Below are 57,671 nucleotides of genomic sequence, written 5' to 3'. Positions count from 1 at the left end.
AAATTAATTTTTTCTGCAACGCCAATGGGTTCATTTTCAGACATACCCATTTTTTGAACATCATCTAAATTACCTTTACATGAAATGAGCATTACTATAATAAGCCCAGCGAGAAGTATCTTGTCAAACGAATTGTATATATTTTTTTTAATAGAATAAATACTTTTAAATGAAAAAAACATAGTCACAGCAATTGCTGTGACTATGTTTAATATATAATATTTATTTATTGTTTGCATTACACTTTAGGCACTGTAACAGAAGACCCTATCCAACATCCAATTTTAATAACTTGCCCTGAATTAGCTGCACTAAAAATATCTGCTTTTGATGGTGCTTTAGCTAAGTAACTTGCAGCAGATTGTGCTGCGGACTTTTGTAAAGTTGGATCAACACGAGCTGCTTTTCTAGCTTCATCGGCTGCTAACCAATATACCGCTCTTTTATTAAAAGTGGTATCACCACAACTGTTTGCACTTGATGCATACATAGCTGCAATAGCTAAGTGAGGTCGACCATTTGACGGATTAAGCTTTAAAGCATTTCTAAAATAACCTCTAGCTTGCCCGTATCTCCCTTTCTTTTTAAGGATTGTTCCTATTCTGTAAGCTAATTTAGATTTTTTAAACGAATCTTCTTCTAAATCATAAGCTTCATTAAAGTAACCTTCTGCTTCTGATGTTTTTCCTTTTTTCATTAAAATACCAGCAACAAAAACTTTAGTATCTGCAGATGGAGATAATTCATCATAAGCCTTTACTAATCTTTCATATAAAGGATCATCAGTACATTCTTTGTAGAACATTCTACTTACTGCACGCTTTAACCAAATGGCATCATTTTTATATTCCTCGAAATCTTTTTGATATAACGGTATTAAGTTTTCACAGTTTGCTCTTTCTCCTAATTCAGAATCAATACTTCCTGATACTTTATCATAAGCTGTTAACACTTGAGAATAGTATTTCTTATACTTTTTTTCTTTAGATGTTAACGCGGTACCTGCATCTTCTTTTTCAATCAATTTGTTAAGCTTTTCAGAAGCTAATTTTACTTCATCTTCAATTTTTTCAGCAACATCATCATATTTATTAAATAAATCTTTAGCTGGTTTTTTTCCACCATCGTATAATGCTACCATTAATTTAAAATAAATATATAAGCTTTTAGGGTTTTTAAATGTTGCTTTATCTAAGTTATAAGCTGCATCAAAACATTCGTAAAGTTCTTGATCTGTCTTATTTAATATATCTTTATAGTCATGCATTAATTGGCAAGCTTTTGCAGCATATTCACCTTTTGGTGTTTTACTTGCAAAATGCGTTCCTCTTTCATCCCATAGTTTTATAAGATCTTTTATATAAGCTACTTTATTAGCATCTGTAGATTTTTCAATTTTATCATCTAAAATTTTTTCGCCATAAACATAAATAGCTCTATTAAATTTAGGGTTTCGCTGTCTTAATTCCATAAATGGTTTATAAGCTGCTTCGTAATTTTTTGCTTTAGCATACTCTGTCATAATCGACAATGTTGCCATGTCCTCTTCATTAGTCTGTCCACTTACAAGGTTTAACCCTATGAATAAAAAAGTAAATAATAATGTAATTTTCGCCTTCATGATAATAATTTTATGTTAGTCGTACTTTCTTTTGTTGAACCATCTATCGTTCAAAGATAAACTTAATTGGAAATTAACAAAATTCTCTTGAATTAAGTTACTGTTTTTAGTGCCTCTTTGTCCTATTTCGAAACCTATATTGGCATTAGAAAACGCTCTAATATCTCCAACTGGTAAACCTACTCCAAAAGATATGCCAAACTCGTTTATTGATTCATTATTTATATTTAATCCTGTTTTTTCTGACCGAATACCTGCTCTATACACAACACGTTTAAAATAACCATTAAGTGTATTATAATTAGGTATAAAAAATCCCCCAAGAGAAATGGTTGATGCATCTTCAAATTTAGTAGTGGCACTACTGTATAAAACATTTGAAAAATTACTTATTTTTTGCGATGTGTATTCGCCTCCAACAAACCATTTTCTTGGTTGGCCAATTCCGGCACCAAACGAAAACTTAGATGGTAAAACTAAATCTGTTTCCTTTAAACCACTTGCTTCCAAATCTAATTCAATAGTATTAAACGCAAATTCTTGTCCTGTACTAGAATTAATAGTAATTGTAGAAAATGAACGTTCGTTTTTTGATGTTAGACTGCTCTCTGGTGTAAATGTAATACCAGAAACAAGCTCTAATTTTTCGTTTAACATGTGTTTGTATGATAACCCTAAATTAAAATTTAATCCACTTAAATCTGATCTGTTGGCTTCTCGAGATTGATATTGCGCAGGCTCACCTTGGTTATCATAAAGATATTCAATAGTTGCGTTCTGAATATTACCAAAATTATAATGTGCGTCAATACCAACACTTAATCCTTTTGCAAGCATATAACCAAGCCCTAAAAAGGCTTTATTTAAACCACCTTCTCCTCTAAATCTGTTTATTGGGTTGTTAGATGCGTCAACAGACTCTAACTTATAGCCAACTGACGTATAAGGCATTAACCCGAAACCTAAACCAAATTTACCCAAAGGAACAGACAACGCTAGATAATCAAACGTTATTGCCGTAGCATTATCACTGCTTGTATTACTTTTTAAGCCTATACTAGAATAACTTCCTCCTACTGTAAATTTAACGGGCCTACTTTCGTTACCATAATATGCCAAATTTTCTCCAGTGTAAGCGGCAGGATTTCGTAAATTAACATGAATACTATCGGTATAGACACTTAATCCCCCCATACTTCTATTTTCAACAGTACCTTTAAATTTAAGGCTACCAATACCATAAAATGAATATGGAGAAGCAGTACCTTGCTGTGCGTAACTCTGAATTGCTAAAAACGCAATAAAAACTATTACAAGTTTTTTTATCATTAGTTTGAATTAAATTGTAAAATATAGTTTAGTCCCTCTAAAAGAAAATTAGAGTTGGCAAATATGCTACTTTTTAATTGTTTTGACAAGAAATTAGCATCGCCACCTGTTAAAATAACTGTTAAATCTGGATATTTTTGCTCATAAACCTCAATTACTCCTTCAATTTCCTTTAAAACACCATTTACTACGCCAGAATGTATTGAAGTATTTGTTGAATTTCCTATTATAGAATTAGGTGTTTCTGTTTCTAGTAACGGTAAATTAGCTGTTAAATTATTTAAAGATTTGTAACGCATTCTAATTCCTGGAGATATAGCCCCTCCTAAATACTCGTTCTTAGCTGTTATAAAATCATAAGTAATACAAGTACCTGCATCAATAATTAAGGCATTATTTTCAGGAAAATAATTAACAGAAGCACTAACTAGAGCAATTCTATCTATTCCTAAAGTTTCTGGTGTGTTATATAAGTTTTTAAATGGTATTTTAGTGTCAAAATTTAAGAGTATTAAATTATAGTTTTTATCAATGTATTTAACTTCTTTCTCTTTTAATTTTGCTACTGAAGATATAATGACTTTATTTATAGATTTATACTCCTTTTTTAAGAATTCTATATGATTTAAAAGATTTTCGAGCTTAATAACATATTTTACTTTAATCTTGTCTCCATTAAAAACAGCAAGTTTTACATAAGTATTACCAACATCAATAATTAAATTCATAGCCATACAAAAAGTCAAATTTACAAAACCAACAACAATAAAATTCTTAATTATTTTATAATGTTTAGGTTAAAATAAAAGCACACTAAATAAATACTATTTAATATATATTTTTGTATTTTATTTTGGCGAATAGCAAAAATGAATATATATTTGCAACCGCTTTGGCGAGGTACCTTAGCTCAGTTGGTAGAGCAAAGGACTGAAAATCCTTGTGTCCCTGGTTCGATTCCTGGAGGTACCACGAAAAAATCCCGAAACATTACTGTTTACGGGATTTTTTGTTTTACAGGGTGCTAATCCATCTTAGAACAATTCCTTTTTGATTTAAACTTCTTTTATTTACGAACTGCACTTTGTGTACATGGACAATTACTAATACCTTGAAGAAAGTTTATTCCTATTGTAACTACATGAGTTCCTGAATTATATGCCGACAAATCATTTGTAGTTATTTGATAAGCATACCCAAAATAGAATATTGACTTTTGAAAACCTACCATAGGCCCAACATTTAAAGGTTTAAGAAATTGGTCGTTAAGAAAACGGTAGGATACCCCTGCCCAAAAGTAATCATCATTCCTGTTATACTTTCTAAACTTAAAATTTACATCTGTCATAGAGCGCTTATCACTGGTAAACATTTGATAAAAAATTGAAGGCTCAAATTCTAATCCACTTTTTTTAGGTCCTCGGAATGTATAACCAGAATATATCTGGTAATTTAAAAGTAAATTAGGTTCTAAGTTTCTTATACTAGAATCAAAATCTTTATCTAAAACATTGTTAACATTCAAACTTAAAAAGTAGCCTTTAAGCCTGAATAATGCGCCAACATCAAAGTTGTGATTTGTAGTTCTTCTATCATCTGTTACAAATGGGTCTATTGTAGGGTTCTCATAAGTAGTATTAAAGTTGTTAATATCAATTCTGAAGTTATTGATATTGTATGATAATCCGAAGGACAAATACATTTTAGAATAATAATCTAACACAAGATGATGTGCAAAAGAGAACTTAGCTCCAGTTTGAATGGTATTACCATTTCTATCATTATAAAGCGATAACCCTACACCTGTTCTATCAGCTATTCTAACATCACCATAAAACGATTGATTATCAGGGGCTCCTTTTATACCTACCCATTGTGTAAGTCCATTTGCTCTTAACTTAACATTGTCTCCTATTCCTGCATACGTTGGTGAAACCACAAAATTATTATCAGCTAGATACTGCGTAAACACAGGTAGATTCAATTCTTGACTATAGCCATAAGCTATAGTTAATAAGAATACTATGTATGTAATTGTTTTTTTCATTTAGCTACCTATAAAGTGTAAAGTGTCCCACAAACTCACGGTTGTCTCTACTATCATTAAGTTTTACAACGTACCAGTAATCTCCTGTAGGAAGCTCTTTCCCTTGATATCTACCATCCCATTTCTGTCCTGCTTTTAAAGTAGCCACTCTACGACCGTATCTATCAAAAATATTAAACGTCAGATCGCGATACTGACTGGTACAACCTGGTCCCCATTCATCCATATTCCCATCTCCATTTGGTGTAAAATAATTTGTAATACACACATCAATAAATTCAAAATATCTTATTGCAGTGGTAACACAACCATTACTATCAGTTACCGTTACAGTATATTCTCCCGATTCATAAATAATAAACGTTCCTGTATTTTGATAAGGTTCAAAATCAACTGTATTCACACGTTGGATTGCATATTCGTACCCGCCGGAGCCACCACTTGCTTGGGATTCAATTTCATTTATTCCTCCATCACTTAAAGCAATTTCCAGTGGATCATATTGATTAACATCAAAAAACACCACTTGCTCACATCCATTTGTATGTCGCACTGTGATTGATTGATTTAATCCAGGCAGAACATCAACAAACGTGTTACTAGTTTGAAAATTCACGCCATCTAATGAGTAATCTACATCAACAGGATCAACACTATTGTCAATGGTTATTATTACTGCATTGCTTGAAGCATCAGCAATATCTGTACAATATTCTACATTTACTTGTGGGTCTAATAACACCGATTCTGGGAACGTAATATTCCATTCTGTTTCACAACCAAGTGCATCGCGTACATATACAATATGATCTCCTCCAGCTAATCCTGTAAAATCAAACTGAGTTTGTGTTAATATTCCTGTTGTATAGGTTCCATTAATATCATCTAAAGCTACGCTATATGGCATATTACCTCCTGAGATATCAATACTAAATTCTCCATCCAAATCACCATCGCAAACCTCAGGTAATATTGAATTAGGAACTATAGTTAGCATCACTGGAATAGGCTCAATAACATCAAAATCAAAAATAATGAAACAACCTAGTTCATCTTGTGCCATAGCTTGATAAGATCCTGACGCAAGGTTTTCAAATGTTGATTCTTCGAAAAATTGATTTAATTGTGGTGAGATGGCATATTTAATAATTCCCGTTCCTCCCGTAGCATTAATTTCTAACATACCATTATTTGTACCTGGGCAGGTTACATTGGTAACTGTAAAATTAACAGATAATGGTGCTGCTGGTTCAGTAATTGAAATTTGCGCACTTGTTGCTAAACAATCACCACTATCTACTCTTACCTGATAATTCCCTTCTGGCAAATCTGTAAAAACACCTGCGCTATTTTGAGTTGGCGCTGGCGTTATGTTTGTTCCAGAAGTATCTTGTAAAGTATATACATAACTTCCTAAACCGCCTACGGCTGTTGCCACAATAACTCCTGTACTATCACCGGCACAATTAATAGTTGCATTGGAAACATCTAAATTAACCAATAGTGTTGGTAAAGGGTCAATTGTTATTTCATTAGAAATATTTGCTATACAGCCATTAACATCTCTTACATAATATGAATATGTTCCATCTGCAACAGAAAAAGTTGTAGATGATACAAAAGTTCCTAAAATAGTTCCAAACGTTATAGAATCACTATACTCATATGTTCCAGTTCCTCCAGTAGCACTTAAAGTAAGTGTAGCATCAGTTGTACAAGTTGGGGTTGTTGTTGCAACTAAACTTGCTTGTATTTGAGTAGGTTCTGAAATTACAACATCTGTTGATGTAAAAACACAATTATAACCATCGCTAACTATCACATTATAGGTTCCTGCTCCTAAACCATTAAATACTGGAGAAGTTTGAGGCCCTGAAGAACTTACAGTTGGCGATGTCATATTAAGTGTGTACGTATAATTACTTCCTTGTCCTCCTGTTACTAAACTTGCTGATATAGTAGCATTAGAATCACCAAAGCATGATAATAATGGTGTGTTTGCTGTTACTGTTGCAGTGATGGCAGGCGGAACGATTAATGTTACGCTGTCTGAAGCAATACATCCGCCAACATCTCTAACATTTACTGTATACACACCAGCTGATAAATTTGTAAATGTTCCATTTGACGAATAGGCTACTGTTACTGTTCCTGTTAATTCATATTCATAAGTACCCCAACCTCCAGTTGCAATAGCAGTTATAGTTCCTAAATTGTTGTCGCAAGTTACATTTGAAGTTTCTGTGGCTACTACAGACAATGCATTTAAAGGTGAAGGAATTATTACACTTGAGGTTGCTGAACAAAATGGGCTTGCTGTTTCTGTAATAACAACTGTATAAGTTCCTGCTAAAACGCCTGTAACTAATTCTGGGTTTGTTGATGTATTAGCGTTAACTACACCAAAAACTGATGTACTAGAGCTATCAAATACTTCATAACTGTATGGACCTGAATAGCCATTTACATTTATTTCGAACGAACCATTATTATCTCCAAAACAAGTAATAGCGTTAGGCGTTGTGGTAAATGTTGGCGGTATTGCGACTGGTACTACTATACTAACATCTTCTGTACATAATGTTATAGTATCAGTTATCGTAACCGCGTATGTTCCTGATGGAACTCCTGAAAATATATTTCCTGCTAAACTTATTGAACCTGGACTAGGACTAATTGCATATGAGTATGTTCCTGTTCCTCCTAAACCTGTTATTGTAATCTCTCCATCATCATCATTACAAGTAGGAAAAGTGGTTATACTTGGTGTTAAATCTAACGGTGGAGCAATATCTACGGTTACTAAATTCCCACAACCGTTTATATCCCTTATTTCAACAGTATGACTCCCTGATGTTAAACTTGATATAGTGAATGGTGCTGTTCCTGTTTGAAACGCTCCACCATCAATACTAAAACTATAAGGAGGCATTCCTGCCATGGTTAAAGTTACATCTATCTCAAAATTGCCTTCAGTTACTGTACATTGATTATTTAAAGTAGCTGAAATGACTGGCTCAGGGTCAGCAACTATTGTTCTATTAATTCTATCTTCACACCCATTGCTATCTCGTACCACAATGTCCCAATTAGTTCTAATAGCATAATCCAGATTTAAAACATTATTAGATCCGAAATCTCCAGGCAAAGGAACAAACCCTAAAGCTCCCGCAGCATATTCATAAGGTCCCACACCTCCCGTGGCGGTAACTGTAACTTGAGCGTCAGCATTACAATTCGCATTAATTTCTGAAGCAAATGCCACAACTAATGGCTGAATAGGCTGTGTTATCTGGAATGATTGTGATGTTGTGCACAATGTACCATCAACCTCTCTCACAAATAACGTGTAATTCCCTGCCGGTAATCCTGAAATACTACCATTTGCTGGAGCACCTGTTAGCCCTGCGAATGTACCATTCTGTGCAGGAATAATAGCTGTATTAGTCAATTCATCTTGAACCTCATAATATATTGTGGTTACACTGGCATCATAATCTGAAACCGTAAAATTAATAGTTCCATTTCCAGATCCATTACAACTAACATTTGTTGTTGTAACTGTATTTATGTTTATAGGTGACAGAATTGGTGTTGTAACTTCTATAATTGAAAAACACCCTCCACCATCTATGACTTGAAACAAATATGTAACACCATGATTTAAATTTGAAAAAGTATGAGTCGTTGATCCTGTTGGACCAATTGAAGTGGCGGGTTGTCCATATATAGAATATGTAAATGGTCCTGCTCCAGCTACGACTTCAAGATCAACAGTGGCTCCAGTTGTGCAAGACCCTGTAGATGCCACCGCAGTAAGATTAAGATTGGGTGGCGTTTCAATTCTAAGCGCCGTACTTCTATACTCACAACCATTAGAATCTATTATAGTAACATAATAATCTCCAAACGACAAACCTGAAAAAGTATGCGTTGTTGAAGCCGTAGTAACATCTAGCCCAATTTGAGTATACGTATTATCGTATAAAGTATATGTAAATGGTGAAACACCTCCAGAATTTATAGTTACATCCAAGCTCCCTGGTATATTTGGACTACATTGAATCGCATTTCTTACTATAGAAACATCCAACGGTAATGGATTTGTAATATTAAGGGTCCCCGAAGTTTCGCAGTTCTTACTATCTCTCAGCACATAATTGTAGGTTCCGGCAACTAATCCTCCAAATACATTTGAAGAAACAAAACTCGCTCCACCATCTATACTATATATAAAAGGAGGAAGGCCCGTTAAGGCATTTAACTGAATTGATCCATCTGAAAAACCATTACAAGTAGGGTCGCTTACTAAAGTTGAAGCTGTTACAGGGTCTATTGCCGTAACAACCTCTAAACCTGACACAGCAATACATCCGTTGGCATCGGTTATTCTAAATTGATACGTTCCATCTGAAGCAGCTGAATGCACAAAAGGTGACCCCGTAGCTCCTATCAAGGTATAAGCACCACCATTAAAAGACACCTCATAATTAAAAGGTGCCACCCCTCCATTAATAGTACCAGTAATAATACCATCAGGTGAAATCGTACAATCTAAGTTTTTCGTTAATACTGTACTTACTGTTAAAAACGGTAACGGTGCAATGGTATAAGACTCACTATAAAGACAGTTATTAGCATCTCTTACCTGAAATGTATATGTATCTGGAGCTAATCCAGTAAAAATATTAGAAGATTGATATGGTGTAACCGATCCAGCTGGTGCTATTATTTGATACTCTAAAGGTAGAGCTCCTCCTGTTGTTCCTGTAATAGTCACATCTGACACCAATGTTGGACAACTTAATGGTGAATTAGCAAATATTAAATCCGTAGGAGGATTTAAAGGAGCAATAGTTATTGGTGCTGTTAAAAATGTACAATCATTGGCATCTCGTATCATAACGGTATATGTACCGCCCAAAAGCCCGTTAAATGTTAATCCCGATTGAAATGTAATTCCATCAAGACTATAGCTATAAGGTGCAGTCCCTCCAGAAACTCCCGAAACCGTAATTATTCCCTGAGAAGTACATGTATAATGTGTTGTTAAAGTTGCTACCCCAGTTACCGCGCCTAAAGCTGTTATAGTTATTTGTTGTGGTGCTGTAGAGCAAACATCCACCCCAAGTGTATATTCAACTACAACGTCATAATTCCCTGCGGTTAATCCCGTAAAAGTTGGAGAATTGGCAAAGCTTATTCCGTTATCAATACTATATCTTAAACTATTTCCGTTAGGGTTAGCTACACTAATAGTAATCGTTCCACTGTTAAGATCATTAGAACACAAAATATTGGTTTGCCCAACATTAAAATCCGGAGGCTGAATGGCTTCTACATCTAAAGAGACTTCCGTAGAACAATTGTTAAAATCTACAACGGTAACATTATAAACCCCAGCGGTTGGTACAGAAATAATCGGGCTATCTTGGGAAATAGTAGATCCATTAACAAAGTATGTAAATGGCGGTGTACCTCCAGATGGATATACTGTAATTTCTCCATCGGTACAGGTTAATGGATTAGTAAGTGCTAATGTTGCCGTGAGTAATGGTGGTTCAATAATATCAAAATCTTCAGAATATGTACATCCATCATCTGTTGTCACATTTATAGTGTAGGAACCTGGATTTAATGATGAGAATTCATAGTCGCTAGCCAAAATTGGACCAACACTATTTACCAGAGTTCCTCCCTCATAAATGCTATAATAATACTGAGGAAGTGCTTCGTTTACTGCAATATTTATTCCTCCAGTACCCCCATTACAAATTGGTTGCGTAATATTGGTTGTAACATTAAAATCTCGTTGCCTTACATGAACACTAGGGGTTTGAAAAATACAGGGGTTAGTAGGCACTCCAATTTGTCTAATATATATGACATAAAAACCAGGAGTATTAACTGTAAAAATGTTGCTTGGTTGATAATTTACACCATCAATACTATATTCATAGCCACTAGGCACTCCTCCCACGGTAATCTCTCCTGCTGTAGTACATAAAATATCTTCAGCAGTAACTGTGGGTGTTAATAAATTTTGATACACATTGAAATAAAAAATACTAAAGCATCCTCCTGGGTAGTTTATCACTATTCTGAATTCTCCAGAAGTATCAGCAATAAAATCTGGACCAGTTGCTACTTGATTCCATGTACAAGACTCATTTTCATTAGCACAATCATCAACGGTTATTGCTGGACAACTTGTTTCATCTAGTTGTTCCCAAATAATGGATACCGCATCACTAATTCCTGTATTGATGGTTCGCGAATCATTACCTCCACATAAGAATATATAGGGCAATACTTTTCCATCATTTGGGCAAACTGGCAATAAGTCAGCATAAGGAATAATTGGATTGGTTAATGAACTACCATATTGAGTAACTGTAATAGCTTCTTCAATTGAAATACAAGTTGCAGCAGTTGTATTAGTTACGTAATACGTTCCTGTTGTTGTCGCCATATATGTTTGATCAGTTCCTATAACAGGTGCCCCAGTTGAGCTTGTTGACCAAGAGTAACTGTCATAACCATCAGCCGCCGTTAACAGCACACTATTACCACATAATATTTCTTCTCTTGTAAAATCACAGTTTGATATATCCACTATAAAATTTGTAGATCCAGGTATTCCTAAACATTCTGTAGTTGCAAAACTTCCTTCTTCTTCAATAATTGTAGGATTAAGCACTCCCCTATAAGTAGCAAATGCCTGATTTTGAATTTCATTAGAGCACGCTTGACTTAAGTCGTAACAATTAGGAACAACCTGAATTGCAATACGAATAACAAATTGCGGATCGTCGACTTCAACCGATTCATCTGGAATATTAAAAATTAGCGTTCGCGTTACCGGGTCATAGGATTGTAAGGTCGCTCCTCCGGCATTACTTAGGTCAATATCTGTTGCGGGGTCAAAATTGATGTTATCCGGTAGTATATCTTTAATAGTAAATTCGGTGACATTATCATTACCAACACTTTGATACGTGATTTCATAAAACAAATTTTGTCCTAGAATAACATCATCACCATCAATATCATTTCCAAATTCATCTTCAACAGTTTTTATTAAATCTATATCGGGAGAAATGATATCAACTGCAAACGTACTAAAAAAAGCAAAAATTGGATCGGCTTGACCTCTTGCTACCTGCAATCTAAAATCGGCCGAAGTTTCATTATTTGTGATAAACTCTGGTTCCGCATTAAGAATCTCCAGAAAACCAGTGTCATACCCTAAAGTATTTGTACTGAATGGGTTTCTTGGATTTGAAATACCGTTACCATTTTCGATAACGGAACCGAAAAACTTATTGGCAGGTCTTAATGGTGTGGTTACCTCTTTTCCATTAATTTCAAGCTTAGTCGCTCTTTTTGTTCTATCTCCATCTAAAGTGGCATATCCAAATTGTAAATCTATATGCCCGCCAGGAGGTGTTGTAAAACCAGATACAGGTACTGTTTCTTGATGACCATCATAAATATGACTAAATCCATCAAACGACGTAAATGATTTGGTATGTAAATTTGGGTCTTCATAAATAACAAAGAGTGTCCAACCAGCAGCTAAACCTGTAGAATGATTAAATCCTAAACTAGCAGTTACATTACCAACGGTATAAGTGCCTTCTACATCTGTTAAACTGGATAATAAATCTGTTACTTCTGCATAACACGCATATGGTGTATTTCCTGGCTCACCTGTTTCTGCAATAATAGGGTTAACAATGGCATCATAAACAATTTCCCCTGTAAGATCATTATATGTGGTACTTCCTGGGAGTTGCAGTTTTACCTGATTTATATTTGATCGATCGCCATCCTGCATTATCGCTCCCCAGTATAAAGCTGCATAAACCACTCTATAACATGTTGTAGCACTTCCATCGCTTTGAAGTGGCAATGACAGCTCGGCACTACTGGAACTAAATGTTGAAACGTCGCTATCAATATCAATATATTGCATTGATATATCTTGATTATCTCGCGAATCATCATTAAACGAAAGGTTATCCTGACCAAGAATGCTATTTCCAACGACAAGCATACTTCCTCTTACTTCTACATTCTTTCTAACTGTAAACGGTTTATAAGTTTGAGCCGCTAGCTGTACACTTAAAAAAAGAAACACAACGACTAGTCCATTAATTACATAAGTAGATTTCTTCATATAGTACTTCTTTTATTTTTGGGCTTTTAAAAGATATATTTTCTAGTAACAAATATCAATATTCTTGTTGTAACTGCAAAAAAATCAATGCAAAAACATGTGTTTTGTCGAATAAAATTGTATTTTAAAGATTAAAATTCATTTAAAAGAAAGATTTTGACTACAATTTATAATTTTTGAACATAAAAAAACCCAATCTAAAAGAATGGGTTTGATTTTGATAATTAGTTTTATTGATTTATTCCAATTCTAAAACTATTGTTTCAACTGATGTTATGCTTCCAACTTCAACACTTACTTCTGATGATTCATAAGCTTTATATGCTTCCTTGGTAATCTTTAGTATATAGTTCCCTGCTTCAAGACCTTGGATTACAAAATCTCCATTTTCATCTGTCATTGTATCTTTAACAAATGTATCATCTGTAGTATAAACTTCTACAACTTGATTAGCAATTGGAGTTTCAACATCATCAACCATTTCAACCACCTTACTTTCTATGGAACCTGAACTAACTTCAGTATTCACTTTAATTACTGGCTTTAAATTGTATTTACCTGAATTTCCTGCTTTAACTATTGACTTTTCTACACTCCAATCTAAAACAAAAGTATAAATAAAACCCGCTTCTAATTCTTCATCTAAGTTCAGTTTTAAACCAGATTGTTGAGCACTAGGAGTATCTAAAGGAATTAAATCATCTTCACCTTCAATTTTTAAAGTGTTATTATCACTTAAAACCAACCTTACCTGTTTTAAAATTCCAACTGGCAGAACTTCATCTGTTAATAACAAACTATTTCCAGCTATAAGCTCGGTAATATCAACATTAATAGGATAACCACCTTCAGGAGCAAAACTTACCCAACTATCTTCATCATCTGAAGATTTGTATTGTATATCTATAATTTCAATATTAACTTCTAAATAATCCCCTGGCTCATCAACTAATTTTAATTGAACTCTAGCAGTTTCATTTTTACTATTGTTATCACTATCACAATTAACCATTAATAATAGCACCATAATAGTTACTACAGTTCCAAAAACAGATTTTAAATACTTCATATTCATAACTTCCTTCTTTATAGATATTTACAAATATAACACCTACTTTAAAATAAGTCTAATTCTTTATAATCTTTTCGTTGAAATGCACTGTACTTTTAAATATTAAAAAGAAAAAGTTAACCAATATTAGGTTAACCCATTATTAAATCTACTTATAGTGCTATTAACTAGCTTCAGATTTTCTTAACTTTTTACCTTTTTTAACTTTCTTTTCCAGAGTATCAGCTTCATTTTCAATAGCCTCTAGCTTTTCGATTTTTTCACCATACTCTTCCTTGGTTATCTTCCCTTTCTTTTTTTGTTTTTTAAGGTTTTCTTTAACTTCCTTTACACGCGCTCTAGCGTTATTAGCCTTAGATTCACCCCTTTCTACTATAGTCTCCAGTTCTTTAACTTTCTCTTCCTTTTTTAATTTAGCTCGTCTTGCACGCTCTTGCCCATAGGCTTTTCCTTCTAATCCATATTTATCTTTTCCATAAGCATTATCCTTTTCCTCAACCTCCTCAATCTTTTCTTTTTTCTCCTTTTTTACTTTTTTATCTTTCTTTTGCTTTGACTCCTCTACTGCTTCTTCTACCTTTTTTTTCTCTTTCTTAATTTTCTTTTCTGTTTTTTCCTTTTTACCAGCATGCTCAGGCTTTTGAGCAAATCCAATAGTTACAAATCCTACTAGTAATATAAGTGGAAATATAGTTTTAAGTGATTTTTTCATAATCTTAGTTTTCTATTTTGTTTAACATATCATCCAGTTTCTTAATGGATGCTTCTATACTTTCTTCTGCTTTTTTAAGCTCTTCAGTAACAGCTTCTATAGATTCTATTTCTTGTTTTAACTCTGTGCTTACTACTTCAATAGTAACCTCACTATCTGAGTTCTCCTTTTCTTTTTTATTGCCACAACTTAGAGCAAATAATGACAATAAAATGATAATGCTTTTTTTGAACATAATGGATGAAATTTTGGTTATCAATAATATTAAGACACCATATTTTAATTTTGGTCACTTATTTTGGCCATCAAGCGTATACTTTAAACAAAAAAGGAGGCAAGAGTGCCTCCTATATATTCTCTTTAAAGAATCTAACTTAAAGTTAGAAACAGCTATTAATCTTCTTTAAGAGAAATATTGTTAATGTTCATTTATATAAGATATAAATTATTTAGTATAATTTTCAAAACTTTGGATAACTTCCTTTTAAATCAGATAAAAGGTTTAAATAAAAAAGGCGAACATTAGTTCACCTTTTTTGCCCCAAATCTACCATGAACTTAACCTACTTATGTTATGGTACTACAAACATAAATAAGTAACTTGAATTAAAATAGAAACTTCTACAAACTTCCTATTTAATTGTTTAAAGGGTTTGCTTAATATTATTTTGATCCTAAATCCTATTTATATGACTTTTAATTAAAATTAGTCTTATATATGCTCTCGAATACTCACTAGTATACAGAAGTACACAATTACATTTACAAAATAAAAATGGGCACAAAACGTGCATACAGATGTACACAGTTACACAGAATTACAAAATAATAAGCTACTGGAGGTACCACAAAAAAATCCCGAAACATTACTGTTTACGGGGTTTTTTGTTTTATAGGGTGTTAATAATTTTTAAATTGGAAACAAGAATGTGCCAACTTTAATCAACATATTCCTATTATTACTTATTTGACAGAGAAAATCTCTTTCAATTGTTTTACCATGCCTCCATTGCCAACTAGAAAATTTGCAAAAAAAAGACTGCCTTTTCAGACAGCCTCGTTTTATATTAAAGAGAATATTTTACTTTCTACCTTCGTCTGTATGGTCGTCAACAACGTCTACATCTCTATATTTACAACACGGATGCACTTTAGCATAAGCCTCATCAGTTGCTTTTAATTCTTTAGTATCATGGCCAACACCAGTAATAGTTTTTTGTATGATTTTTAAATCGGTTTTACGGGCATCGTAAATTAGTTTTAACTCGTGGGTTTTTACATTCCAATCTGCAAACTTTACACCTTTTGATACTAAACACGCTTTTTCTATTCGGTTTTTACACATCATACAAACACCATTTACTTCAAGTGATGCTTTTTGGTTTTTGTTTTGTGCAAATGTTGTTGTTCCTATTAGCATTAAAGCTAAAATCATTATTTTTTTCATTGTTATTGTTTTTTGTCATTCCGAAACTTTGAAAAAGTTGTGGTAATCTGTTTAGCTTATATTCAAAAGATTACCACGTCGCTTCTCTCCTCGTAATAACGGGGTTATTTTATTTTAAATCGTAATCCTGCGTAATAACTAACTCCAAAAATTGGGCCATATACAAAGGTAGTATCAAAATTTGAACCAAAAGGATCGTTTGCTCCTAAAATAGGATTGTCTTGCCTTACATCTGTAAGGTTTTCGCTACCCAAATATACTTCAAATTTAGGAGAAAACACTTTGGTTATCTGCGCATTTAATGTTCCTAGCGTTGGTGTGTTTTCTGGTAATTGATATTGAACAGGGTTATTTCCTGTTGAAGAAAATCGTTGTTCACCTAACCAATTAAAGGTTGTATCAAATTTCCATTGCGCACCATTTTTTTGTATATCTGTTTCATAAGATGCGTTAGCAAATAAGCGATTTGTTGGAACTAAAGGCTTTGATAATTTACCTAAATTGTAATCCGTTTTTACATCATAATATTTGTAAGCCAATCGTAAATCGAAGTGCTCAAACATGTTATAATTCAATTCTACTTGAAAGCTATTGGCATAACTATCGCCTTTTAAATTATAAAAGTTGACTTCCTGTGGATTTTCAAAATCGACCACAACTTGATTTTGAAAATCGGTTCTATAATAATCTAAAGTTATATCTGCTTTTCTTTCAAATAGATTAAATCCTTGTAAAAAGGACACGCCATAATTCCATGCAATTTCTGGGTCTAATCCGTAAATAGCCCCATTAGTATTTAAAATATTAATAGCTCGAGATGTTGAGAATATATTTTGATTTTCAGCAAAAATATTGGCACTTCGTTTACCTCTTCCAAATGAAGCCCTTAAGGCAGACTTTTCCCAAGGTGTGTATCGAACATGAACACGAGGTGTTACAAAAGTGCCCATTAAATTATGGTTGTCTATTCTAACACCTGCAGTTAAATTTAATTTATCGAGATTATCAAAATTATACTCAAAAAAAGCTCCCACTGAACGCTCGGTTCTTTCATAATCTACTGTGTTTACAAATTCATCATAATGATCATAAGTATAGCTGATTCCAGTTTTAATTTTGTGTCTAGAATCGCTAATAATAGAATTGTAAATGGCGTTGGCGTATAAACTATTATGTTTAATATCATATTGATTTAAGCCAAAATACGATTCTTGTTTATGACTACTAAAAGCCGTTTGCACACCAATACTTTGCCAAGGAATTTCGGGGTTTACATAACCGAATTTTGAAGACACTTCGTAACGTCGCGTATCAATTTCGCTACCCCAAGCATTAGTAGTTCCTCTATCCGTTTTTGGATTGAAGTTTATTTGACCTGTTTGTTTTTCGTCATTTAAAACCTTCAAGTTTATAAAACTAACGAAGCCTTTTTCGTTATCAATGTATTGCCAACGGTTCATTATATTTATTTGGTCTTGCAAAGGCGTATCTAAAAACGAATCGTTATTTCTATCATTTTTTTGATCTCTTAAATTTCCATGTAAGTATAAGCCTGTACTCCACTTATCGCTTACAGGTGTGTTTAAATGCGTGTTTAATTCTAAACGCCCATTAGCATTTGCATAAGCATTTACAAATATTTTGTTATCAGTTGTTGGCTTAACCAATTCTGCATTTATTTGTCCTGCAATACTCTCAAAACCATTAACTACACTTCCTGCGCCTTTAGTAATTTGAATACTTTCTACCCAAGTTCCTGGTATAAAGCTCATTCCGAAAGCTTGTGATGCACCTCTAATAGACGGAATATTCTCGGTAGCTATCAAAATATAAGGACTCGTTAATCCCAGCATTTTTATTTGTCGTGTACCCGTCACAGCATCTGCAAAATTAACATCGATTGATGGGTTGGTTTCAAAACTTTCAGATAAATTACAACATGCCGCTTTAAGTAATTCGTCGCTACTAACAGTAAACGTATTAGTAGCTTGCAAATACGATTTTGCTGTGGCTTGCTTTCTAGAAGTTATGGTTACCGTATCTAAATTATCGGTTGGTTGCAACCAGTGATGAATCATCTTTGGTTCGCTTACAGTAATAGTATCGGTTTTAAACCCCACATAGCTAATCACCAGTTTTGTGTATTCTTTTTTATACGGAATGGTAAACTTTCCATCAATATCGGTTACTGTACCAACAGATGTGTCGAGCCAATATACGTTAGCTCCTGCTAACCCAATGTGCTCATTTTTCTCATTAGCTTCCATAATCATTCCTCTAATTTTATTTTGCGAAAAACTGAGTATTGGAAGTATAAATAGTATATATATTATTTGTTTCATTTTTTTATTTTGTGTCAGGTCGAGTAATTTTAATTTATTAAAATGGTATTGAGACCTGACATTATTAGTTTTTAATATTTAATAACATGATAGCAGCCATAATAATCATAATACTGTTTTCTATAAATGTGGCTTTGGTCATTGGTAATTTTAAAGCGGTTCCGAGGCAAGCACATTGAATCGTTTTTTTACTTAAAAGCGATTTGGTTACGCCAATAGTTGTAATACCTAAAATGATTAGAGTGATTATTAATGCTATTGGAATTTGAATCCGCATTAAAAAAAGTAATCCTAAAGCTAGCTCAATAAACGGGTATAACCAACCATAAATAGGTGCAACTTTAGCGACTGGATCGTACATTTTGAAAGATTCTGGGAACCCTTTTAAATCTAAAAACTTAAAGAAGCTAAAAACGATATAAAACAAGCCCATAAAATCGAGCATAAACCCATTGGTGTTCCACGGTTTATAATTTAATAAAACCGATGCGCCTATTATAAAAGTAAAGATTAAAAACAACGGGGAAAGTTGTTGTAAATCCGTTTTTTCTTCTTTTTGTATTGAAGAAGATTCAAAAACATTTCTTTCCTTTTTTTCTGAAATCGTGTATTTATCAGATAAAGCCTTTTGTAAAGTTTCAGTTGAAATGTGCTGAGACATTTCAATAGTTGCCTCACCTTTTTCGAGATTTACTGTGACTTTGGTAACATGTTCTAAAGCATTCAGTTTGTCTTCAACCGAAGTTTTACAGCCATTACAGGTCATTCCTGTAACTGAATATGTATGTATCATGATTTTGTGTTTGATATTATTTTAATTTGTACTGCACGAGTGGATTCCTGCCTTCACTTCGATAAACTCAGTGTGGCACGCAGGAATGACAAAAAAATAAATCAAATTAAGAAAGTCTCATTAAGTACTTGTATATCCGTGACCAGATTTGGTGGCGAATAATCTTTATGAGGGATAATCTCTTTTTCTAGTGTTTTAAAGAGATTGGTATAAGAATAAACAAATGATGCTAAAAATTGTTGTTGCTCAAATTCTAAATCGTCAAACGATGAGAATTTTAGTTCATCTTGACCTTGAACAACTTGCAACTCGTCTTTACAACAAGTCTTTTTTTGCTGGATTTCTAAAGCTTCCATTTCGCATTTTTCAGCTTCAGTAAACATAGAAACATCAACTAAAACATCGCCACAAAAGTGCTTTTCAATAGTAAAAGATACTGTTGAAAATAACACTAAAAGAGCTAGTAGTGTTGAAAATATTTTATGTAAAAATTGCTTTAGCATACTTAATTATTCCATGTAAAAGTACAAAAACTTAAAATCATTCTAACTATTTTATAATATGATTAACAGTTATTGTTTTAGTTTATGATAATAAAAAGCGGGTAATAACAAGATTAAAATGATGGGCTGAATTAAAAAACGACGCACATTAAAAAACATATAATAAGTGTCTTGTTTCGGGTTTAAAACAAAATATAAATAGGCAGCTATTAATAAAATAAAAGCAATTGCATAAATAAATCCAGAAAACTTGATAACACTTTTATCTTTAAAAATAACAAATAAGATGGTTAAGGAAATAAGCGTATTTAAAGCGTATCGTAAAATTGTAAATGCGGTAACTTTAAAAATTTCAACACTTGGGCTATCGGCATATAAATAATCGCTTTTAAAAAATCCCAAATATGGGTCGTAAAACAACTCGTTTTCAAACCATCTGATCACTATGAGTAATCCGAAAAGCACAAAAAGTAAAGCATATTTGGTAAACTTACTCATGCTTCTTTTTTTAAGTTAGCAAACCGATTTACCCAAAAAATCCATAACAAAAAAACAAAACCATAAATTGCTAACGGGAAAAGCACATCGTGTAAAAAAGATTGCTTTTCAGGATAGTGATATATGACTATAGTAAATAGAGTAATCCGTAATAAATTCGCAGCATAAATTAAAATGCTGCCAGAAATTATAAAAAACAAAGAGGTTTTTAATTTGCCCGAAAATGCAATAACAAAAGACAGAAACAAAATAATTACGCTTACTGCATTACAGCCTTCGATAACTCTTGCTATGTATTTGCCATTAACAACAACTTTCATCGAGGCTTCATCTGGATGTGGTAAAACTTGTGTGCTGTAACCAAAGGTGTTCAACAACGATTCGGTTTGTTTTGCGACCAAATGCGTTAAATAATCAGGGTAGTATTTTGAGCCTTCTGAAACCTCCAAATAAAAATGGTACAAGACTGAAAAAACCATATACACAATTAAAAACGTGAGTATAAATTTTACAACTGTTCTATATTTTATAAAAATTGCTTTCAAGTTAAAATTATGCTAAACCTACAATCGAATTTACACCTTTTTAAATACTTTTACTAAAATTTTTAAATTTATGCCTTTTAGATTGCTAAAACCACAAGTAGAAACTATTATTTCTGACACTACAAAATCGGTTGATGAGCGTTTATTATCGATTTGTCAATTATTAGAATCTCATTTAGAGTATTACAATTGGGTAGGTTTTTACTTTGCTAATAGTGATAAAAAAGAATTGTATTTAGGCCCTTATATTGGTGAACCAACAGATCATACAGTGATTCCGTTTGGAAAAGGTATTTGTGGACAAGTTGCCGTTAGTAACGAAAATTTTGTGGTGCCCGACGTTGCTGCTCAAGACAATTATATTGCTTGTAGTATTACTGTAAAAGCCGAAATTGTTGTACCCATTTTTAAAGATGGAAAAAATATTGGCCAGATTGATATTGATTCTAACACGCCAGATCCTTTTACCGACAAAGATGAACGCTTTTTGGAGTTTGTTTGTACTAAAGTATCAGAAATACTTTAGATTCAATATTGATGGTTCAATGTTTCTCCGTAAAGCGACTTTGAATTTCAAACTTTAAGCTTTGAGCTAATTATGTTAACAACTTCTCTGTTTAGTTGAAAAAAGCTGCTCTTTTTTAGTTTTATCTGCATCATTTTTTTGACTGAAATAGCTATTTTTGCGCTTTAACACACAACACACTAAAATGAGCAACGAAAAAACGATTAAATCTGCATTAATTTCTGTATTTAGTAAAGAGGGATTAGCTCCTATTGTAAAAAAATTAAATGAACAAGATGTTACCATTTACTCTACTGGAGGTACTGAAAAATTTATTAACGATTTAGGGATTGATGTGGTTCCTGTTGAGGATATTACATCGTATCCTTCTATTCTTGGAGGTCGAGTAAAAACCTTGCATCCAAAAGTTTTTGGAGGTATTTTAAATAGACAAAACCATGATGGAGATGTTGCTGAATTAGTAGAATACGACATTCCGCAAATTGATGTGGTTATTGTGGATTTATATCCGTTTGAAAAAACAGTGGCTTCTAGAGCTAGCCAGCAAGATATTATTGAAAAAATAGATATTGGAGGTATTTCGTTAATTCGTGCTGCAGCTAAAAATTTTGCTGATGTTATTTGTGTATCTTCTGTTGATGATTATGCTGAGTTTTTAGAAGTCATTTCTGAAAATAACGGAAGTATTTCAGAAGAAATAAGAAAGCGTTTTGCTGCCAAAGCTTTTAATGTGTCATCACATTATGATACCGCTATTTTTAACTATTTCAACAAAAACCATGATGAAGCGGTTTTAAAAATAAGTGAAACTAACGGAAAGGTTTTACGCTATGGCGAAAACCCACATCAAAGAGGATTTTTCTTTGGGGATTTTGATGCGTTATTTACAAAACTTCATGGAAAAGAATTAAGCTATAACAACTTATTGGATGTCGATGCAGCCGTAAATTTAATGAATGAATTTAAAAACGACGCGCCAACATTTGCCATTTTAAAACATAATAACGCTTGTGGTTTAGCACAGCGCGATACATTACACCAAGCTTATGTTGATGCTTTGGCTGGCGATCCTGTTTCGGCTTTTGGTGGTATTTTAATTAGTAATACAGAAATTGATTTAGCTACCGCTGAGGAAATACATAAACTATTCTGCGAAGTTGTTATTGCACCATCTTTTTCTGATGAAGCTTTAGATGTTTTGAAAGGCAAAAAGAACCGTATTCTTTTAATTTTAAATGATGTTGAGTTACCAGAAACTACGGTTAGAACTTGTTTAAATGGTGTTTTAGTACAAGATAAAGATAATGTTACTGATACTGTTGAAGATTTAACAAATGCTACAAATACAGCTCCTACAGATAGCGAGTTAAAGGATTTAATTTTTGCTTCCAAAATTTGTAAACACACCAAATCGAATACTATTGTTTTAGCAAAAAACAAGCAATTATGTGCTAGCGGAACAGGACAAACGAGTCGTGTTGATGCATTAAACCAAGCGATTCACAAAGCACAATCGTTTAATTTCGATTTGAATGGTGCAGCTATGGCGAGTGATGCATTTTTCCCGTTCCCTGATTGTGTTGAAATTGCTAAAAATGTGGGTATTACTGCGGTTATTCAACCAGGAGGCTCTATAAAAGACCAATTAAGTATTGATTATTGCAACGACAATAATGTTGCTATGGTTATGACGGGTACACGCCATTTTAAGCATTAATAATAAAAATTGACTCACAAAAAAGATAGGTAAGTTTATAATAGCGAATGAGTGATGGAATTATAAATTGGAATCTTGACCCTGTAATTTACTGGATAACTAATTCCTTTCCTTTAAAATATTACGGATTATTATTTGTAACAGGCCTTTTATTAGCTCATTATATTGAAAAACATATTTTCATTAAAGAAAATATTCCTCTTGAAAAGTTAGAAAAATTATTGGTTTATATAGTTGTTGGAATTGTTTTGGGAGCTAGACTTGGACATTGCTTTTTTTATGAACCGTTATATTATTTTCAAAATCCGATGGAAATTTTATTACCCATTAAAAAAATAGGAGGAACTTATAAATTTATTGGATTTCAAGGGTTGGCAAGTCACGGCGGAACTATTGGCGTTTTAATTGCAATTGGAATTTATTGTAAAAAATACAAAACAAACTTTTTAGAGGTTTTGGATAAAGTTGCTATTGTTGCACCAATTGTTGCTGCCTTTATTAGATTTGGAAATTTTATGAATTCTGAAATTTATGGAAGACCTACAAATGGGAATTGGGGAGTTGTTTTTCAAAGAGATGATTTAATACCAAGACATCCAACACAACTCTATGAAGCGTTTTCATATCTTTTGATATTTGGGATATTGTTTATAATTTATAACAAGAAAAAAGAAAAACCTAATGGATTGATTTTAGGAGTAGCTTTAGTTTTAATCTTTTTAGCAAGATTTATAATCGAGTTTTTTAAAGAAAATCAAGTTGGTTTTGAAGATGGAATGATAATTAATATGGGTCAGATTTTAAGTATTCCTTTTATAATTGTCGGACTAATTTTAATATTTATAAAGAAAACTTTAGTAAAAGTGTTGCGCTAGGGATTGAGGCATTTGTTGAAGCTCGCCGACGGAGGAGGAAGCGACTGCCGAAAGCCCGACCCGACCCAGAGAGGGGAGTGCCCAAATAATAAATTTGGTCTAATAACAGATAAACTGCGTATAAGTTTAAGCGCATATTGTTAAATTGAATTTTGAGTTACATAAAACATAAATATTTATTAACTTTTATTACATTTACAAGATTAGTTAACAACCCTTTAAAAACCACTAATAGCACATGGGCTTTTTTGACTTCTTAACCGAAGAAATTGCAATAGATTTAGGTACTGCAAATACACTTATTATACACAACGACAAAGTAGTTGTTGATTCGCCATCGATAGTTGCACGCGATAGAATTACAGGAAAAATAATTGCTGTTGGGCAACAAGCGAGTTTAATGCAAGGTAAAACGCATGAAAATATTAAAACAATTCGCCCTTTAAAAGATGGTGTAATTGCCGATTTTGATGCTTCTGAGCAAATGATAAGTATGTTTATTAAAAATATACCAGCTTTAAAAAAGAAGTTTTTTACACCTGCATTACGAATGGTTATTTGTATTCCGTCTGGAATTACCGAAGTGGAGATGCGTGCTGTAAAAGAAAGTGCAGAGCGTGTTAACGGGAAAGAAGTGTATTTAATACACGAACCTATGGCAGCTGCTATTGGTATTGGTGTTGATATTATGCAACCTAAAGGGAATATGGTGGTTGATATAGGTGGTGGTACTACCGAAATTGCAGTAATTGCTTTAGGTGGTATTGTTTGTGATAAATCAGTTAAAATTGCAGGTGATGTATTTACAAACGATATTGTGTATTACATGCGTACTCAACACAACCTTTATGTTGGTGAACGTACGGCTGAAAAAATAAAAATACAAATTGGTGCTGCTACCGAGGATTTAGAATTGCCACCAGAAGATATGAGTGTTCAAGGGCGTGATTTACTAACTGGAAAGCCGAAGCAAGTTTCTATTTCGTACCGAGAAATTGCTAAAGCTTTAGATAAATCTATTTTACGAATTGAAGATGCAGTTATGGAAACCCTATCGCAAACACCTCCAGAATTAGCTGCCGATATTTACAATACAGGTATTTATTTAGCTGGCGGTGGATCGATGCTACGCGGACTGGACAAACGTTTATCGCAAAAAACAGACCTTCCTGTTTATATTGCCGAAGACCCTTTGCGTGCTGTTGTTAGAGGTACAGGAATTACACTTAAAAATTTATCTAAATACAAAAGTGTTTTGATTAAGTAAAAGCATAATATAGTCTCAATAAAACATGCAACAGATTATAAATTTTATAATAAGAAACAAAACTTTTTTGTTATTCTTATTACTGTTTTCTGTATCTATTGTTTTTACTATCCAGTCGCATTCGTACCATAAAAGTAAGTTTATAAATTCGGCAAATTTTTTAACTGGCGGTATTTATAATACGTTTAATAATTTTAGCTCTTACTTAAATTTAAAATCTCAAAATCAGCTTTTAGCAGAAGAAAATAATCGTTTAAAATCGTTGTTATTTAATTCTGAAACAGCATTAGATTCAGTATTTATTGATAGTGTTTCTTTCGGAAAAATATACAAGTTTACTAGTGCCAATATTATAAAAAACAGTTACTCTTTAACTGATAATGTATTACTAATAAATAAAGGTGCTAACGATAGTATTAAAGAAGATTTTGGAGTAATTACTAGTAAAGGTATTTTGGGTATAACAGGTTCAACAAGTAAAAATTATGCTAATGTTATTTCTATATTAAATACAACAAGCCAAATAAGTGCTCAGTTAAAAAAAACAAACCATTATGGGTCTTTAACTTGGAATGGTGATTCTCCAAATATAGTACAGTTATTAGATGTTGAAAAAATAGCACCTGTTCTTGTAGGCGATACTATTGTTACATCGGGACGTTCATCGATATTTCCAAAAAACATAAATATTGGGATTGTACAGGATTTTGAATTGGATGCTGCCGAAAACTTTTATGAAATTAACGTGAGACTTTTTAACGACATGACTAACCTTGAGCACGTTTATGTGATTGAAAACAAAGATGTTAAAGAAATTATTAATTTGTTAAATTCAAACTAAATGAATAGTGTTTTATCTATAAATAGTATTCGTTTTTTAGTGCTTATTTTAACTCAGGTTTTAATATGCAGCCAGATTATTTTTTTTGGCTACATAAACCCCTATATTTATATACTTTTTATCATTTTATACCCCGTAAAAAACAACCGTTCGTTATTTATTTTTCTCAGTTTTTTATTAGGGCTAATTGTTGATTTATTTTTAGATTCTGGTGGTATTCATGCTGCGTCAAGTGTATTTATAGCCTACGCAAGACCTATAGTATTAAAGTTCTCTTTCGGTATGATTTATCAACATCAAAGCATTAAGTTTGATTCCGTAGATTTTGGTGCAAAACTAAGTTACATAACTATAATGGTTGCCGTGCATCACATTATTTTGTTTAGCTTAGAAATTTTTAGCATCTCCAAAATAATTTTAATACTTCAAAAATCGTTATTCTCAAGTATATTTACTATTATACTATGTGTTTTAATAACTATTATTTTTAGTCGAAAATCTAAATGAGACAACTTTTACTTTTTATATCGGTAATTCTTGTTGGTTTTATATTTATTGCAAGACTGTTTTACTTGCAGGTATATACCTCAAATCCGCATGACTTATTTTTAGACAATGCCATTAGAAAAGTTTACGATTACCCCAAACGTGGGTTTGTTTACGATAGAAACGGACAACTTTTAGTAGCCAACCAACCGTCTTACGATGTTATGGTTATTCCAAGAGAAGTTGAGCCTTTAGATACACTTGAGTTTTGCAACTTACTTAAAATTGATAAAGAACAATTTATAAAAACTTACAAAAAAGCGTATCGTTATTCACCAAGATTACCATCGGTTTTTGTGTCGCATTTATCAAAAGAAGATTATGCTGTTTTACAAGAAAAAATGCGAAAATTTGATGGGTTTTATATTCAAAAACGGTCGTTAAGAAAATACGAAACCTCTATTGGCGCTAATGTTTTAGGTGATATTGGTGAGGTAAATACCAGAGATATAAAAAAAGACCCCTATTACAGAATGGGTGATTTAATTGGTAGGCAAGGTGTAGAGGCTTCTTACGAAGATATATTACGAGGTGTAAAAGGTATAAAGTTTATTCAAAAAGATAGATTTAATAGAAATATTGGTCCGTATAAAGATGGTGAGTTTGATACCATACCCCAGCAAGGAAAAGACATTACCATTACCATTGATGCTAAGTTACAAGAATATGGTGAGTTGTTAATGCAAAACAAGCGTGGCGGTATTATAGCTATAGAACCATCAACAGGCGAAATACTAACTATGGTATCTGCGCCGACTTATAATCCAAATATTTTAGTAGGGAGAGCACGCTCCAAAAACTTCACAAAACTTTATAATGATACAATTGCAAAGCCATTATTCGATAGAAGTTTAAAAGCTCAATACCCTCCAGGGTCACCTTTTAAAGTACTTAATGCTTTAATTGGTTTACAGGAAAGTGTTGTAACCACTGAAGAGCGTTTTATCTGTAGAAGAGGTTATTATTATGGAAGAAAAAAACTAACTGGTTGCCATGTCCACCCACCTTCAGCAAATATGAATCTAGGTATTTACGAATCATGTAATGCTTATTTCGCTAATGTTTATAGACGTATTATAGATAAGCATGAAAACCCGTATGAAGGTATGATGACTTGGAGCAAGCATTTGAAAAGTTTTGGTTTAGGGGATTACTTAGGCTACGACTTAAAGGTTGGAAATAAAGGTAGAATTCCTGATGGTGATTTTTATAATAAATGGTATGGAAAAAATCGTTGGGCTTCAACTTTTAATATTTCTAATGCTATTGGTCAAGGAGAAGTAGAAACAACACCAATTCAATTAGCCAATATGGTTGCAGCTATTGCCAACAGGGGCCATTATTACACCCCACATATTATTAAATCAATTAAAGACGATACAATTCCTCAGAAATATACAAAACCAAAATACACAACCATAAATAAAGAACATTTTGAACCTGTTATACAAGGCATGTTTGATGTTTACAATAAAGGCACCGCTAAATATGTCAAGGTTTCTGGAATTGAAATTTGTGGAAAAACAGGAACCGCAGAAAATTATGCTAAAATAGATAGTGTAACAACACAATTAACAGACCACTCCATTTTTGTAGCATTTGCGCCTAAAGAAAACCCAAAAATAGCACTCGCAGTATTTGTTGAAAATGGCTATTGGGGAAGCCGTTTTGCAGGAAAGATTGCCAGCTTAATGATTGAAAAACATATTAGAGGAGAAATTACTAGAACCGATTTAGAAGATTGGATTTTAAGGCATAGCTTAGAGGATGAGTATGCTAAACGATATTCTGGTGAACCTTTTCAAATCAATGATAAAACAAAGTTACAAGTAGTTAAAGAAAAGGAATACTACCGTTTAAAAAGACAATTAAACAACATTAGTAAAGCCACAAATTAATGGTTAGAGAAACGAATAGGCACTTTAAATTCGATTGGGTTACCATTATCATTTTCCTGTTGCTTGTAGGTTTTGGGTATCTTAATATTTTGTCAGCATCACATTCGGGAAGTAGTGCCATAGACTATTTTGACTTTTCGCAACCCTATGGTAAACAACTCATTTTTATTTTTTTAACTTTTGGTTTAATTATAGTATTGCTTGCCATTGACGCTAAATTTTACGAACGTTTTTCAAGTATAATTTACATCGTTTCTATGCTATCTTTAGTAGGTCTTTTCCTTTTTGGAAAAAATGTAAATGGAGCTACATCGTGGTATGCCATTGGAGGCCTGACTATACAACCCAGCGAGTTTGCAAAAATGGCAACGGCTCTAGCGGTAGCTAAACATGTTAGTGATTTAAACACCAATATAAATACCCTAAAAGATCAGATAAAAGCCTTTGTAATTATTGCAATTCCAGCAATTTTAGTGTTATTACAAAACGACACGGGTAGTACCATTGTTTATGGTGCATTCTTTTTTGTATTGTATCGAGAAGGACTGCCAAAATATTATTTAACTATTGGCGTGTCAATTATTTTGGTCTCGATTTTATCTTTAAAGTTTGGATCAATAATCACATCTATAATTGCAGTAATATTACTTATTGGGTTTCATTTTATAAGCAAAAAGAAATTACATGCTTTACAATCCTTATTTATATTACTAGTAACGGTTGCTATATCTTTTGGAATAAGATTCTTTTATGAAAGCATTTTAAAACCCCACCAACAAGACCGTATTAGTCTTTGGCTCAGATTAGAAAAAGACCCAGAAAAGTTAGAGCAAATGAAAAAAACGTTTGCTTATAATTTGAATGAATCTGAAAAAGCAATAAGCTCAGGTGGTTTTTCAGGAAGAGGTTTTATGGAAGGTACTCGAACCACAGGAAAATTTGTGCCCGAACAGCACACCGATTATATTTTTAGTACCGTTGGCGAGGAATGGGGGTTTTTAGGAACCACTTTTGTTGTTGTGCTTTTTGTTCTTTTAATTATACGCATTTTGCATTTAGCAGAACGCCAAAAAACACAGTTCAGTAGAGTGTATGGTTATGGTGTGGCGTCAATTATTTTTATACATTTTCTAATTAATATAGGCATGGTTATGGGGTTAATCCCAACGATTGGTATACCGCTGCCTATGTTTAGTTATGGAGGCTCTGGATTATGGGCTTTTACTATTTTACTATTCATTTTTATTAAATTAGATTCTAATAAAATAAACGAATGGTAGTCGATAATCGATATTTTATTATTGAACTCATCTTAACTTTTTGTTTTTAACCGAAAATGAGTTGAAATTTGACCAGATGAGGCACTACGGGTAAGAAAAGTAATAAAATATGGGTAAATTTTAGCCATTTTTTTAGGAAATAGAAAAAATCAAGATGAGTTCATTTTACTTAAGTGAATAAAATCACTTTTTTAGCTCTAATTTTTCAGCAAAATAATCGCAAAAATCTTTCATCGTTGCCGTCATTTTTTCATCTTGAGTAGCTCTATTAAATGTGTCGCTCATAGCAACTAATGTTTGATGAAAAAATACTTTCATTTCATCAACAGGCATATCTTTAGTCCATAAATCTATACGCAATGTTTCTTGGGCTTTAGCGTCCCAAACGGCAAGCATCATAGCTTTGGCTTCCTCGTTAGTTATGCCACCATCTTGAGCTGTCCAATGTAATTTTTCAGGAATTCTGTTTTCATCCAATTCTACGTTCAATTCTATTTTAGACGTATGGTTTTTTGCCATTATTTACGTGGTTTAAACTTGGTGTTATTAAAAATATCTTCAGTAGATTTTATAAGCATATCTTTTAAAGATATGTTGTTTTGTTTCATATAAGCGCGTACAATTTGCCAGCCAATATATTGCCCTAAGCGACCCGGTGATTCATGATCAATTTTTTCCAAATAAAACTTAGTAAAAGGAGCAGGGTTTATAAATCTGCTAGGTAATTTAGAATCTGTGCTAAATAATAATTCGCGCTCCACAAAATAACGCCATATATAACTTTCGTTAGCTATTGCCCAATCTAATTCTTCTTGCGAATAGCTAATGCGTTCTGCATCGGTTTTAAAAGGAATTACCATATCCTTAAAATAAAGTTGTTTGCCGTAATAAATCATTTCGTCTAACAACGTTCTTTTTTGCGATTGATAGATGTATTTCTTAGCATATTTGCTAGCTAAATCTACAACCAATTGTTCTTTTTTTAGGTTTTGACGAATGTATTTATCAATGTTACCATAAACGTAAAAGTCGTGGTCACTTCCTAAATAATTATCTAAGGCTATCAAAGCTATAGTATCGGTAACAATTACTCTGTTTCTATAATCAACATCGTTGGTGACGGTGATTACTCTAGGAGGATTAAATTCTGGGAAATAATATTTTAAATGATTGAATAGCGATTCAATCTCAGCTTCAGTATTCTCAAAAGTTGGAAAAGCTTTAGCAACTTCATCAAATAACTGAATTTGTAAAGTATCGGCTTTTTTTGCTAACCAAAATGAATCTGAATATTTTTCAGAAAACATAAAAGGGTAAGCTTTTTTCAAATTTGGTAACTCTTTTGAATCGGCTTCAGCAAATAACTTATCAAATCTTTCAACCGAAATATCGGTATTTATTTTGGCAATGTTTTTTTGTAACTGGCTTTCTTTTTTGCAAGAAACAGCTATCAAAAAAATACCAAATAATAAGATTGTATTTTTCATGTGTTTATATTTATTGTTATTCAACGGTCACATGTAACATCCTAAATAATCATTTGGTTGTGTGATTAAATATTAATCATGGATGTTTCATCTATTCAAAATTTTCAAACAACTTTTTACTAAATGCCCATTATGGGCTTCATGTAAAACTTAAACGGTATAAATTTTTATTAATTGGGCGTTTCGTTTATTTTTGTTTGCAAAGGTACTATTCTTTATATTAAAAATATTGTTAAATATGCAAACAGAAAAAGTAGTTAATCATATTGTTAATTGGCTAAAAGATTATGCAACCAATGCTGGAGTAAATGGTTTTGTAGTTGGCGTTTCTGGTGGTATAGATTCTGCCGTAACCTCAACATTATGTGCTAAAACTGGGCTTAATGTTTTATGTGTCGAAATGCCAATACATCAAGCCGAAAGTCATGTTACAAGAGCACAAGAGCATATGGCACAACTAAAAGAAAGGTTTGAAAATGTTGACGATACTCGCACTGATTTAACACCTGTTTTTGAAGAATTTAAAACCGAAGTATTTTTTGATGGAGACCAAGCTACTATTGATATGGCTCTTGCAAATACTAGGGCGCGTTTACGTATGGCAACACTATACTATTATGCAGGACTCTACAAGTTATTAGTAGCAGGAACTGGAAATAAAGTTGAAGATTTTGGTGTTGGCTTTTATACTAAATATGGCGATGGTGGTGTGGATTTAAGCCCTATTGCAGACTTGGTAAAGTCTGAAGTGTATAAAATAGGTGAATTTTTACAAGTGCCAGAATCTATAATGAAGGCAGCACCAAGTGATGGTTTATTTGGTGATGCTAGGAGCGATGAAGATCAAATAGGAGCATCGTATCCAGAGCTTGAATGGGCAATGAAAATGGATGATGAAGGTAAAACTGCAAAAGATTTTTCTGATAGAGAACAAGAGGTTTTTAAAATTTATAAGCGCTTTAACTCAGCTAACAAGCATAAAATGATTCCTATACCAATTTGCGAAATCCCTGCGAATTTTAAGTAAGTATTATACTTTTAACAAAAAAACATTATCTTTGTAAATTAGCTAACTCTCTCATTTATAGCTGTGACTCACACACAGTTGTAATAATTAAAAATCCATTAGCAATGATAAAATTATTAATAGTAGACAATCACCCAATTATTAGAAAGGGATTAGAACACCTTTTTTCAGCATCATCAAACATTAAAATTGTAGGAAGTTTAGAAGATGGCGACAAAATTTTAGATTTTGTAAAGAATAACGATGTAGACGTTATTTTAACTGAAGTAGATTTTCCTAAACTTAACGGTTTAACCGTTTTGCGTTATTTAAAGAAAGACTATCCAGACATTAAAACGCTTATTTTTAGTGGTCAACCAGAAGAAGTTTATGGTATAAACGGCATAAAAGCTGGTGCTTCTGGATTTGTTTCTAAATCAGTTAACATCATTGCCATTAACGAAGCCGTTTTAAAAGTTTACGAAGGTGGTATTTATTTAAGTGATGCATTAACGCAACAGTTGGCGTTAGGTGCAAAATCAAATAGGTCAGGTGGTTCTTATTACAAAAAACTATCAACTCGCGAATCAGAAGTATTAAAGCTTTTAACCATTGGTAGAAAAAATAAAGAAATTTCTAAAGAACTTAATATTAACGAGAAAACTGTAAGTACTTATAAAGCGCGTTTAATGAGAAAACTAAAAGTTAATAATTTAGTTGATCTTGTTAATCAAGCAAAACTTTCAGCAGAGTTATAATACTCGATTAAGTTTTCTAGATAACAACATTTTTAGACTCGAATAGTCTTTTACTTCTTCAAGTATATTTCTATTCGTGTCTGTTTTATTTTGTAAAGTTTCTTGCTGAAATTCTTTTACTTTTTGGTCAATTAAAAAGCAGCGTAAATTTAAGATGGTTTCACTAACTAGTTGTGCAATAGTTTTTGTTTTTTCTTTAGGAAAAATATTCATCCTATTCCAATCATCTAAAGCATAACGCTCGTCTTCCATCAAAATGGTTGTAATTTGGCTAGAAGTTTCAGAATCTACAGAATTTACAAATGATTTTAAATCAAAATCATCATTCTGATTTAAGGTGTCAATAATTGTGTAATACAAGGTTTTAAACTGTTGGTTAGAGAATTCCATCTCGTCATCTTGTAAATCTAAAAAAACTTTTTCAAACACTTTAGCTTGATGAATTACAGGTTCTAAAATAAGTTCGCCTTTGTCGTTTTCTTTTAAAACTAAATCTTCAAAATCTTCAGTCTTGTTTCCGTAAAGCAATAGGACTTCAATTATTTTTCGTTCTAAAACATACTGTACATCAACTTTTTTAACGGGTTGTTGGTGCTTAATAACATCAAAAGCTTTTTGCTCGTTTTTGTGTTTTTTGTTTTCTTCCTGAAATTCTTTTTTGTTAATTTGAGCCAGCGTACTAAACAAAACCTCTTCGCTAATGTCCATAATTCTGGCACATTCTTGAATGTAGATTTCTTTTTTAATACGATCTGGAATTTTAGAAATACTGTTTACAATATTTCTAACGGTTTCGGCTTTTCTAATAGGATCGTTTTTAGACTCTTCAAATAAAACAGATGCCTTAAATTGAATAAAATCTTTAGCATTTTCATCTAAATACAAAGCGAGTTCTTCAAGCGTGTTGTTTTTTGCAAAACTATCGGGATCTTCACCTTCAGGAAACGTACAAACTTTTACGTTCATGCCTTGTTCCAAAATTAAATCAATACCACGAAGTGAAGCACGCATACCTGCTGCATCGCCATCAAATAAAACGGTAATGTTTTTAGTAAGTCTATTTATAAGTCTGATTTGTTCTGAAGTTAAAGCAGTACCAGACGATGATACCACATTTTTAATTCCTGTTTGATAAAATTGAATAACATCGGTATAACCTTCAACCAAATAACAATTATCTTCTTTTGCAATACTTTGTTTGGCATGATAAATTCCATATAAAACTTTGCTTTTATGATAAATATCACTCTCTGGCGAGTTTACATATTTAGCTGCTTTTTTGTCGTTTATTAAAATACGCCCACCAAAACCTAAAACACGACCACTCATGCTTTTTATAGGGAACATAACGCGACCTTTAAACCTGTCAAATCGTTTAATGTCTTTAACAATAGTCAGTCCTGTTTTTTCAAGATAATCTATGTTATAACCTTGTTTTAAAGCTTCATCAGTAAAGGCTTGCCACTCATCAAGTGAATAACCTAAATCAAAGGTTTTAATAGTGTCTTCTGTAAAACCACGTTCTTTAAAATAGCTTAATCCAATTGATTTTCCTCGGTCGGTTTTATGTAATATATTTTGAAAGTACTTGCTTGCAAACTCACTAACTAAATAGAGGCTTTCGCGTTCGTTAGCGGCTTGTTTTTGTTCGTCGGATTGAACCGTTTCTTCAATTTCAATATTGTATTTTTTAGCTAGATATTTAATGGCTTCAGGATAGGTGAAATGTTCGTGTTCCATTAAAAAAGCTACTACATTACCGCCTTTTCCGCTAGAAAAATCTTTCCAGATTTGTTTTACTGGCGATACCATAAAGCTAGGAGAGCGTTCGTCTGAAAACGGACTTAAACCTTTAAAGTTACTGCCTGCTTTTTTAAGCTGTACAAAATCACCAATAACCTCTTCTACACGAGCGGTTTCAAATACTTGGTCTATGGATGATGCTGATATCAATGGAGAAAACTTATTTTAAATGTAAATGTAATATAATCTATTGAGTTTAGAAATTAAAGCTATTTTGAAATTTGACTTTGTTATAAAAAAAGACGAAATTCGTTTATCGCTGGATATAAGTTATTAATACGACTTATATTTTCGTATCAAAATAAGTTCATAAAAAGAGGTCGTCTAAAAAGTAATTTTTAGGCAATTTTTCTTTTTGGGGAAATGAAGATTTTTTCTCTGCGATAAGTACGGATCTTTTTATTACTAAACTTCGAAAAATTTAAAATAAAGACCAAACAATTCAAATAATTAACGTTAGCGGTTACTGTTATAAACTAATTTGCTAAAAGTGGTTTGATTTTTGTATTTTTCAAACTGTAATGAAACCTGTTTTTTTTCTCTTTTTATTTTTATGGACTTCAGCATTTTCACAAGAAATTGTTGAAACAAGCTTTGTAAAAAAATCAAAAATGGACGCTGAGCGTATTGTGTCTATAGATGTGTTTGGGTCTGTTTTTTATTTAAACAATAATGTTTTTTATAAAAAAAATTCTATAGACAAGATAAGCTACAATAATTTACAGCTTGGTGACTTAGAAACAGTTGATGTTTTTAATCCACTAAAAATAAATCTGTTTTATAAAAATTTTAATACCGTTGTTATTCTTGATAATAGGCTGGCAGAAATTTTTAAAATAGATTTTAATAACCTAGCTACGTATAAAAATGTAACGCATGTTTCAACAGGACACGACAACACATTGTGGCTGTTTAATCAAGACACGCAACAATTAGAGCTTTACGATTATAGAACAAATACAAATCGAGTATATACTTTACCAATACAAGAGCCAGTATTAGATTTAAAAAGTAATTATAACACCTGTTGGCTACTTACTAAAACACATTTATTTGTATATAATTATTTTGGAAGCTTATTAAAAAAAATGAAGCATGACGGTTTTACATCAATGTCTGAAGGTAATAATCACCTTATATTAAAAAAAGATAATTATTTGTATTATTTAAAGCATAATACAGAAAACCCAATACTAGTATCAACTCCAAAATTGTTAATAAATCAGTTTTTACTAACCAATGGAAGCTTGTATATTTACGACAATGAATTTCTTCATGAATACCAACTAATAAAAGATTAAATTATGCATGTTGCAATTGCAGGAAATATTGGCGCAGGAAAAACAACGCTTACAAAATTACTAGCAAAACATTATAAATGGGAGGCTCAATTAGAAGATGTTGTAGACAATCCTTATTTAGATGATTTTTATAATCAAATGGAACGTTGGAGCTTTAACTTGCAAGTGTATTTTTTAAATAGTAGATTTCGTCAAGTAGCTCAAATTCGCGAAAGCGGAAAAGACATTATTCAAGATAGAACTATTTATGAAGATGCTCATATTTTCGCACCCAATTTGCACGCTATGGGTTTAATGACGAACCGTGATTTTGAAAATTATTCGTCACTTTTTAATCTTATGGAATCTTTTGTGCAAGGTCCAGATTTGCTAATTTATTTAAGGAGCTCAATTTCTAATTTAGTTGATCAAATACATAGACGTGGTCGTGAGTACGAAAACTCAATAAGTATTGATTATTTAAGTAGATTAAATGAACGCTACGAAGCTTGGATACATGGTTATAATAAAGGTAAACTTCTTATTATTGATGTAGACGCTTTAAATTTTGTAGATAATCCAGAAGATCTAGGAAGCATTATAAATACTATTGATGCAGAGATTAACGGTTTATTTTAGCCGTTGTTAGCGTCTTCTTTGTCCAGAGTATTCCATAGCTTCGCCCTTGCCAAATCCATAACTAAAACTAAAAGTTATAAATCTGCCTCTTTGATTTCGATTAAATAGATAAAAATTATCTTGAATTACTTCATTTTTTTCTATTCTAGATTCAAAAATATCTCGAACACTAAAGCTTAAAATACCCTTACCTTTTATTATTTTTTTTCTTAAACCTAAATCTACAAATAGGTTTTCAGCTATTTTACCTTGAACTGTTTTTGTGCCAGATATGTAGTTTCCTATAATTTCAAAATCAATTTGTGTAGGTAATTTTAATTTACTAGTTAACTTTCCTGCCCATTGATCTGCCTTAAAATCAATTTCAGTCGTGTTAAATGTACCTTGGCGTTTAAAGGTGTTATAGTTTAAATCGCCATTAAAAACTAACCATTTAGCAACATTGTATTTGGTGTTAAATTCTACACCAGTAGCTTTGGTGGTGCCAATGTTTAAAGGTTTGTAGGTGTTAATGTTGTTTTCAAAAGTAGAAATTCTTCGCTCAATAGCATCAGTAGTAAATCTGTAATAAATGCCAAAATTTAATGATATTTTCCCTAAATCATAAATGTTTGTAATTTCGTAAGAATCAGTAAATTCTGGGCGTAATTCTGGGTTTCCTGTTCTTATATTAAAATTATTTCTAATATTGAAGAATGGATTTAAATCCCATAGCCGAGGTCTATATACACGTTTAGAATAGCCAACTTGTAAAGAATAACTATCGCTAACTTTATAAGAAGAATGAAAACTAGGGAAGAGGTTTGTATAAGATTGATTATTTTGCTTATTTGTATTAGCTAGTAAGGTGTTTAAATCTGTGTTTTCTAATCGAAGACCAATTTTTATCCCCCATTTATCACCTTCATAAGCAGCAGTACCATAAAGCCCTAAAACATTCTGGTCAAACTCAAAAATATTAGTTAAATTTGGGTTAGATACAAATATATTACCTACCAGATCTTGTACTTCATAATCATTACTTACATTGTTTAATACATATTGTGCTCCAGTTTCAATAGTAAAATTTTCAGAATAAGGTTTTGTGTAATCTAATTTAAAAGTGTAATTAGCTTCTTTAACTTCTTCTGTAATTTGTGTCTTACGAGAACCACGACTTTTTATCTTTAAATACGAAACTATGCCTTCATTCTTATATAGCTTTAGCCAATTATAGATTGTCTTACGTTCGCGCTTAAGTTTCTTGGCTAATTGGTAAGTGTAGATAACTTTACCTTGTTTTATTAATAATAACGCCTTTGCCCTTTGGTATTGTAACAATTTGGTCTGTTGATTAAGTAAAGTCTTTAACTCTGACTCACTTTCTTGAATATTTATTTCTATTTGTTTTGCCATAAAACAAATACATAACTAATTGAGTAAATTAACAAATGAAATAGTATTACTATCAAAAAAAACGATGCCAAGCATAATAAAAGTTGATTCCTTGACTTTTATTGTTCTTGGCACCTTTACAGACAATATCAGTTCTTAGCCAAACTCTACTCTCAATGAATTCAATTAAAACTTAAAAATTAAAGACGTACTAATTACAGTACCTGGAAGTGCTTGGGCAAGTGCGTACTTACCACCTACTAACACATCTACAGGGCCATTACCATCATTGGGATTACCTTGCGTATAAGCTAATACATTTGTTAGGTTTGTAGCTTGAACAGACAACATTAGATTATCGGTAAAGTCATAGTTAACACCTGCATCAAAAGATATATACGGGTCGAACTCTAAAGAATTAGCACCATCTGCAAATCGGTTACCTACATACTGTGCACTCACATAAGCTTTTCCTTTATTAAAATTAAATGTTGGAACAAATCGTAATTGAGTATTAGGAATCCTTGCAGGTCTTTTTCCAACGATAAGGTCGTTTGAAGCTGTGTTCTCTATTTTAGAACTTTGGATAACACCACTAAATTCAAAAGAAAGCTCGGTAATAGGCTTCCACGTACTTGAGAATTCTATACCTGAAGTCTTATTATCCGCTGCTGTAAAACCTAATGCTGTTGTTTCTGGGTCTATGGACCTAACTGGGAAGCCCAAGTTTTCCGAGAAGAATGCCGTCGCCCAAAAGGCTAAAGTCTTGCTTTGGTAACGTAGCCCTATTTCTCCAAAATTAAGTTTTGCTGGGTCATTAACCAATCCAAGGTTTGGTGTTCCAGCGTTAAAATAACTAAATTCATTACTAGCTGCAAAGTCATGAGCCTTGGTATATCTACCATAAATTGCAAAATTATCGTTAAACTTAAAATTAGCTCCTACGGTCCAAGTAGTTTCGGAAGCACTAATAGTCCCGTTATACAATTGACCATTCCTAGCAAACCAACCATATGCCCTATTAGCTAAAATATTAGAGCTAGGGTCTAAAGGTGCGGAACCATCAGTACCTTCTCCTGTTGCTTTAAACCTCACGGTTTCATTTCTAATACCAGCATCTATCCATAAACCCTCTATAGGCTGAACCTGAATATTAAGATATGGATTGGTAGACCTTGTATCTAATGAACCATGATTATCCAATAAACTATGGGTAACAACACCAGCATCGGTTAAATGACCAACAGCATCGCCATTTGCATCCAAAGCTTCTATGTTATAACGTTCAGACTGGTGTTTAGCATCCGTTAAAAAATGCCCTGAAACATAGTCTGATTTTGTAGCCATATCCCAATACTGCAATCCCGCAGTAGCGATAAAATTATCTTTTTCATAAGTCAACTGAAAGTCATTAATAAAATTCCTGTGCTCTTTTTGATATGAAAGCATCTCTTGAAGTAAGAGCAGACCATTTCCATTCAATGTAGAAGGGTTATTAACCACCTGACCATCATTTACCCTTACCAATTGAGTACTAACAGCACTAGGGAAGGCATCTAGTAAAACTGTGGTTTGGTCTGCAACATAATCTGAAGCTACCAACATAGAATTAAACCAACGCGTGCGTAAATCTACGCCATTTGTATTTATGTTAGAAATACGGACATGCTCCTTTACACGAAACCCACTACCCAAATCGTAATTAAACTTAACAGAAAATTGGTCGGTAATAGATTCTTGACCAGTATCTAAATCAATGATTTGGGTACCATTCCTTGTTTTTAAGTGCATGGTTTTAACGTCTGTCCCCATGAGGCTTTCATTTCTTGGGTCTAATCCAGGAATAGCCTTAGGGTTTCCGTCTCCACTGGCATCGGTTGGTACTGCCCAGTAAAAAATAGAATGGTCTCGAATACCCTTATAGCTAAAGGTAACGTCTCCGTTTTCAAAAACTTTTTTAAGGTTTGCTCTTATTTGTCCACCATGGTCTCCTGTAAAACCAACATCTCTAACGCCATCACCTCTTCTATAATATCCCCCAATAGTAGCATACCAACCATTATCGTTAATTGGCCCACCGTAAAAAAGATCTGTACGAATACGTCCGTAATCTGTAACGGCAAGACGCACTTCGCCTCTAACACTTTTTGGAATACGGCTGATAAAATTCACAGATGCGGCTGCTCCTTGAGCCGTAAATATTCCCGAAGGCCCGCCTAATACTGTTTCAATTCTATCATAAGTAGCATCTGGACGAATTTCATATTCTGTTAAAAATGGGGTATACAATACGGGCAATCCGTCTTCCTGAAGACTTATAAACGAATTAAACCCTCCTGTAGTACCACGGGCCGTTAAAAGTGTATTAACATCTCCACCTGAAGGCTCTCCATATAAACCAGGAACAGCATCTATTAAATCTACAAGCCCAACAGGCACCTCTCTATCCATAGCAGCTGGTCCTAAAATAGCTACGCCATACGAGGTCTCTAAGGCCGTTTGTGTCTTTCTAGCTGTTCCTGTAATAATCACATTACTTAAAGCTAGTGAATCTTCTTCAAGAACTACGTTTACTGTTTCCTCTTCACCAACTATTATTTCAACAGTCTTCATTCCTATATAGGAAAACCGTAGTACATCTCCTTTGTTGGCATTGATTATATAATTTCCGTCAAAATCTGAAGTAGCACCATTGGTTGTCCCAACAATAATAACACTTACTCCAGATAAGGGGTCTCCTTTACTGCTTGTAACACTACCCTTTATTTCTCTTTGTACAGGCTTAACATCATTAATAACAGGATTTTTCTTAATTAATATGGTATTGCGATCAGTAAATTCAAAACTAAGATTGATACTCAATAAGCTTTGATTTAATAATTCTGACACACTTATCTTTCCTTTCTTTAATGATACTTTAGGTTTATTTAAGAATAGTTTTTTAGGGTATACAAAACTATAATCGGTTTGTTTTTTTATAATTTTAAACACTTCATCAATGACAACCGATTCATTTTTCTCAATGACAACCTCAACCTGAGAAAATGAGTTGTCTGTTGTTAGACAGAAAACGGTTGTACACATAAAAAAAATCATCACTCTCATAATTGCGATTAGGCTCTTCTTTCCTGCTGGAAAGTGGCTTTTAATTAATTTAATTTCCATAAATTTACATAGTTTAGTTAGACTTCTTGTTTAATTAAATGAACTCGGGGGATGTGAAGTCTTTGACACCGCTAAATGTTTGACCTTCAGTCCCCTTTTCTTTTATTCTAATATTACTTTTTTATCATCTATTTCGAAATTTTTAATAACGCCGAAGTTTTTAATACTTCTAAGAATATCCTCTAAATTTTCGTTTTTTCTTAAGACTCCTACAAACTCTTCGTTTTCAATTGTTTTATTTTTAAATACTATATCCTTATCGTACCATCTGGAAAGTACTTTCATCATTTCTTTAAGTGATTTAGAATTAAAACTAAACACACCTTCCTTCCAGGATACTTCATTATATACATCTACCTCTAAAACGGAAGATACACCCGTATTCACATCTAGATTTAGCTGTTGATTGGGGGTTAAGACCTGATTTCCATTTTCAGTATTCACATCAACTTTGCCTTCTACCAGAGTGGTATAAACATTCGTTTCGTCTTTATAAGCCTTTATATTAAATTCTGTTCCAAGTACATATACATCTTGTTCATTACAACTTACCCTAAAGCCATCACCATGATTTTTTTCACTTGGGGACACATCAAAATAAGCTTCTCCATAAATCAATTCAACTTGCCTAACCTCTCCTTCTTTAAAGTGAACCGGATACTTTAATTGAGATTCTGAATTCAACCATACTTGTGTTCCATCCGAAAGTTTAACAGAGAATTGCCCTCCTCTTGGTATGTTGAGATGATTATATACCGTCTTTGAGTGCGTTTTTGCCTCAGTTTTATACACAATTTCCTCTCCATTACTATTCGCATTATTAGTTTGAAAAGACATCCCACTTTCTAAAACTACTTGAGAACCATCTTCTAATGTTAATGTTGCCTTATCAACACCTGGCGCAACACTCTTATTCACAGTTACTGGGGCAATGGATTGCGGTTCGTTTTTTTCATTAAAAAATAAGGTAAGTCCAAAAATAAGTAGTACCGATGCAGCAGCTATGTACTTTAGGTAACCGCCAAATAATTTTTTCACTTTTTTATCCTTATTATTAACGTAAGGCTCTATTTTTGTCCATGATTTCTTTTTAAACTTTTCTTCGCTATCAATTTTAAATTCTGACCAAACATGCTCTTTATCTTGATAAGAATCTAAAAACGCATCCAATAATTCTTGTTCTTCTTCAGAACACTCATTATTAATATATTTTGTAAAAATCTTTTTTACCTCTTTTTCATTCATGTTTTATGCATTAATCTCCCTTTTAAGTGTTGGGGTTTTATAATAGGTAACAAAACAAACGTCTTGGTACATGTCTAAAGTCATTTTTTTTAAATTCCTTTATTATATAATAGATAATAGATTTAAGACCAAGGTTTTCAAATATAATGCGCTTTAGGAGCTGTAATACTATTGTTTGATTTATAGCCACACTCCCGTTCCTACTAAAAACAAAAAAATATTAGAATGGATTAAATTAGTCAAAGAAAAAACTCTTTTTAGAGCTGGTTTGTCATTTCGAACGCTACTGAAATCAAAATATATTTTTATTGATAAGTATATTACGTAGCATTCATGGATTAAATCAAATTGGATTTAATGGAAGCATCAGTATGTCTAATTGCGGAAACTTATCATTTCAATTATTTGGTATAGATGATAAGTCAGATGAATTTTGCAAATAGTATTTGGGTCTGTTATACCAATTTAATTATGTAATGTCGTTATATTTGTTTGTCTTTAAGGATGGCAAAACCACAAGAATTCGCAATCAAAGAAAGTGTAGCAGAACTTGTTTCACTCCGCAAAAAGCAACCAAATTTCAGATTTGAAAAAAGAATCATTTGGCTCATTGAACTACAGGGTAAAAAATTCAAGACTAGAAAAAAGCTCTGTGAATATTTAAGCATCAGCACCAGAACACAAGCGCGCTGGACTAAAGAATACATTACCAATGGCATACAAGGCCTGCTGTCTGATCAGCCGAAAAACAAAAAGTCCAAGATTATCACAGAGCAGATCCACAATGGATTGTCCGCACGTGTCAATTCAAGCGACAATGGTTTCTTGGGTTATTGGGATGCGAAACAATGGGTTTGTTCAGAATATAAGGTTGAAGTTAAATACCACCTGTTGAGGCAATACTTGATAAAGCACTTTAAGACAAAGCTTAAAAGCCCAAGAAAATCCCATTATAAAAAAGATGCGATGTAAATCTATATTTCCAAGATGAAGCCAGGTTTGACATGATGACGCAACTAGGGGGATCGTTTTGTATGGGAGGTCAACGGGTGTGAACACAGATGTTTTTGAAGCATACTTAAAACAATTTTCGTTGCACAGGCCCAAAGAGCTTAAAATTGTTGTCATAGACAACGCGGGGTTCCATTCTACAAAAAAACATAGAGGTTCCACAAAACATACACCTATTGCGAATCCCACCTTACGCACCTGAACTCAATCCCTATGAACAAATTTGGCAGTATATCAAGCAACGCTACAAAAATCAAAGATTTGAATCTATGAAAGATTTAAAAAAGTGGTTGCATGGAACGGTCAACAAAATGAGTGCCGAAACTATTAAATCAATTACAGCAAATCATCATTATATAGATGTCTTTATGGCGACATCATAAAATTAAATTGGTATTAGATGTATTTTGTAGAGGTATTGATTTGTCTGATGGAACAACTTTATCTAAACAAGCGTTCGATTTTTATATCCATTTATTAATCGAGAAAAAGAGCCTTAGAAAAAGGAGGCAACTTTGTGTGCTACGGCAATGCTCCATAAATAGCTAATAACTCTATAAATCTCAAGCTAGGTGCTTTATTGATAAGTTTCTGTGCTTTTAATTCTGAAGTTCTTTTCTTAAAAATGCCAAAGCTTTCGAAATTTGATTTTTAACTGCTTGAATTGAAATTTCTAATTCTTCCGAAATTTCTTTGTGAGATTTATGTTGAAACCTACTCAACTCGAATATTTCCCTGCATCGTTTAGGCAGTTTCATAACAGAAGCTAATATGGTTTCCTCCAGTTCTAGGTATTCCATTTTTCTTGAAGCATTGGGAGACATCTCCAATATATTAAGCCGGGTAATATCTTCTTTTGTAATTTTTTTATCCCTAAAATAATTGAAAACCTGATATTTTACAGCCACAAACAAGTAAGACTTAACATTAGTTATCTGCATGTCTTTACGTTTCAGCCAAAAGTCAACAAAAATATTCTGTACAATATCTTCACAAGATTCTTTATGATTTAAAATATTAAAAGCATAAAGAAACATGTCTCTTGCATACAAATCGTGCAATGCCTTAAACGCTCTTGGGTTATCAAGAACGATTTCTTCAAGAAGTTCTTTATCACTATAAAACATTGACCTCATTCTAGAAAACAGAAAGGATTAGTTAAAATATATCTTAAATTAAAAAAAATCTTGAAACGAACTATCCTCGAGGCAGAGCCATAGGAGTATTTCGCTTGTCTTATTTTGGCTTTAGATTCCATTTTATTCATAAATTCCTATTTCACATTTTTGAATTCATGAATCTTCGATTTAATGGGAATAACAATTCCAAAGAAACCCAACGCAAAGCGTCGCGAAATTCTTTTCGATTAAAGCCCAATTAAACTATTGATTTTCTTTTGAGTGTCCTTTAAAGCATTAATGATATCTTCAAGGTTTATCTTTTTTTCAAGGTTAGATGAGAACATAGAGACTCCCAATATACTGCTCACTTCAGAACCTTTTGACCCTATTGGAATTGCAATATCGGTCACGCCTCCCGTCAATTCACTCTCGGCAAATAAATACCCCTTTTCCTTAGCTTCATTTATCTCCTTATTTATGTCTTCTTTCTGGGCTTTGTTCCATTTTTTATAATGTATGTCTCTCTCCAAAATATTCTTTCTTGCCTCCAAAGAAAGACAAGATAATAGCACTTTTCCTGAAGTAGTCATTGATAGTGGAAAGCGCCTCCCCTCTTCAATTGATAAGGATACCGGATTAGGACTTGATGCTTGCGAAATAACCAAAAGCTGATTCTCCTGCATGATGCTTAAGTGACAAGATTCCCTAATCTTTTCTGCCAATAATTGCATTGGGTAATGTGCCGCTCGTTTTAGCTCTTCAAAAGGTGTATGCCTATGAGATAACTCATACATCTTTAATGACAACCTATATTTCCCAGCATTCGAGCCTCTTATAATATACCCCCGCTCCTCCAAACGCATTAACATTCTATATATCTCACTAGACTTTTTGTTAATGCCCTGGGCTATTTCCAACTGTGTTAAAGGAACCCCTTCTAGAGATAAATACTCAAGAATATCTAACCCTCTATCCAAAGCTGGCGCAGCATAACTTGTTGTTTTTGCAGTCATTTTATTTAAGTCATTATAAAACAATATTAATAAAACTATTTTAATATTAAAATTTTTATATATAAAAATTATTTTTATATTTGTATTTTCATATTTGAAATCTATTTTTGTATATAGAAATAATTTCTTTTAAAAAACCAACAATATTATGTCAAATCCAGTTTTAGGTACCTTAATACATGCCATTGGAGGCGTAGCCGCATCAACCTGTTACGTTCCCTTTCAAAAAGTAAAAAAATGGTCTTGGGATTCATATTGGATTGTACAAGCGTCTTTCGCTTGGTTTATCTTTCCATTTTTAATAGGATTTTTAACCGTTCCAAACTTAATGAGTGTCTTTACCGATGCTTCTTCCACAGTATTATTTAATGCTACTTTACTGGGAGCCATTTATGGTTTTGGAGGTATGTGTTTTGGCTTTGCCATTCGTCATATTGGTTACTCCTTAACTTATACCATATCTATTGGGATATCGGCCATTTTGGGCACCATTGTCCCACTAATTATGCACGGCACTCTTATGGAAAAGTTTAACGGCCCTGGGGGTTATACTATTTTCTTCGGCATGTTTTTAGCTCTTATAGGCATTATTATTTGTGGTATTGCAGGCTATAGAAAAGAAAAAGATTTAAAAAACAATAATGCCAATGGTGGAGAACCTTTAACTTTTAATATGAAAAAAGGGTTGACACTTACCATTATAGCAGGAGTGTTATCTGCTGTTTTTGGAATTTCTTTAGAAGTTGGAGCCCCGGTAGCCGAAATTGCAGGAAATTATGGTGCAGGAAATTTTGAAGGAAATGCCAACTTAATCCTATCAACAGGCGGTGCCTTTATCACCAACTTTATTTGGTTCACCGTAGTGGGTCTTAAAAACAACACATTAAAAGAGCTCGTAGATATAAAAGGAGTAGGCAAACAAAACTACTATTTAAACTTAGGCATGTCTGTTTTAAGTGGTGCACTTTGGTACGGACAATTCTTCTTCTATGGTATTGGCCATGTGCAAATGGGAGCATATAAATTTGCCAGTTGGGTATTGCACATGTCCATGCTTATATTCTTCAGTTATATAGTAGGTATTGTATTAAAGGAATGGAAACAGGTAACCAAACGTACCTATTTCACACTGATTATTGCCTTGGTGGTTTTGGTGGTATCATTCATCATCATTGCCTACGGAAGTAAACTGGGCTCCGATGTTACTAATGGTCATTAAAAATGAAACCAATATGCCTTAAAAATAATAGATTAGATTTTGAATGAAATTCCATGAAAACGAAAAATAGAAGACGGAGGACTGAACTTCCTTTTAGTATCTACTCAGGTCAGTCGTCATCTGTCCAAAAATAATATCATCTTTCTAAACTAAAACAGGTTCAATAAATTACAAGTTTTTAACCTATAACCAGATAATAAAAAACATAAAATGAGTACTGAACGTATACAACTAAAAGGAATTACATGGAATCATAGTAGGGGATTTACATCTGTAGTAGCAACAGCACAACGTTTCTGTGAACTAAATCCTAATGTAGATATTGTGTGGGAGAAACGTTCACTTCAAGCCTTTGCAGATGAGCCCATAGACCAATTAGCAAAACGATACGATTTATTAATAATAGACCATCCTTGGGCAGGATTTGCAGGCAAGAACAATGTGATTTTACCCTTAGATGAGTACCTCCCCAAAGCATTCGTGAAAGACCTTGAAGAAAATACAGTTGGTCGTTCCCATGAGAGTTATTCGTCAAACGGACATCAATGGGCTTTGGCCGTAGATGCAGCTACACCAGTAGCTTGCAGTCGCCCCGATATTTTTGATGAAAAAGGCTTGGAATTACCTAAAACTTATGATGATTTATTAGCGCTTGCAAAACAAGGATTGGTTATCATGCCTGGGATTCCACAAGATACCCTGATGAATTTTTACATGATGTGCTGTAACTTAGGCGAAGAAGTTTGTACCTCTCCAAATGATGTGGTTAGTGAAGCCATTGGAATAAAAGCACTACAAATGCTAAGAGAACTGGCCGTAGAAATGGACCCACAGATTTTTGATTGGAATCCTATTCAAATCTTCGAGGCCATGACGCTAACCGACAAATATGCTTATTGCCCGTGGGCTTATGGCTATACCAATTACAGTAGAGCAGGCTATGCCCGTAAACTGTTACACTTCCATGATATGATTGAGATTAATGGTGTTGGTGCTATTTCCACTCTGGGGGGCACCGGATTGGCAGTTTCTGCTCAAACAAAATACATTGAAACCGTTATGAAATATGTAGAGTACACAAGTTCAGAAGCCTGTCAAAAAACGGTGTTTTTTGACAACGGCGGACAGCCGGGTCATAGAAAAGCTTGGACAGACGAACATACTAACGAAATATCGGCAAATTTCTTTAAAAATACCTTACCTGCATTAGATAGGGCATTCTTAAGACCGCGTTATAATGGCCATATGTATTTTCAAGATAGAGCAGGCGCACCAATAACAGATTATATGAAGAACGGAGGCGATGAAAAAGCCCTGCTCTCTCAATTAAATAAATTGTATAAAAAATCATTGGAAATTTAAATAGATGAAACCATTAGAAGGTATAACAGTTCTGGAATTCTCCCAATTTATGGCAGGGCCTTCGGCTGGTTTAAAATTAGCCGACCTGGGCGCACGTGTTATTAAAATTGAACGCCCTGTTCAAGGTGAAGGCTGTAGACAAATTGCTTTAAAGAATTTATTCTTAGACGGTAGCAGCCTGGTATTCCATACCGTTAATCGAGATAAAGAATCCTATGCCGCAAATCTTAAAGACCTCGAAGATTTAGAACGCGTAAAAAAACTAATTGCACAGGCAGACGTTATGACCCACAATTTTCGTCCGGGAGTGATGGAAAAAATCGGGTTAGATTACGATACCGCCAAACACATAAACCCTAAATTGATTTATGCCACAGTAACCGGATATGGCACTACTGGACCTTGGGCTAAAAAACCGGGGCAAGATTTGTTAATTCAATGTATGTCCGGCCTTGCAAATTTAACTGGTAATAAAGAGGATAACCCAACACCCGTAGGAGTTGCCGTCTCCGATTTAATAACTGGAACCCATTTAGTACAAGGCATTATAGCAAGTTTAATTAGAAAAGAAAAAACTGGAAAAGGTGCCCTTGTAGAAGTAAGCCTGTTAGAATCTACTTTAGATTTTCAATTTGAAGTCATTACCACCTATTTAAATGATGGCAACAAACAGCCTGTTAGAGCTAAACAAGGGTCTGCGCATGCTTACCTTGGTGCGCCCTATGGCATTTACAAAACCAAAGACGGCTATTTATCTTTGGCTATGGGAGATTTATCAAAGCTTGGACAAGTATTACAATGTGAACCACTAGCTGAATATTCAAATTCAGAATCATGGTTCACAGAACGAGATGTCATTATGGATATCCTGCGTTCGTTCTTAGTAAAAGAAACCACATCACACTGGTTGGAAATATTGGAGCAGGAAGGTATTTGGTGCTCTGATGTTTATGATTATAAAACCTTATTAAATCATGACGCATATAAAGTACTCCAATGGGACCAAAAATTATCTTTACTTTCAGGAGAAGAAGTACACACAACCCGTTGTCCCATTCGCATAAATGACAAACGCATTTTTGCCAGCAAACCCGCGCCGAGAGTAGGACAACATACAGAAGATATCATTAAAGAATTTAATCTATAATAGAAGATGAAACCATTACAAGACATATTAATTATAGATTTAAGTCAGTTTTTATCAGCGCCATCAGCAACCCTACGTCTGGCAGACCTGGGCGCCAGGGTTATTAAAGTTGAGCGCCCAGAAATAGGTGATATTTGCCGTCAATTATACGTTTCCAATACTATTTTAAATGGAGAATCATCCGTATTTAGAGCCATCAATAGAAATAAGGAAAGTTTTCAGGCAGATTTAAAAAACGATATTGACAAACAACGAGTACTAAAACTCATAGAAAAAGCAGATGTTTTGGTTCATAATTTTCGTCCGGGCGTCATAGATAGACTTGGCTTTGATTATGAGACCATAAAAAACATAAACCCGAAAATAGTCTACGGCGAAATTTCAGGATATGGTTCAGAAGGTCCATGGGCTAAAAAACCAGGACAAGATTTATTATTACAGTCTTTATCCAGCCTCACCTGGTTAAGTGGAAATGAAGGCAATGGCCCAACACCAATAGGCTTAGCTATAGCAGACATTTTATCTGGAGCACACTTAGCTCAAGGTATTTTAGCCGGTTTATTACAACAAACAAAAACAAGAACAGGTTGTAAAGTTTCGGTGAGCATGTTAGAATCTATCTTAGACTTTCAATTTGAATTCATCACCACTTTTTATCACGATGGCGGACAACCAACAGTTAGACCTAAACAGCACAGTGCCCATGCCTACTTAGGCGCTCCTTACGGGGTTTACCCAACCGCTAACGGCTATCTGGCTCTTGCTATGGGTTCCATTCCTTTTTTAGGAGAATTATTAAGTAATGATAAACTAAAAGAATTTCAAGATATTGAAAGTTGGTATAATCAAAGAGACGAAATCAAAGTGTTATTAGCAGACACCCTTGCACAGAAAACTACCGAACATTGGCTATCTGTTTTAGAGCCCGCAGACATTTGGTGCGCCAATGTCATGAATTGGGATGAGTTATTTCAACACGAAGGCTTTAAAGTAATAGATATGATTCAGAATGTTAAAATGGGCGATGGTTTTGAATACCAGACTACACGCTGCCCTATTAGAATAGATGGTGAAATTTTAAAATCACCTTTAGGATCACCAGCTTTGGGCGAGCATACACAAAGTATCATAAACGAATTAATTTCTGCATAATGGCAACAAAATTTAGAATTGCAGTACGAAAATTTGACGCCTTTGAATCGGCCATCGATAAAATATGGGAAAAGTATTGTCAGAAAACAGGCTGTAACCTGAAGCTAGAAGCTGTTTCCCTTGATTTACACCCATTACACGACACTATTTTAAAAGCCGAAGGTTTAAAAAACGGTAATTGGGATGTATCACTCATAAACACCGATTGGATTACCGAAGCTTACACATCTGGCTCTATAGAAGACTTAACCCCATTAATTGAAAAAAATCCACCAGAAGACTTCCCAAACGGATGGGCTAACTCTTTATTACAAAAACAAATCTTTGAAGGAAAAACAGTAGCATTACCGTTTCATAATGGACCCGAATGTTTAATTTACAGAAAAGATTTGTTCGAATCTGCAGAAGAAGGTATTGAATACTACCGCAAACATGGTAAATTATTGGAAATTCCGAAAACCTGGGATGACTTTATAAAGGTGGCAGAATTCTTTAACAGGCCAGAGCAAAATCTATACGGCACTACCTTTGCTGCCTATCCTGATGGACATAACACGGTTTTCGACTTTTGTTTACAACTTTGGACACGAGGGGGCAACCTTTTTGACCCAAATAAAAACATCAAGCTAAACTCAGAAGCCGCCATTGAAGGCATGGCCTTTTATAGAAAAGCCCTTAAAAACACAAATGCCATCCATCCAAATTCCAGGGATTTTGATTCCGTAAAATCGGGCATGGCATTTGCCAATGGCAATCTGGCCATGATGGTTAACTGGTTTGGATTCGCCTCTATGTGCGAGTTTTTAGAAGATTCCAAAGTAAAAGGCAAAGTTGACATTTCCGATGTGCCTGCTGGCCCCAACGGTAAAGGGTCTTCACTAAACGCCTATTGGATGTATGTGATTGGAAACGGCAGTAAACACAAAGACTTAGCTTATGATTTTATCAAATTTGCTGTCAATGCCGAAAATGACAAACTCCTTACTTTAGAAGGTGCCATTGGCTGTAGAAAATCTACATGGCACGATACCGATGTAAACAAAGAAGTCCCCTATTATCACAAACTGGAAACACTTCACCAAAACACCAAGTCGTTGCCCAGAAAATCAAATTGGTCTGAAGTTGCCGATGTTATAGACCAATTGGTTTTAGATGTTATAAATACCTCAGAACCTATTGAAAATATCTTGAACCAAGCTCAAGAAAAAATCAATCGTATAGAAAATATTTAATTATGAAACTCATTTATAAGCCAGAATTACCAAAAGAAAATAGACCCATTTATATTATTGGTGCAGGTGGTATTGTTCGCGACGCGCATTTACCCGCCTATAAAAAAGTAGGTTTTAATGTAACTGGAATCACTAATAGAACCAAACAACGTGCATTGGATTTAGCAGAAACATTCAACATTCCTAATGTTTATGATTCTGTTGAAGATATGGTAGCAGATGCTCCAGAAGATGCGGTATTCGACTTAACATTAATGCCTAGCCAATTTGTAGCTGTCCTCGAATTATTACCCGATGAAGCCGCAGTGTTAATTCAGAAGCCTATGGGTGATAATTATGAGCAAACTTTAGAAATTTTAAACGTTTGCCGCAGAAAAAAGTTAAAAGCAGCTATTAACTGTCAAATGCGTTTTGCCCCTTACGTAATGGCCGCTAAGTATTTAATAGAAAACGGGCATATTGGTGAGTTATATGACTTTGAAGTTAGGTTGTCCACGTATACACCATGGGAATACTTCCCTAATGTGATGCACCACCCGCGTTTGGAAATCCAACAGCACAGTATTCACTATATAGATTTAATACGGTCCTTCTTAGGAAACCCCAAAAGGGTGTATTCCAAAACGCTTAAGAATCCTGCTAAAACCATGTCTTCTACAAGAACTACCACTATAATGGACTATAGTGATGCCATTCGAGCTATTATCAACACCAATCACGACCATAATTTTGGCGAAAAGAACCAGGAGAGTTTTGTAAAATGGGAAGGCACCAAAGGCGCCATTAAAGCCAGAATTGGCCTGTTACTGGATTACCCAAACGGCAAACCAGACCTGTTTCAATACTGCATTTTAAAAGAAGGCGAAGCACCTCAATGGATTGAAGTAGACCTGGAAGGCTCTTGGTTTCCAGATGCTTTTATTGGCACCATGGCATCTTTGATGCGATATGTAGAAGGCTCATCCAACCTTCTTCACACCAATGTTGAAGATGTGGTGCATTCCATGGCCATAGTAGAAGCCGCTTACAAATCCAACAATGATGGTGGCATTTCACCCAATTACAATACATAAAACCAGACCCAAATGATAGCAACGCAATACAAAGGAAATAAGACATTTTCGGTTATAGAAAAAGAAATCGAAGCTCCGGTACAAGGTGACGTAAGAATCAAAGTAGCCTACTCAGGAGTTTGTGGCACAGATGTTCATATCTATCATGGTATGATGGATAAAAGGGTGGCCATGCCCCAAACCATAGGTCATGAAATGTCAGGCGTTATTGATGCCGTGGGGAGTGGCGTGAAAGGATTTAAAGAGGGAGATAAAGTTGTAGTACGCCCCTTAGACGACAGGAAAGCCAAACCTTCAGACAAAGGATTCAACCACATTTGTGAAGAATTGAATTTTATAGGGATTGATAGTCCTGGTTCCATGCAGCAATATTGGAATGTACCAGCATTCACTTTACATAAATTAAAAGCGAACACAGATTTAAAGTTGGCGGCTTTAATCGAACCCTTATCGGTAGCCACCCATGATGTTAGATTGAGTGGGTTGCAAGTTGGCGAAACTGCTGTAGTGCTTGGTGGTGGCCCTATCGGACTTTTAGTGGCTATGGTAGCTAAAGAAGTAGGAGCTCAGGTAATTATTTCAGAGGTGAACCCAACAAGGATTGAAAAAGCCAAATCCATGGGGTTAGAAGCAGTAAGTCCAATCGATGTAGACCTGGTAGAATATGTGCATTCTAAAACCGAGGGAAGACTGGCCGATGTCGTTTTTGAGGTAGCAGGCGTACAACCAACATTAAATATTATGACCGAAGTCGCCGGTATCAGAGGCCGTATCGTCATGGTGGCCATTCATGGGCAGCCAAAACCTGTGAACTTATTCAAGTTCTTTTGGAAGGAATTAAAGTTAATAGGCGCACGAGTTTATGAAAAAGAAGATTATGAAAAATCCATTGCACTGATTACTGCCAATGAATCGCCCTTTGAGGATATGATAACTGATGTACAACCATTATCAAACATTCAACAAGTATTCGAAAACATTGATAAAAATCCTGACGGTATGAAAGTCTTAATGGACTGCCAACTTTAAAAATAAATGTCACGCTGAGCACAGTAGAAGCATCTTCACAAAATCTTTAAATAAAACAAAAACATTAAAAATGAGTATCCTAAATAAATTCAGTTTAGAAGGAAAAACAGCTTTGGTAACCGGTTGTAAAAGAGGTATTGGTAAAGCCATGGCCATTGGTTTGGCAGAAGCAGGAGCAAATATTATTGGCGTATCGGTTTCATTGGAACCGGAAGGAAGTGAAGTTTCTAAAGCAGTAGAAGCAAATGGGAAAAGCTTTAGCGCATACCAATGTGATTTTTCAGATAGAAAATCATTATATGCTTTTATCGAGGCGGTTAAAGCAGACCACCCACAAATCGATATTTTGGTAAATAATGCGGGAACCATCTTAAGAACTCCTGCCGCTGAGCACCCGGATGATATGTGGGACAAGGTGATTGAAGTCAATCAAAATGCACAATTTATTCTGACTAGGGAAATTGGTAAAGAAATGGTAGCAAGAGAATACGGTAAAATTATTTTCACGGCTTCATTATTGACTTTCCAAGGCGGTATTACGGTGCCAGGATATGCAGCAAGTAAAGGAGCTGTAGGCCAGTTAACCATGGCATTTGCAAATGAATGGGCAGGAAAAGGTGTTAATGTTAACGCTATTGCGCCAGGATATATTTCAACAGATAACACAGAAGCTTTGCGCAACGACCCTGTAAGAGCCGAATCCATTTTATCAAGAATACCAGCAGGGCGCTGGGGAGAGCCTCAAGATTTTGCTGGACCGACCGTATTTCTAGCTTCAGATGCGGCAGCTTATATGAACGGGGCTATTGTTCTTGTTGACGGGGGCTGGATGGGCAGATAATAAGATTTAAAAACTAAAATAATGCATATAAAATCACAGTTTTACGAAGATTATAAATTAGGTCATAAAAGAGAAACTTTAGGGCGTACTATTACTGAAACGGACTTTGTGGTTCACGCAGGACATACCGGTGATTTTTTTCCACATCATATGGATTCAGAATGGTGCAAAACCCAACCCTTTAAACAACGTATCGCTCATGGTACCCTTACTTTTTCAGTTGGTATTGGTATGACCGCTACCGAAATAAATCCAGAAGCATTCTCAAAAGGCTATGACCGCCTGCGCTTTATAAAACCAGTACATATTGGAGATACCATTAAGGTGGTGGTAACTATAAGCGAAAAAAAGGATTCCAAACATGTACATTTAGGTCATGTAACAGAACACGTAGAAATCTTCAATCAACATGGTGAGCTAGTGTTGGTTTGCGACCATATTTTACTAGCAAAAAGAAAACACCACAACAAGTAGTTACATATCATTAAAAAAAACAGTATTAAAAACAGGTTGACCATAAAATAAAAATCATGAATAAAAGTATTGAATTATCAAACAGATTGGAAAAATGCTACTCAGGAGCCGTATACGATGTACTTAGGGCCATGGGCTACCCTAACCAAACATTACCCAATAATATTCGCCCTTTGAACATTGATAAAAAATTAGCAGGAACTGTTTTCACCGTAAGCGGACGTTATGACGATACTTTAGACCCTCATGAAACGCTACTGCAATGGACCGCTTTGCTCTCCAAAGCACCTAAAGGAAGCGTCATAATTTGTCAACCTAACGACGATAAGCTTTCGCATATGGGAGAATTATCTTCTGAAACACTCCAATTAAAGGGTATTAGAGGGTATATTGTAGACGGCGGATGTAGAGATTCTGATTTTATAAATAAAATCGGCTTTAAAGTGTTTTGTAAATATTACACGCCTGTAGATATTGTTGGCAGGTGGGTTGCAGATAGCTTTGAGGAACCTATTAAAATTGGAGACGTTGATATCAATACAGGAGACTATGTTATGGCCGACAGAGATGGTATTGTTGTAATACCTCAAAATATATCGGAAGAAGTCATCGAAAAAGTAGAAGAAGTTTTAAGAACCGAAAGCTTAGTTAGAAAGGCAATTATGAATGGGGTCGATCCTCAAAAAGCTTATCTAAAATATGGGAAGTTTTAAGGTGGACTTGCAATAAAAAACTGGACAGTTAATAGAGAGATTATGCAGCTAGATTATTGTTATACATTTCTAAATTGGGATAATAAAATATTTTGTGTTTTAGCGATTTGTTAATTGAAAAATGATTTTGAAATTCGTAGGCAAAAAATTTAACTTTAAATTTTTATCTTATGAATACAGAATTAGAAAAACAATTAGATGCCTTAATCGGCAAGATTAGCAACAAGGAAGACTTTGAACAAGTTAAGACAGAACTGCTTAAACGTAGTATTGAAACTCTTTTAAAAGCAGAAATGACAACACATTTAGGGTTTGATAAAGGCAAAGAACCACTGGCAAGCAATACTCGAAATGGTTTTTCAGAAAAGACTCTAAAAACTCAAAATGGCGAGCAACGTATACAAATTCCAAGAGACAGGGAATCTAGTTTTGATCCTGTTATTGTACCAAAGCATCAATCTATAAGACAAGAGTTAGAAGATTGTATTCAGCTATTATATGCAAAAGGCATGAGCAATAGCAATATTATTGATTTTATAGAAAACACTTATGGTGTAATACCAATTTAAATTCATAAAGTCGTATTGAAAGCATTTGTATAATGGTAATTACTCGTTATGGATTTAATAAGGTCATTACTCATATTGTTGACGCTATTGTGTAGCCATTTTTTTAAACTTTCCATAGTTTCAAACCGTTGATTTTTGTATCTGTTTTTAATGTACTGCCAAACTTGTTCACACGGATTTAGTTCTGGTGCATAAGGTGGTATTCTGAGTAAGAAAATATTATCGGGAACCGTTATGTTTTTTGTAGAATGAAAGCCTGCATTATCAATAACAACAATCTTATATTCTTTGGGTTTATATTTTGAAAATTGTTTTAAATAGGCTTCAAATATAGCGGTATCCACACCGTTTATTTCCCAAACAAAGTTATCCCCATTTATTGGAGAATAGCTTCCGTATAAATAGGTTGTTTTAAATTTATGCTGAAAATTCACAATTGGCTTCACGCCTTTTGCTGTTAAACATTTTCCTAAATGTGTCATAAGCCCAAACCTAGACTCATCTTGAAAATATAGATTCACAACTTCATACTTATCTTTATTTAGACTTAATCTAATGTTGTTTAGCGTATTAGGTAGTTTTTAAAAAAGCAGTCACTGCTTGGTCATCTTTTTTGTAATGAGACTTTCTTGGACTTTTGAGTTTGGTTTTAAAATGTTTAATTAAATGATATCTTAACAAATGGTAACTTACTGAAACTTCATATTCAGATTTTACCCAATCCACGGCATCCCAATAACCTAACAATGGATTATCACTTGAGTTGACTCTTTTTTCTAACCCTTGGTGAATTTCTTTAGTAATAATTCTGGACTTTATATCTTTAGGTTTATCAGATAATAATAATAATAATAGACTATTTGGATTTCTATATTTCAGGTCTTAATAATGATTTCTTTAAGTGGTTCCCAATCTTT

At 33.7% G+C, this 57,671-nt stretch carries 50 protein-coding genes, 1 tRNA gene and 1 pseudogene (1 of these 52 only partly in view); 27 read left to right on the top strand and 25 right to left on the bottom strand.

The features are described from left to right. The 4 genes in view from lptC to L3X37_RS04335 are tightly spaced (at most 56 nt apart) and all read right to left on the bottom strand, a layout consistent with a single transcriptional unit that may run on beyond the window. A protein-coding gene (gene lptC / locus L3X37_RS04350; RefSeq protein ID WP_262910785.1) for an LPS export ABC transporter periplasmic protein LptC crosses the window boundary here: on the bottom strand, positions 1 to 182 show its start. 406 nt of this gene lie to the left of the window's left edge; 182 of the gene's 588 nt are visible here — the first part of the coding sequence; its start codon is at positions 180 to 182; its stop codon lies beyond the left edge, outside the window. Positions 183 to 238: 56 nt separating this feature from the next. Further along, complete coding sequence (locus L3X37_RS04345; protein ID WP_237238944.1) at positions 239 to 1,621, bottom strand: tetratricopeptide repeat protein; 1,383 nt, start codon at positions 1,619 to 1,621, stop codon at positions 239 to 241. A 15-nt stretch (positions 1,622 to 1,636) separates the two neighbouring features. Beyond that, positions 1,637 to 2,950: a BamG family beta-barrel-assembly machinery protein gene (bamG, locus tag L3X37_RS04340; protein ID WP_237238943.1), complete on the bottom strand. Its 1,314-nt coding sequence runs from the start codon at positions 2,948 to 2,950 to the stop codon at positions 1,637 to 1,639. Next, positions 2,950 to 3,678, bottom strand: coding sequence for a type III pantothenate kinase (locus L3X37_RS04335; RefSeq protein ID WP_237238942.1), 729 nt, complete (start codon positions 3,676 to 3,678; stop codon positions 2,950 to 2,952). Before L3X37_RS04335 ends, bamG begins: the two co-directional genes overlap by 1 nt. A gap of 171 nt (positions 3,679 to 3,849) precedes the next feature. On the opposite strand from L3X37_RS04335, the gene L3X37_RS04330 reads away from it, so the two are divergent. Then, a tRNA-Phe gene (locus L3X37_RS04330) sits at positions 3,850 to 3,922 on the top strand. A 94-nt stretch (positions 3,923 to 4,016) separates the two neighbouring features. On the opposite strand, the gene L3X37_RS04325 is transcribed toward L3X37_RS04330, so the two are convergent. The 11 genes from L3X37_RS04325 to xrtF all read right to left on the bottom strand — a co-directional run bounded on the left by L3X37_RS04325 (position 4,017) and on the right by xrtF (position 21,091). After that, positions 4,017 to 4,997: a PorP/SprF family type IX secretion system membrane protein gene (locus tag L3X37_RS04325; RefSeq protein WP_237238941.1), complete on the bottom strand. Its 981-nt coding sequence runs from the start codon at positions 4,995 to 4,997 to the stop codon at positions 4,017 to 4,019. 4 nt (positions 4,998 to 5,001) lie between these two features. Beyond that, the gene (locus tag L3X37_RS04320) at positions 5,002 to 13,179 is read right to left on the bottom strand and encodes a T9SS type B sorting domain-containing protein (RefSeq protein ID WP_237238940.1); all 8,178 of its coding nucleotides are present in this window, start codon (positions 13,177 to 13,179) and stop codon (positions 5,002 to 5,004) included. A 238-nt stretch (positions 13,180 to 13,417) separates the two neighbouring features. Beyond that, a complete protein-coding gene (locus L3X37_RS04315) occupies positions 13,418 to 14,248 on the bottom strand; it encodes a DUF4382 domain-containing protein (protein ID WP_237238939.1) in 831 nt (276 codons plus the stop codon). A 166-nt stretch (positions 14,249 to 14,414) separates the two neighbouring features. Then, a complete protein-coding gene (locus tag L3X37_RS04310) occupies positions 14,415 to 14,963 on the bottom strand; it encodes a hypothetical protein (RefSeq protein ID WP_237238938.1) in 549 nt (182 codons plus the stop codon). A 4-nt stretch (positions 14,964 to 14,967) separates the two neighbouring features. Continuing rightward, positions 14,968 to 15,198, bottom strand: coding sequence for a hypothetical protein (locus L3X37_RS04305; protein ID WP_237238937.1), 231 nt, complete (start codon positions 15,196 to 15,198; stop codon positions 14,968 to 14,970). Positions 15,199 to 16,044: 846 nt separating this feature from the next. After that, on the bottom strand, positions 16,045 to 16,410 hold the full coding sequence (locus L3X37_RS04300; RefSeq protein WP_237238936.1) for a heavy-metal-associated domain-containing protein: 366 nt from the start codon (positions 16,408 to 16,410) through the stop codon (positions 16,045 to 16,047). A gap of 104 nt (positions 16,411 to 16,514) precedes the next feature. After that, positions 16,515 to 18,752, bottom strand: coding sequence for a TonB-dependent receptor (locus L3X37_RS04295; RefSeq protein WP_237238935.1), 2,238 nt, complete (start codon positions 18,750 to 18,752; stop codon positions 16,515 to 16,517). Positions 18,753 to 18,816: 64 nt separating this feature from the next. Further along, the gene (locus tag L3X37_RS04290) at positions 18,817 to 19,545 is read right to left on the bottom strand and encodes a heavy metal translocating P-type ATPase (RefSeq protein WP_237238934.1); all 729 of its coding nucleotides are present in this window, start codon (positions 19,543 to 19,545) and stop codon (positions 18,817 to 18,819) included. 101 nt (positions 19,546 to 19,646) lie between these two features. Next, complete coding sequence (locus tag L3X37_RS04285; RefSeq protein WP_237238933.1) at positions 19,647 to 20,048, bottom strand: HYC_CC_PP family protein; 402 nt, start codon at positions 20,046 to 20,048, stop codon at positions 19,647 to 19,649. Positions 20,049 to 20,117: 69 nt separating this feature from the next. After that, positions 20,118 to 20,546 carry an exosortase F system-associated membrane protein gene (locus L3X37_RS04280; protein ID WP_237238932.1) on the bottom strand — a complete coding sequence of 143 codons (429 nt, stop codon included), beginning with the start codon at positions 20,544 to 20,546 and terminating at the stop codon, positions 20,118 to 20,120. Next, entirely contained in the window at positions 20,543 to 21,091 is a 549-nt protein-coding gene (gene xrtF / locus L3X37_RS04275; RefSeq protein WP_262910784.1) for an exosortase family protein XrtF, read from the bottom strand. The genes L3X37_RS04280 and xrtF overlap by 4 nt, the downstream gene beginning before the upstream one ends. A 70-nt stretch (positions 21,092 to 21,161) precedes the next feature. Here xrtF and L3X37_RS04270 point away from each other — a divergent pair, with 70 nt between their 5' ends. The 8 genes from L3X37_RS04270 (at position 21,162) to rodA (ending at position 30,041) form a co-directional block, all read left to right on the top strand. Beyond that, positions 21,162 to 21,617, top strand: a complete 456-nt coding sequence (locus L3X37_RS04270) for an XrtF-associated fRMsr-like GAF protein (RefSeq protein WP_237238930.1) — start codon at positions 21,162 to 21,164, stop codon at positions 21,615 to 21,617. A 184-nt stretch (positions 21,618 to 21,801) separates the two neighbouring features. Further along, entirely contained in the window at positions 21,802 to 23,334 is a 1,533-nt protein-coding gene (gene purH / locus L3X37_RS04265) for a bifunctional phosphoribosylaminoimidazolecarboxamide formyltransferase/IMP cyclohydrolase (protein ID WP_237238929.1), read from the top strand. Between the two features lie 47 nt (positions 23,335 to 23,381). After that, positions 23,382 to 24,209: a prolipoprotein diacylglyceryl transferase gene (gene lgt, locus L3X37_RS04260; protein ID WP_237238928.1), complete on the top strand. Its 828-nt coding sequence runs from the start codon at positions 23,382 to 23,384 to the stop codon at positions 24,207 to 24,209. 238 nt (positions 24,210 to 24,447) lie between these two features. Further along, entirely contained in the window at positions 24,448 to 25,476 is a 1,029-nt protein-coding gene (locus tag L3X37_RS04255) for a rod shape-determining protein (protein ID WP_237238927.1), read from the top strand. A gap of 25 nt (positions 25,477 to 25,501) precedes the next feature. After that, positions 25,502 to 26,317 carry a rod shape-determining protein MreC gene (gene mreC / locus L3X37_RS04250; RefSeq protein WP_237238926.1) on the top strand — a complete coding sequence of 272 codons (816 nt, stop codon included), beginning with the start codon at positions 25,502 to 25,504 and terminating at the stop codon, positions 26,315 to 26,317. Continuing rightward, positions 26,318 to 26,824 (top strand): rod shape-determining protein MreD, encoded by a 507-nt coding sequence (locus tag L3X37_RS04245; RefSeq protein WP_237238925.1) that lies wholly within the window; start codon positions 26,318 to 26,320, stop codon positions 26,822 to 26,824. Next, complete coding sequence (mrdA, locus tag L3X37_RS04240) at positions 26,821 to 28,761, top strand: penicillin-binding protein 2 (protein ID WP_237238924.1); 1,941 nt, start codon at positions 26,821 to 26,823, stop codon at positions 28,759 to 28,761. Before L3X37_RS04245 ends, mrdA begins: the two co-directional genes overlap by 4 nt. Next, positions 28,761 to 30,041, top strand: a complete 1,281-nt coding sequence (rodA, locus tag L3X37_RS04235) for a rod shape-determining protein RodA (protein ID WP_237238923.1) — start codon at positions 28,761 to 28,763, stop codon at positions 30,039 to 30,041. The genes mrdA and rodA overlap by 1 nt, the downstream gene beginning before the upstream one ends. Before the next feature lie 183 nt (positions 30,042 to 30,224). Here the strand turns inward: rodA and gldC are convergent, their stop codons facing one another. Both gldC and gldB read right to left on the bottom strand, forming a co-directional pair. Beyond that, entirely contained in the window at positions 30,225 to 30,560 is a 336-nt protein-coding gene (gldC, locus tag L3X37_RS04230; RefSeq protein ID WP_237238922.1) for a gliding motility protein GldC, read from the bottom strand. Beyond that, positions 30,560 to 31,528 (bottom strand): gliding motility lipoprotein GldB, encoded by a 969-nt coding sequence (gldB, locus tag L3X37_RS04225; protein WP_237238921.1) that lies wholly within the window; start codon positions 31,526 to 31,528, stop codon positions 30,560 to 30,562. The genes gldC and gldB overlap by 1 nt, the downstream gene beginning before the upstream one ends. Before the next feature lie 238 nt (positions 31,529 to 31,766). Here gldB and nadE point away from each other — a divergent pair, with 238 nt between their 5' ends. Together nadE and L3X37_RS04215 are read left to right on the top strand one after the other, a co-directional pair. Then, positions 31,767 to 32,555: an NAD(+) synthase gene (gene nadE / locus L3X37_RS04220; protein ID WP_237238920.1), complete on the top strand. Its 789-nt coding sequence runs from the start codon at positions 31,767 to 31,769 to the stop codon at positions 32,553 to 32,555. Positions 32,556 to 32,659: 104 nt separating this feature from the next. After that, entirely contained in the window at positions 32,660 to 33,292 is a 633-nt protein-coding gene (locus tag L3X37_RS04215; protein WP_237238919.1) for a response regulator, read from the top strand. Here the strand turns inward: L3X37_RS04215 and dnaG are convergent. After that, positions 33,287 to 35,245 carry a DNA primase gene (gene dnaG, locus L3X37_RS04210; RefSeq protein WP_237238918.1) on the bottom strand — a complete coding sequence of 653 codons (1,959 nt, stop codon included), beginning with the start codon at positions 35,243 to 35,245 and terminating at the stop codon, positions 33,287 to 33,289. The two genes, L3X37_RS04215 and dnaG, sit on opposite strands and share 6 nt — an antisense overlap. Positions 35,246 to 35,616: 371 nt before the next feature. Between dnaG and L3X37_RS04200 the strand changes: the two genes are divergently transcribed. Both L3X37_RS04200 and L3X37_RS04195 read left to right on the top strand, forming a co-directional pair. Continuing rightward, the gene (locus L3X37_RS04200) at positions 35,617 to 36,396 is read left to right on the top strand and encodes a hypothetical protein (protein ID WP_237238917.1); all 780 of its coding nucleotides are present in this window, start codon (positions 35,617 to 35,619) and stop codon (positions 36,394 to 36,396) included. A 3-nt stretch (positions 36,397 to 36,399) separates the two neighbouring features. After that, entirely contained in the window at positions 36,400 to 37,014 is a 615-nt protein-coding gene (locus L3X37_RS04195; RefSeq protein ID WP_237238916.1) for a deoxynucleoside kinase, read from the top strand. A gap of 6 nt (positions 37,015 to 37,020) precedes the next feature. Here the strand turns inward: L3X37_RS04195 and L3X37_RS04190 are convergent, their stop codons facing one another. The 3 genes from L3X37_RS04190 to L3X37_RS04180 form a co-directional block, all read right to left on the bottom strand. Continuing rightward, positions 37,021 to 38,409, bottom strand: coding sequence for a TonB-dependent receptor domain-containing protein (locus L3X37_RS04190; protein WP_237238915.1), 1,389 nt, complete (start codon positions 38,407 to 38,409; stop codon positions 37,021 to 37,023). Positions 38,410 to 38,574: 165 nt separating this feature from the next. Continuing rightward, positions 38,575 to 41,553, bottom strand: a complete 2,979-nt coding sequence (locus tag L3X37_RS04185) for a TonB-dependent receptor (protein ID WP_237238914.1) — start codon at positions 41,551 to 41,553, stop codon at positions 38,575 to 38,577. A 102-nt stretch (positions 41,554 to 41,655) separates the two neighbouring features. Next, positions 41,656 to 42,798, bottom strand: a complete 1,143-nt coding sequence (locus L3X37_RS04180; protein ID WP_237238913.1) for a FecR family protein — start codon at positions 42,796 to 42,798, stop codon at positions 41,656 to 41,658. 308 nt (positions 42,799 to 43,106) lie between these two features. On the opposite strand from L3X37_RS04180, the gene L3X37_RS15225 reads away from it, so the two are divergent. The 3 genes from L3X37_RS15225 to L3X37_RS04170 all read left to right on the top strand — a co-directional run bounded on the left by L3X37_RS15225 (position 43,107) and on the right by L3X37_RS04170 (position 44,192). Beyond that, on the top strand, positions 43,107 to 43,241 hold the full coding sequence (locus L3X37_RS15225; RefSeq protein ID WP_262910783.1) for a hypothetical protein: 135 nt from the start codon (positions 43,107 to 43,109) through the stop codon (positions 43,239 to 43,241). Between the two features lie 61 nt (positions 43,242 to 43,302). Then, positions 43,303 to 43,770, top strand: coding sequence for a transposase (locus tag L3X37_RS04175; RefSeq protein WP_237238912.1), 468 nt, complete (start codon positions 43,303 to 43,305; stop codon positions 43,768 to 43,770). Positions 43,771 to 43,985: 215 nt separating this feature from the next. Then, the gene (locus L3X37_RS04170) at positions 43,986 to 44,192 is read left to right on the top strand and encodes a transposase (RefSeq protein ID WP_237238911.1); all 207 of its coding nucleotides are present in this window, start codon (positions 43,986 to 43,988) and stop codon (positions 44,190 to 44,192) included. 216 nt (positions 44,193 to 44,408) lie between these two features. Here L3X37_RS04170 and L3X37_RS04165 read toward each other — a convergent pair whose 3' ends face one another. Together L3X37_RS04165 and L3X37_RS04160 are read right to left on the bottom strand one after the other, a co-directional pair. Continuing rightward, complete coding sequence (locus L3X37_RS04165; protein ID WP_237238910.1) at positions 44,409 to 44,936, bottom strand: RNA polymerase sigma-70 factor; 528 nt, start codon at positions 44,934 to 44,936, stop codon at positions 44,409 to 44,411. 239 nt (positions 44,937 to 45,175) lie between these two features. Further along, complete coding sequence (locus L3X37_RS04160; protein ID WP_237238909.1) at positions 45,176 to 45,943, bottom strand: IclR family transcriptional regulator; 768 nt, start codon at positions 45,941 to 45,943, stop codon at positions 45,176 to 45,178. 148 nt (positions 45,944 to 46,091) lie between these two features. Here L3X37_RS04160 and L3X37_RS04155 point away from each other — a divergent pair, with 148 nt between their 5' ends. The 11 genes and pseudogenes from L3X37_RS04155 to L3X37_RS04105 form a co-directional block, all read left to right on the top strand. Next, on the top strand, positions 46,092 to 47,162 hold the full coding sequence (locus tag L3X37_RS04155; protein ID WP_237238908.1) for an L-rhamnose/proton symporter RhaT: 1,071 nt from the start codon (positions 46,092 to 46,094) through the stop codon (positions 47,160 to 47,162). A 210-nt stretch (positions 47,163 to 47,372) separates the two neighbouring features. Then, positions 47,373 to 48,524 carry an ABC transporter substrate-binding protein gene (locus tag L3X37_RS04150; protein ID WP_237238907.1) on the top strand — a complete coding sequence of 384 codons (1,152 nt, stop codon included), beginning with the start codon at positions 47,373 to 47,375 and terminating at the stop codon, positions 48,522 to 48,524. Positions 48,525 to 48,528: 4 nt separating this feature from the next. Then, positions 48,529 to 49,671, top strand: coding sequence for a CaiB/BaiF CoA transferase family protein (locus L3X37_RS04145; RefSeq protein WP_262910782.1), 1,143 nt, complete (start codon positions 48,529 to 48,531; stop codon positions 49,669 to 49,671). A 6-nt stretch (positions 49,672 to 49,677) separates the two neighbouring features. Then, the gene (locus tag L3X37_RS04140) at positions 49,678 to 50,823 is read left to right on the top strand and encodes a CaiB/BaiF CoA transferase family protein (RefSeq protein ID WP_237238905.1); all 1,146 of its coding nucleotides are present in this window, start codon (positions 49,678 to 49,680) and stop codon (positions 50,821 to 50,823) included. Next, positions 50,823 to 52,055, top strand: a complete 1,233-nt coding sequence (locus L3X37_RS04135) for an ABC transporter substrate-binding protein (RefSeq protein WP_237238904.1) — start codon at positions 50,823 to 50,825, stop codon at positions 52,053 to 52,055. The genes L3X37_RS04140 and L3X37_RS04135 overlap by 1 nt, the downstream gene beginning before the upstream one ends. 2 nt (positions 52,056 to 52,057) lie before the next feature. Then, positions 52,058 to 53,128: a Gfo/Idh/MocA family protein gene (locus tag L3X37_RS04130; RefSeq protein ID WP_237238903.1), complete on the top strand. Its 1,071-nt coding sequence runs from the start codon at positions 52,058 to 52,060 to the stop codon at positions 53,126 to 53,128. 12 nt (positions 53,129 to 53,140) lie between these two features. Beyond that, positions 53,141 to 54,157 (top strand): zinc-dependent alcohol dehydrogenase, encoded by a 1,017-nt coding sequence (locus L3X37_RS04125; protein ID WP_237238902.1) that lies wholly within the window; start codon positions 53,141 to 53,143, stop codon positions 54,155 to 54,157. Positions 54,158 to 54,233: 76 nt separating this feature from the next. Beyond that, a complete protein-coding gene (locus L3X37_RS04120; RefSeq protein WP_237239070.1) occupies positions 54,234 to 54,998 on the top strand; it encodes an SDR family NAD(P)-dependent oxidoreductase in 765 nt (254 codons plus the stop codon). Between the two features lie 21 nt (positions 54,999 to 55,019). Beyond that, a complete protein-coding gene (locus L3X37_RS04115) occupies positions 55,020 to 55,472 on the top strand; it encodes a MaoC family dehydratase (protein ID WP_237238901.1) in 453 nt (150 codons plus the stop codon). A gap of 56 nt (positions 55,473 to 55,528) precedes the next feature. Next, on the top strand, positions 55,529 to 56,185 hold the full coding sequence (locus tag L3X37_RS04110; protein ID WP_237238900.1) for an RraA family protein: 657 nt from the start codon (positions 55,529 to 55,531) through the stop codon (positions 56,183 to 56,185). A gap of 170 nt (positions 56,186 to 56,355) precedes the next feature. Beyond that, positions 56,356 to 56,742 (top strand): annotated as a pseudogene (locus tag L3X37_RS04105) (transposase); the annotation flags it as partial. 14 nt (positions 56,743 to 56,756) lie between these two features. Here L3X37_RS04105 and L3X37_RS04100 read toward each other — a convergent pair. Together L3X37_RS04100 and L3X37_RS15375 are read right to left on the bottom strand one after the other, a co-directional pair. Next, positions 56,757 to 57,311, bottom strand: a complete 555-nt coding sequence (locus L3X37_RS04100) for an IS630 family transposase (RefSeq protein ID WP_369409873.1) — start codon at positions 57,309 to 57,311, stop codon at positions 56,757 to 56,759. A gap of 13 nt (positions 57,312 to 57,324) precedes the next feature. After that, on the bottom strand, positions 57,325 to 57,480 hold the full coding sequence (locus tag L3X37_RS15375; RefSeq protein WP_369409872.1) for a winged helix-turn-helix domain-containing protein: 156 nt from the start codon (positions 57,478 to 57,480) through the stop codon (positions 57,325 to 57,327). Between the last annotated feature and the right edge of the window lie 191 nt (positions 57,481 to 57,671).

This window comes from Wocania arenilitoris (assembly GCF_021728535.1).
Taxonomy (GTDB): Bacteria; Bacteroidota; Bacteroidia; order Flavobacteriales; family Flavobacteriaceae; genus Wocania_A; species Wocania_A arenilitoris.
This window is presented reverse-complemented; position numbering and strand designations above follow the sequence as displayed.

Excerpts from the sequence above, each read along its gene's own strand:
- L3X37_RS04345 (WP_237238944.1), bottom strand. The coding sequence starts at position 1,621 with ATGAAGGCGAAAATTACATTATTATTTACTTTTTTATTCATAGGGTTA.
- bamG (WP_237238943.1), bottom strand. The coding sequence starts at position 2,950 with ATGATAAAAAAACTTGTAATAGTTTTTATTGCGTTTTTAGCAATTCAG.
- L3X37_RS04335 (WP_237238942.1), bottom strand. The coding sequence starts at position 3,678 with ATGAATTTAATTATTGATGTTGGTAATACTTATGTAAAACTTGCTGTT.
- L3X37_RS04325 (WP_237238941.1), bottom strand. The coding sequence starts at position 4,997 with ATGAAAAAAACAATTACATACATAGTATTCTTATTAACTATAGCTTAT.
- L3X37_RS04320 (WP_237238940.1), bottom strand. The coding sequence starts at position 13,179 with ATGAAGAAATCTACTTATGTAATTAATGGACTAGTCGTTGTGTTTCTT.
- L3X37_RS04315 (WP_237238939.1), bottom strand. The coding sequence starts at position 14,248 with ATGAAGTATTTAAAATCTGTTTTTGGAACTGTAGTAACTATTATGGTG.
- L3X37_RS04310 (WP_237238938.1), bottom strand. The coding sequence starts at position 14,963 with ATGAAAAAATCACTTAAAACTATATTTCCACTTATATTACTAGTAGGA.
- L3X37_RS04305 (WP_237238937.1), bottom strand. The coding sequence starts at position 15,198 with ATGTTCAAAAAAAGCATTATCATTTTATTGTCATTATTTGCTCTAAGT.
- L3X37_RS04300 (WP_237238936.1), bottom strand. The coding sequence starts at position 16,410 with ATGAAAAAAATAATGATTTTAGCTTTAATGCTAATAGGAACAACAACA.
- L3X37_RS04295 (WP_237238935.1), bottom strand. The coding sequence starts at position 18,752 with ATGAAACAAATAATATATATACTATTTATACTTCCAATACTCAGTTTT.
- L3X37_RS04290 (WP_237238934.1), bottom strand. The coding sequence starts at position 19,545 with ATGATACATACATATTCAGTTACAGGAATGACCTGTAATGGCTGTAAA.
- L3X37_RS04285 (WP_237238933.1), bottom strand. The coding sequence starts at position 20,048 with ATGCTAAAGCAATTTTTACATAAAATATTTTCAACACTACTAGCTCTT.
- L3X37_RS04280 (WP_237238932.1), bottom strand. The coding sequence starts at position 20,546 with ATGAGTAAGTTTACCAAATATGCTTTACTTTTTGTGCTTTTCGGATTA.
- L3X37_RS04270 (WP_237238930.1), top strand. The coding sequence starts at position 21,162 with ATGCCTTTTAGATTGCTAAAACCACAAGTAGAAACTATTATTTCTGAC.
- purH (WP_237238929.1), top strand. The coding sequence starts at position 21,802 with ATGAGCAACGAAAAAACGATTAAATCTGCATTAATTTCTGTATTTAGT.
- lgt (WP_237238928.1), top strand. The coding sequence starts at position 23,382 with ATGAGTGATGGAATTATAAATTGGAATCTTGACCCTGTAATTTACTGG.
- L3X37_RS04255 (WP_237238927.1), top strand. The coding sequence starts at position 24,448 with ATGGGCTTTTTTGACTTCTTAACCGAAGAAATTGCAATAGATTTAGGT.
- mreC (WP_237238926.1), top strand. The coding sequence starts at position 25,502 with ATGCAACAGATTATAAATTTTATAATAAGAAACAAAACTTTTTTGTTA.
- L3X37_RS04245 (WP_237238925.1), top strand. The coding sequence starts at position 26,318 with ATGAATAGTGTTTTATCTATAAATAGTATTCGTTTTTTAGTGCTTATT.
- mrdA (WP_237238924.1), top strand. The coding sequence starts at position 26,821 with ATGAGACAACTTTTACTTTTTATATCGGTAATTCTTGTTGGTTTTATA.
- rodA (WP_237238923.1), top strand. The coding sequence starts at position 28,761 with ATGGTTAGAGAAACGAATAGGCACTTTAAATTCGATTGGGTTACCATT.
- gldC (WP_237238922.1), bottom strand. The coding sequence starts at position 30,560 with ATGGCAAAAAACCATACGTCTAAAATAGAATTGAACGTAGAATTGGAT.
- gldB (WP_237238921.1), bottom strand. The coding sequence starts at position 31,528 with ATGAAAAATACAATCTTATTATTTGGTATTTTTTTGATAGCTGTTTCT.
- nadE (WP_237238920.1), top strand. The coding sequence starts at position 31,767 with ATGCAAACAGAAAAAGTAGTTAATCATATTGTTAATTGGCTAAAAGAT.
- L3X37_RS04215 (WP_237238919.1), top strand. The coding sequence starts at position 32,660 with ATGATAAAATTATTAATAGTAGACAATCACCCAATTATTAGAAAGGGA.
- L3X37_RS04200 (WP_237238917.1), top strand. The coding sequence starts at position 35,617 with ATGAAACCTGTTTTTTTTCTCTTTTTATTTTTATGGACTTCAGCATTT.
- L3X37_RS04195 (WP_237238916.1), top strand. The coding sequence starts at position 36,400 with ATGCATGTTGCAATTGCAGGAAATATTGGCGCAGGAAAAACAACGCTT.
- L3X37_RS04190 (WP_237238915.1), bottom strand. The coding sequence starts at position 38,409 with ATGGCAAAACAAATAGAAATAAATATTCAAGAAAGTGAGTCAGAGTTA.
- L3X37_RS04185 (WP_237238914.1), bottom strand. The coding sequence starts at position 41,553 with ATGGAAATTAAATTAATTAAAAGCCACTTTCCAGCAGGAAAGAAGAGC.
- L3X37_RS04180 (WP_237238913.1), bottom strand. The coding sequence starts at position 42,798 with ATGAATGAAAAAGAGGTAAAAAAGATTTTTACAAAATATATTAATAAT.
- L3X37_RS04175 (WP_237238912.1), top strand. The coding sequence starts at position 43,303 with ATGGCAAAACCACAAGAATTCGCAATCAAAGAAAGTGTAGCAGAACTT.
- L3X37_RS04165 (WP_237238910.1), bottom strand. The coding sequence starts at position 44,936 with ATGTTTTATAGTGATAAAGAACTTCTTGAAGAAATCGTTCTTGATAAC.
- L3X37_RS04160 (WP_237238909.1), bottom strand. The coding sequence starts at position 45,943 with ATGACTGCAAAAACAACAAGTTATGCTGCGCCAGCTTTGGATAGAGGG.
- L3X37_RS04155 (WP_237238908.1), top strand. The coding sequence starts at position 46,092 with ATGTCAAATCCAGTTTTAGGTACCTTAATACATGCCATTGGAGGCGTA.
- L3X37_RS04150 (WP_237238907.1), top strand. The coding sequence starts at position 47,373 with ATGAGTACTGAACGTATACAACTAAAAGGAATTACATGGAATCATAGT.
- L3X37_RS04145 (WP_262910782.1), top strand. The coding sequence starts at position 48,529 with ATGAAACCATTAGAAGGTATAACAGTTCTGGAATTCTCCCAATTTATG.
- L3X37_RS04140 (WP_237238905.1), top strand. The coding sequence starts at position 49,678 with ATGAAACCATTACAAGACATATTAATTATAGATTTAAGTCAGTTTTTA.
- L3X37_RS04135 (WP_237238904.1), top strand. The coding sequence starts at position 50,823 with ATGGCAACAAAATTTAGAATTGCAGTACGAAAATTTGACGCCTTTGAA.
- L3X37_RS04130 (WP_237238903.1), top strand. The coding sequence starts at position 52,058 with ATGAAACTCATTTATAAGCCAGAATTACCAAAAGAAAATAGACCCATT.
- L3X37_RS04125 (WP_237238902.1), top strand. The coding sequence starts at position 53,141 with ATGATAGCAACGCAATACAAAGGAAATAAGACATTTTCGGTTATAGAA.
- L3X37_RS04115 (WP_237238901.1), top strand. The coding sequence starts at position 55,020 with ATGCATATAAAATCACAGTTTTACGAAGATTATAAATTAGGTCATAAA.
- L3X37_RS04110 (WP_237238900.1), top strand. The coding sequence starts at position 55,529 with ATGAATAAAAGTATTGAATTATCAAACAGATTGGAAAAATGCTACTCA.